General features: G+C 60.7%; 38 protein-coding genes and 1 pseudogene (1 of these 39 running past the window's edge). 20 read left to right on the plus strand and 19 right to left on the minus strand.

Annotated elements, in window-relative coordinates:
- Positions 1-41: 41 nt before the first annotated feature.
- The gene (locus tag B9Z48_RS18755) at positions 42-23,459 is read left to right on the plus strand and encodes an Ig-like domain-containing protein (protein WP_233261195.1); all 23,418 of its coding nucleotides are present in this window, start codon (positions 42-44) and stop codon (positions 23,457-23,459) included.
- Positions 23,460-24,119: 660 nt separating this feature from the next.
- Here the strand turns inward: B9Z48_RS18755 and B9Z48_RS18765 are convergent.
- From B9Z48_RS18765 to B9Z48_RS18785, 5 genes are all read right to left on the minus strand, one after another.
- On the minus strand, positions 24,120-25,346 hold the full coding sequence (locus B9Z48_RS18765) for an NAD(P)/FAD-dependent oxidoreductase (RefSeq protein ID WP_108380271.1): 1,227 nt from the start codon (positions 25,344-25,346) through the stop codon (positions 24,120-24,122).
- An 82-nt stretch (positions 25,347-25,428) separates the two neighbouring features.
- A complete protein-coding gene (locus B9Z48_RS18770; protein ID WP_108380272.1) occupies positions 25,429-25,857 on the minus strand; it encodes a YidB family protein in 429 nt (142 codons plus the stop codon).
- Positions 25,858-25,973: 116 nt separating this feature from the next.
- On the minus strand, positions 25,974-26,843 hold the full coding sequence (gene cobA / locus B9Z48_RS18775) for a uroporphyrinogen-III C-methyltransferase (protein ID WP_108380273.1): 870 nt from the start codon (positions 26,841-26,843) through the stop codon (positions 25,974-25,976).
- On the minus strand, positions 26,840-27,739 hold the full coding sequence (gene ybiB, locus B9Z48_RS18780; protein ID WP_108380274.1) for a DNA-binding protein YbiB: 900 nt from the start codon (positions 27,737-27,739) through the stop codon (positions 26,840-26,842). Before ybiB ends, cobA begins: the two co-directional genes overlap by 4 nt.
- A 230-nt stretch (positions 27,740-27,969) precedes the next feature.
- Positions 27,970-28,686 (minus strand): substrate-binding domain-containing protein, encoded by a 717-nt coding sequence (locus B9Z48_RS18785; RefSeq protein WP_108380275.1) that lies wholly within the window; start codon positions 28,684-28,686, stop codon positions 27,970-27,972.
- A gap of 165 nt (positions 28,687-28,851) precedes the next feature.
- On the opposite strand from B9Z48_RS18785, the gene tsaD reads away from it, so the two are divergent.
- The 3 genes from tsaD (at position 28,852) to B9Z48_RS18800 (ending at position 32,155) form a co-directional block, all read left to right on the plus strand.
- Positions 28,852-29,901, plus strand: coding sequence for a tRNA (adenosine(37)-N6)-threonylcarbamoyltransferase complex transferase subunit TsaD (gene tsaD, locus B9Z48_RS18790; RefSeq protein ID WP_108380276.1), 1,050 nt, complete (start codon positions 28,852-28,854; stop codon positions 29,899-29,901).
- A 128-nt stretch (positions 29,902-30,029) separates the two neighbouring features.
- On the plus strand, positions 30,030-31,310 hold the full coding sequence (locus B9Z48_RS18795; RefSeq protein ID WP_108380277.1) for a branched-chain amino acid ABC transporter substrate-binding protein: 1,281 nt from the start codon (positions 30,030-30,032) through the stop codon (positions 31,308-31,310).
- Between the two features lie 233 nt (positions 31,311-31,543).
- Positions 31,544-32,155, plus strand: a complete 612-nt coding sequence (locus B9Z48_RS18800; RefSeq protein ID WP_108380278.1) for a hypothetical protein — start codon at positions 31,544-31,546, stop codon at positions 32,153-32,155.
- A gap of 72 nt (positions 32,156-32,227) precedes the next feature.
- Here the strand turns inward: B9Z48_RS18800 and B9Z48_RS18805 are convergent, their stop codons facing one another.
- Positions 32,228-32,686: a MarR family winged helix-turn-helix transcriptional regulator gene (locus B9Z48_RS18805; RefSeq protein WP_108380279.1), complete on the minus strand. Its 459-nt coding sequence runs from the start codon at positions 32,684-32,686 to the stop codon at positions 32,228-32,230.
- 200 nt (positions 32,687-32,886) lie between these two features.
- Here B9Z48_RS18805 and B9Z48_RS18810 point away from each other — a divergent pair, with 200 nt between their 5' ends.
- The 5 genes from B9Z48_RS18810 to B9Z48_RS18830 are packed head-to-tail and all read left to right on the plus strand — an operon-like array spanning position 32,887 to position 39,980.
- Complete coding sequence (locus B9Z48_RS18810) at positions 32,887-34,332, plus strand: aldehyde dehydrogenase family protein (protein ID WP_108380298.1); 1,446 nt, start codon at positions 32,887-32,889, stop codon at positions 34,330-34,332.
- Between the two features lie 9 nt (positions 34,333-34,341).
- The gene (locus B9Z48_RS18815; RefSeq protein ID WP_089963183.1) at positions 34,342-36,084 is read left to right on the plus strand and encodes a thiamine pyrophosphate-requiring protein; all 1,743 of its coding nucleotides are present in this window, start codon (positions 34,342-34,344) and stop codon (positions 36,082-36,084) included.
- Between the two features lie 31 nt (positions 36,085-36,115).
- Positions 36,116-37,117, plus strand: coding sequence for a tripartite tricarboxylate transporter substrate binding protein (locus tag B9Z48_RS18820; RefSeq protein ID WP_089963181.1), 1,002 nt, complete (start codon positions 36,116-36,118; stop codon positions 37,115-37,117).
- A complete protein-coding gene (locus B9Z48_RS18825; RefSeq protein WP_089963178.1) occupies positions 37,114-38,310 on the plus strand; it encodes an FAD-dependent monooxygenase in 1,197 nt (398 codons plus the stop codon). Before B9Z48_RS18820 ends, B9Z48_RS18825 begins: the two co-directional genes overlap by 4 nt.
- Positions 38,307-39,980: an FAD-dependent oxidoreductase gene (locus tag B9Z48_RS18830; protein WP_108380280.1), complete on the plus strand. Its 1,674-nt coding sequence runs from the start codon at positions 38,307-38,309 to the stop codon at positions 39,978-39,980. Before B9Z48_RS18825 ends, B9Z48_RS18830 begins: the two co-directional genes overlap by 4 nt.
- Here the strand turns inward: B9Z48_RS18830 and B9Z48_RS18835 are convergent.
- The 3 genes from B9Z48_RS18835 to B9Z48_RS18845 form a co-directional block, all read right to left on the minus strand.
- A complete protein-coding gene (locus B9Z48_RS18835) occupies positions 39,967-40,926 on the minus strand; it encodes a tripartite tricarboxylate transporter substrate binding protein (protein ID WP_108380281.1) in 960 nt (319 codons plus the stop codon). The genes B9Z48_RS18830 and B9Z48_RS18835 overlap by 14 nt on opposite strands.
- On the minus strand, positions 40,923-41,891 hold the full coding sequence (locus B9Z48_RS18840; protein WP_108380282.1) for a 4-hydroxythreonine-4-phosphate dehydrogenase PdxA: 969 nt from the start codon (positions 41,889-41,891) through the stop codon (positions 40,923-40,925). Before B9Z48_RS18840 ends, B9Z48_RS18835 begins: the two co-directional genes overlap by 4 nt.
- Positions 41,892-42,119: 228 nt before the next feature.
- A complete protein-coding gene (locus B9Z48_RS18845; RefSeq protein WP_089963168.1) occupies positions 42,120-43,622 on the minus strand; it encodes a M81 family metallopeptidase in 1,503 nt (500 codons plus the stop codon).
- 179 nt (positions 43,623-43,801) lie between these two features.
- On the opposite strand from B9Z48_RS18845, the gene B9Z48_RS18850 reads away from it, so the two are divergent.
- The 3 genes from B9Z48_RS18850 to B9Z48_RS18860 are packed head-to-tail and all read left to right on the plus strand — an operon-like array spanning position 43,802 to position 45,849.
- Positions 43,802-44,242: a hypothetical protein gene (locus B9Z48_RS18850; protein WP_089963165.1), complete on the plus strand. Its 441-nt coding sequence runs from the start codon at positions 43,802-43,804 to the stop codon at positions 44,240-44,242.
- Positions 44,239-44,562, plus strand: coding sequence for a type II toxin-antitoxin system RelE/ParE family toxin (locus tag B9Z48_RS18855; protein ID WP_089963163.1), 324 nt, complete (start codon positions 44,239-44,241; stop codon positions 44,560-44,562). The genes B9Z48_RS18850 and B9Z48_RS18855 overlap by 4 nt, the downstream gene beginning before the upstream one ends.
- A 51-nt stretch (positions 44,563-44,613) precedes the next feature.
- Positions 44,614-45,849 (plus strand): C45 family peptidase, encoded by a 1,236-nt coding sequence (locus B9Z48_RS18860; RefSeq protein ID WP_158273317.1) that lies wholly within the window; start codon positions 44,614-44,616, stop codon positions 45,847-45,849.
- On the opposite strand, the gene B9Z48_RS18865 is transcribed toward B9Z48_RS18860, so the two are convergent.
- From B9Z48_RS18865 to B9Z48_RS18875, 3 genes are read right to left on the minus strand one after another with little or no spacing between them, the layout of a single operon-like run.
- Positions 45,815-46,693: a dienelactone hydrolase family protein gene (locus tag B9Z48_RS18865; protein ID WP_158273318.1), complete on the minus strand. Its 879-nt coding sequence runs from the start codon at positions 46,691-46,693 to the stop codon at positions 45,815-45,817. The genes B9Z48_RS18860 and B9Z48_RS18865 overlap by 35 nt on opposite strands.
- Positions 46,680-47,078: a hypothetical protein gene (locus tag B9Z48_RS18870; RefSeq protein WP_108380283.1), complete on the minus strand. Its 399-nt coding sequence runs from the start codon at positions 47,076-47,078 to the stop codon at positions 46,680-46,682. Before B9Z48_RS18870 ends, B9Z48_RS18865 begins: the two co-directional genes overlap by 14 nt.
- Positions 47,075-47,752, minus strand: coding sequence for a transglutaminase family protein (locus tag B9Z48_RS18875; RefSeq protein ID WP_089963152.1), 678 nt, complete (start codon positions 47,750-47,752; stop codon positions 47,075-47,077). Before B9Z48_RS18875 ends, B9Z48_RS18870 begins: the two co-directional genes overlap by 4 nt.
- Positions 47,753-47,848: 96 nt before the next feature.
- Between B9Z48_RS18875 and B9Z48_RS18880 the strand changes: the two genes are divergently transcribed.
- The 6 genes from B9Z48_RS18880 to B9Z48_RS18905 all read left to right on the plus strand — a co-directional run bounded on the left by B9Z48_RS18880 (position 47,849) and on the right by B9Z48_RS18905 (position 52,427).
- Complete coding sequence (locus B9Z48_RS18880) at positions 47,849-48,742, plus strand: MBL fold metallo-hydrolase (RefSeq protein WP_108380284.1); 894 nt, start codon at positions 47,849-47,851, stop codon at positions 48,740-48,742.
- 117 nt (positions 48,743-48,859) lie between these two features.
- Entirely contained in the window at positions 48,860-49,675 is an 816-nt protein-coding gene (locus tag B9Z48_RS18885) for a 2-keto-4-pentenoate hydratase (protein WP_108380285.1), read from the plus strand.
- A 280-nt stretch (positions 49,676-49,955) separates the two neighbouring features.
- Positions 49,956-50,246 (plus strand): addiction module antidote protein, encoded by a 291-nt coding sequence (locus tag B9Z48_RS18890; RefSeq protein ID WP_108380286.1) that lies wholly within the window; start codon positions 49,956-49,958, stop codon positions 50,244-50,246.
- Positions 50,247-50,455: 209 nt separating this feature from the next.
- Positions 50,456-50,887 carry a LexA family transcriptional regulator gene (locus B9Z48_RS18895; RefSeq protein ID WP_089963144.1) on the plus strand — a complete coding sequence of 144 codons (432 nt, stop codon included), beginning with the start codon at positions 50,456-50,458 and terminating at the stop codon, positions 50,885-50,887.
- Positions 50,888-50,907: 20 nt separating this feature from the next.
- Complete coding sequence (gene cho, locus B9Z48_RS18900; protein WP_108380287.1) at positions 50,908-51,783, plus strand: excinuclease Cho; 876 nt, start codon at positions 50,908-50,910, stop codon at positions 51,781-51,783.
- Positions 51,784-51,851: 68 nt separating this feature from the next.
- Entirely contained in the window at positions 51,852-52,427 is a 576-nt protein-coding gene (locus B9Z48_RS18905; protein WP_108380299.1) for a pyridoxamine 5'-phosphate oxidase family protein, read from the plus strand.
- 6 nt (positions 52,428-52,433) lie between these two features.
- Here the strand turns inward: B9Z48_RS18905 and B9Z48_RS18910 are convergent, their stop codons facing one another.
- The 6 genes from B9Z48_RS18910 to B9Z48_RS18930 all read right to left on the minus strand — a co-directional run bounded on the left by B9Z48_RS18910 (position 52,434) and on the right by B9Z48_RS18930 (position 55,656).
- Entirely contained in the window at positions 52,434-52,841 is a 408-nt protein-coding gene (locus B9Z48_RS18910) for a dihydroneopterin aldolase (protein WP_233261196.1), read from the minus strand.
- 40 nt (positions 52,842-52,881) lie between these two features.
- Entirely contained in the window at positions 52,882-53,238 is a 357-nt protein-coding gene (locus B9Z48_RS18915; protein WP_233261197.1) for an HNH endonuclease, read from the minus strand.
- Positions 53,239-53,325: 87 nt separating this feature from the next.
- Positions 53,326-53,853 (minus strand): heme-binding protein, encoded by a 528-nt coding sequence (locus B9Z48_RS18920; RefSeq protein WP_158273319.1) that lies wholly within the window; start codon positions 53,851-53,853, stop codon positions 53,326-53,328.
- 155 nt (positions 53,854-54,008) lie between these two features.
- Positions 54,009-54,137 carry a hypothetical protein gene (locus tag B9Z48_RS22045; RefSeq protein WP_255350451.1) on the minus strand — a complete coding sequence of 43 codons (129 nt, stop codon included), beginning with the start codon at positions 54,135-54,137 and terminating at the stop codon, positions 54,009-54,011.
- On the minus strand, positions 54,107-54,328 hold the full coding sequence (locus B9Z48_RS18925) for a hypothetical protein (protein ID WP_194944876.1): 222 nt from the start codon (positions 54,326-54,328) through the stop codon (positions 54,107-54,109). The genes B9Z48_RS22045 and B9Z48_RS18925 overlap by 31 nt, the downstream gene beginning before the upstream one ends.
- An 83-nt stretch (positions 54,329-54,411) precedes the next feature.
- The gene (locus tag B9Z48_RS18930) at positions 54,412-55,656 is read right to left on the minus strand and encodes an ATP-binding protein (RefSeq protein ID WP_108380289.1); all 1,245 of its coding nucleotides are present in this window, start codon (positions 55,654-55,656) and stop codon (positions 54,412-54,414) included.
- An 86-nt stretch (positions 55,657-55,742) separates the two neighbouring features.
- Between B9Z48_RS18930 and B9Z48_RS18935 the strand changes: the two are divergent.
- Together B9Z48_RS18935 and B9Z48_RS18940 are read left to right on the plus strand one after the other, a co-directional pair.
- Positions 55,743-55,916, plus strand: a pseudogene (locus B9Z48_RS18935) (addiction module antidote protein); the annotation flags it as partial.
- A gap of 139 nt (positions 55,917-56,055) precedes the next feature.
- On the plus strand, positions 56,056-56,712 hold the full coding sequence (locus B9Z48_RS18940) for a DUF4113 domain-containing protein (RefSeq protein WP_233261198.1): 657 nt from the start codon (positions 56,056-56,058) through the stop codon (positions 56,710-56,712).
- A 65-nt stretch (positions 56,713-56,777) separates the two neighbouring features.
- Here the strand turns inward: B9Z48_RS18940 and argA are convergent, their stop codons facing one another.
- Positions 56,778-57,671 carry the 3' portion of an amino-acid N-acetyltransferase gene (argA, locus tag B9Z48_RS18945; protein ID WP_089963133.1) on the minus strand. The gene runs 453 nt beyond the window's last position, so the window shows 894 of its 1,347 coding nt (coding positions 454-1,347); the start codon falls outside the window, past its right edge; it ends in the stop codon at positions 56,778-56,780.

Genomic DNA, 57,671 nt, shown 5'->3' on the forward strand with positions numbered 1-57,671 from the left:
CCCTCACGGGCAAAGCCACTGGCGCATTTGCAGCCGGTGACGTGGTCACCATCCGTTTGGGACTGGCAGACAGCGTCAAAACCTACTCGGGCACCGTCAACGCTGCAGGCGACTACAGCATCGACGTGAGCACCGCCGACCTCAAAGCCGACACCGACAGCCAAGCCGAAGCCAGCATCGCGGCCACCGTGCCTGGCAGCGCAAACAAGCAAACGGCCACCGCCGCGCAAGACTATGTGGTCGAAAACGGTGCCAACGTCGGCAAGATCACCGGCCTGAGCATTGACCCGGTCACGCCCGACAACATCATCAACGCCGCAGAAAACACCGGCTCCATCACCATCACCGGTCTGGTCACAGGCAAGTTTGCAGCGGGCGATACCGTCACCCTCACCGTCAAAGGCGCGCAGGTGCCCGGCACCGTGGGTGCAGACGGCAAATTCAGCATCAACGTGGCCGCAGCCGACTTGGTGGCCGACACCGACACGCAAATCGAAGGCAGCATCACCGGCACCGGGGGCAGCAAAGCCACCGCCTTGCAAAACTATGCGGTCGACACCACGCCGCCTGCTGGCACCATCATCGTCATCAACGCCATCACCGGCGACGACTTCTTGAGCGCCACCGAGCAAGGCGGCACCGTCACCGTCACCGGCTCTGTCACGGGTGAATTCCGCGCAGGCGACAAAGTCACCATCAACGTGGGCGGCACCGACTACACCGCCGCAGTGGACGCGTCTGGTCAGTACAGCATTGCGGGCGTGCCCGGGGCGCAGTTTGTGGCCGGCTTCAACAGCGGCGACACAGCCATCGACGCCAAAATCCTGGCCAGCGACAGCTCCAATAACAGCGCCACCTTCAACGCCACCCCACGTCCGTTCACCCTGGACACCAACACCGAAGCGCTCAAGACCGCTTTGACCTTGGACCCTGTGGCAGGCAACAACATCATTGACACCACCGAAGGGGCCATCACCAGCACCACGCTCACCGGCAAAGCCACAGGTGCGTTTGCAGCGGGCGACGTGGTCACCTTGACGGTGAACGACACCAAGTTCACAGGCACCGTCAACGCAGCCGGTGTGTACAGCATTGCGGTCACCACTGCCGACCTCAAGGCCGACACCGACACCCGAGTCGAAGCCCGCATCGCGGCCACCGTGCCCGGCAGCGCGACCAAACAAACCGCAGAAGCTGCGCAAGACTACGTGGTCGAAACCGGCACCACCGTGGGCAAGCTCACGGCCATCACCCTGGACCCTGTCACAACGGACAACATCATCAACAGCACCGAAGCGGCAGGCAACATCACCGTGACCGGCAAAGTGACGGGCAAGTTCGCCGCAGGCGACACCGTCACCTTGACAGTCAAAGGCGCAGCCTTGCCCGGCACAGTGCTGGCAGACGGCACCTTCAGCATCCTCGTTTCGGGTGCAGACCTGGTGGCTGACAGCAACACGCAAATCGAAGCCAGCGTCACCGGCACCGGTGGCACCTTGGCCAATGCGGTTCAGAACTACGCGGTCGACACCACACCTCCGTCTCCTGCAGGCACCACGCTCACGATTGACGCCATCACCGGCGACGACTTCCTGACGCAAGCCGAGCAGGGCGGCAACGTCACCATCACCGGCTCTGTGACCGGCGAATTCCGCGCTGGCGACATCGTCACCGTGGTGGTCGACAACACCAATTACAGCGCCGCTGTGGATGCTTCTGGCAAATACAGCGTGACGGGTGTTCCTGGCTCCAAGCTGGTCAACGACTTCAACGGTCTCAACGGTGGCGACAAAGCCGTCTCGGCCAGCATCGTGGCCAGCGACTCCTCCAGCAACACCGCCACCATCACGGCCACACCACGTCCGTTCACTTTGGACACGAACACCGAAGCACTCAAGACCGCTTTGACGCTGGACCCGATCACGGGCGACAACATCATCAACACCACCGAAGGCGCTGTCACCAGCACCACCTTGACGGGCAAAGCCACAGGTGCGTTTGCAGCGGGCGATGTGGTCACCTTGACGGTGAACGACGTCAAGTTCACAGGCACCGTCAACGCAGCTGGTGTGTACAGCATTGCTGTGACCACAACCGACCTCAAGGCCGACAGCGACACCCGAGTCGAAGCGCGCATCGCGGCCACCGTGCCCGGAAGCGCTGCCAAGCAAACCGCAGAAGCCGCGCAAGACTACGTGGTCGAAACCGGCACCACCGTGGGCAAGCTCACGGCCATCAGCATCGACACTGTCACTGCTGACAACATCATCAATGCTGCAGAAAACACGGGCTCCATTGCCATCACCGGCAAAGTCTCGGGTGCCTTTGCATCGGGTGATACCGTCACCCTCATGCTCAAAGTGGGTGGTGTGGACAAGCCGTACCCTGGCTCTGTCAACGCCCAAGGTCTCTTCAGCATCAACGTGCCTGCAGCTGACCTGGTCGCTGACAGCAACACGACCATCGAAGCGAGCGTGACCGGCACCGGTGGCACAGCGGCCAGCGCACTGCAAAACTATGCGGTGGACACCACACCTCCGTCACCCGCTGGCACCACGCTCACGATTGACGCCATCACCGGCGACGACTTCATCAGCGTGGCCGAGCAGGGCGGCAACGTCACCATCACCGGCAGCGTCACGGGCGAATTCAAAGCCGGTGACAAAGTCACCATCACCGTGGACGGCAGCAACTACACCGCCACAGTGGACGCATCGGGCAAATACAGCGTGACGGGTGTTCCCGGCTCCAAGCTCAAAGCCGACTTTGACAACGGCGATAAAGCCGTCTCGGCCACCATCCTGGCCAGCGACAGCGTCAACAACACCGCCACCATCTCGGCCACACCACGTCCCTTCACTTTGGGCACCAACACCGAGGCCACCAAAACAGCCCTCACGCTGGACCCCGTTGCAGGCGACAACGTCATCACCGTGGCCGAAGGCAACAACGCCACCACCACGCTGACGGGCAAAGCCACTGGCGCATTTGCAGCCGGTGACATCGTCACCATCAGCTTGGGCCTGACCGGCAGCGTCAAGACTTACACCACCACCGTCAATGCAGCAGGCGCATACACCGTCACCGTGGACACCGCCGACCTGAAAGCCGACACCGACACCCAAGTCGAAGCCCGCATCGACGCCACCGTGCCCGGCAGCGCCACGAAGCAAACGGCAGTGGCTTCGCAAGACTACGTGGTCGAAGACGGCAGCACTGCTGGCAAGCTCACGGCCATCAGCATTGACGCTGTGACGGCTGACAACATCATCAACGCCGCAGAAAACACCGGCAACATTGCCATCACCGGCACGGTCACGGGCAAGTTCTCTGCGGGTGACCTGGTCACCCTCAAGCTCAGCTCCACCCAGGCCTACAGCGGAACCGTGAACAGCGCGGGCAACTACAGCATCAACGTCCCGGCCGCCGACCTGGTGGCAGATGCCGACACGCAAATCGAAGCCAGCGTCACCGGCACTGGCGGCACGCTGGCCAATGCGGTCCAGAACTACGCGGTGGACACCACACCTCCGTCTCCTGCAGGCACCACGCTCACCATCGACGCCATCACCGGCGACGACTTCCTGACGCAAGCCGAGCAGGGCGGTAGTGTCACCATCACCGGCTCTGTGACCGGCGAATTCCGCGCTGGCGACATCGTCACGGTGGTGGTGGATAACACCAACTACAGCGCTGCTGTGGATGCCTCCGGCAAATACAGCGTGACAGGCGTGCCCGGCTCCAAGCTCAAAGCCGACTTTGACACCGGCGACCAAGCCGTCTCGGCCAGCATCCTGGCCAGCGACTCCTCCAGCAACACCGCCACCATCTCGGCCACCCCACGTCCGTTCACCCTGGACACCAACACCGAAGCGCTCAAGACCGCTTTGACGCTGGATCCGATCACGGGCGACAACATCATCAACACCACCGAAGGCGCTGTCACCAGCACCACGCTCACCGGCAAAGCCACAGGTGCGTTTGCAGCGGGCGACGTGGTCACCTTGACGGTGAACGACACCAAGTTCAGCGGCACCGTGGACGCTAACGGCGTGTACAGCATCGCCGTCACCACCGCCAGCTTGAAGGCTGACACAGACACCCGAGTCGAAGCCCGCATCGCGGCCACCGTGCCCGGCAGCGCGGCCAAGCAAACCGCAGAAGCTGCGCAAGACTACGTGGTCGAAGACACCAACACCGCTGGCAAGCTCACGGCCATCAGCCTCGATCCTGTCACGGCTGACAACATCATCAACAGCACCGAAGCGGCAGGCAACATCACCGTGACTGGCAAAGTGACGGGCAAGTTCGCCGCAGGCGACACCGTCACCTTGACAGTCAACGGCGCAGCCTTGCCTGGCACAGTGCTGGCAGACGGCAGCTTCAGCATCCTCGTTTCGGGTGCCGACCTGGTGGCCGACAGCAACACGCAAATCGAAGCCAGCGTCACCGGCACCGGTGGCACAACGGCCAACGCACTGCAAAACTACGCCGTGGTCCTCAACGTGGCACCGGTCAACACCGTGCCCACCGCCAACCAAACCGTGGCCGAAGACACCCAGCAAGCCATCACCGGCATCAGCGTGTCTGATGCCGACGGCAACCTGGCCAGCACAAAAATCAGCGTGCTCAACGGCAACCTGAACGTCACCCTGTCGGGTGGTGCCACCATCACCGCTGGGGCCAACAACAGCGCCACGATGACCCTGAGCGGCACCCAAGCGCAAATCAACGCCGCACTGGCCACCATCCAGTACAAGGGCGCTGCCAACTACAACGGCAACGACACCCTCACGGTGCTCTCCACCGACGGCCAAAACGTCACCGACAGCGACACCGTGGCCATCACCGTCACGCCTGTGGACGACAACGCCACCATCGGCGGCGACATCACCGGCGTGGCCACCGAAGACACGCTGGCCAACGCCAGCGGCACCGTCACCGTCACCGACGGCGACGCAGGCCAAGCCACACTGCAAGCGGCCACCCCTGCCAGCTTGGTGGGCACCTACGGCAACTTCACGCTCAACGCCAGCACCGGCGCGTGGACCTACACCTTGGACAACACCAAGGCCGCCACCCAGGCCCTGGCCGCAGGCCAGCAAGTCTCAGACAAACTCACCGTCACCAGCACCGACGGCAGCGCCAGCAAAGACATCACCGTCACCGTCAACGGCCTGAACGATGCCCCAGTTCTGACGAGTCAGCCCATGACATCGAAGGCAGGTCTTTTTGAGTCAACAGCAACCGTTCCGGGAACGCCGCTTAGCTTGACACCGATCAATGGGGTTGCGGTCGTAGGTGCCTCACCCACTGGCTGGACACCTGCAAGTCAAACGCCCGATACCCTGACAGGCGTAAATGGCCAAGGAACAGGTCAAGGTAAACTGGTCGCATCTTCTATTGCCGGAACATCCATTGATGGTGGCGGCATGGCCGGTATGTGGGCCTCCACCTCAACCGGCAACTTCGAATCGATGTCGACAAAATTGACAACTGTGGTGGGGCAAACCTACACCGTGGCTTTGCAATGGCAAGGTGCCACAACAGAATTTGCTGGTGGTGGCTCAATGTTCATCTCTGACGGCACAACGCGTCAGGAATACAACAAAACGGTCGGCGCAGCAACGGACGCCTGGGACGTCGCCACCTACACGTTTACAGCAACACAAACAACCACAACCTTAACAGTAGGTGCCGACACAACCAACAGCGAAGGGACCACAGCCAACGGCAACGGCTACATTGTTGTCGACTCACTCAGCGCAAGCCAACTCAACGCTTACCTTGCCTCGCAAACCACCCCCGCCGCAGGTGCCACCGTGGCCTCGCTCATGCCCGCCAGCACCGACGTGGACAGCGGCGCTACTGTGCAAGGCTACGCCTTTACAGCTGCAGCCGCATCCACCAACCCGGCAGGCCATTGGGAATACTCCACCAACGGCAGCACCTGGAACGCGCTGACCAGTGCCAGCACCAGCGCCGCCGTCTTCCTCAAAGGCACCGACCTCGTGCGATGGGTGGGCACACCCGCCAGCCACACCGAACTGCGTGCCGTCGTGGTCGACAACACAGGCCCAGGCGTTGCATCCGGTACCACACTCAACGTCACCACACGCGGTGGCAGCACCCCGTACAGCGGTGACGAAGCCGTGCTCGCCACCGTCGGCAACGTTGCCCCAAGCAACGTCTACCCCGGCGCACAAACCGTGGCCGAAGACACTGCCCTGGCCATCACCGGCATCAGCGCAAGCGACGCCGATGGCAACCTGGCCAGCACCACCTTGAGCGTGCTCAACGGCACGATCAACGTCACCTTGTCGGGTGCCACCATCACCTCGGGTGCCAACGACAACAGCACCCTGACCCTGAGCGGCACCCAAGCGCAAATCAACGCCGCGCTGGCCACAGTGAAGTACACAGGCAACGCCGACTACAACGGCGCAGACACCCTGAGCATCGTCTCCAAAGACAGCGCAGGCGCCACCAGCGCCATCAACACCGTCGTGATCACCGTTAGTGCCGTCAACGACGCGCCGATCAACACAGTGCCAGGTGCACAAAACACCAGTGCAGAGACGGCCCAGGTCATCACCGGCTTGGCCATTGCCGACCCGGATGCATCAGCCAGCACCAGCAGCACGCAGGTTTTCACCGTCACACTGGCGGTGGCCCACGGCACCATCAACGTGGCCAGCGGCACCGGCGTGACCTTGTCCACCAACGGCACAGGCAGCGTTACCTTGTCTGGCAATCTGGCCAACCTGAACGCCTTGCTGGCCAGCGCCAACGCCGTGACATACACACCCGCCAGCGGCTACAGCGGCACCGACAAGTTGACGATGACCACCACCGACAACGGCAATACCGGCACAGGCGGCACACTGACCGACCAAGACACCGTGGACATCGTGGTGGCCATCACCAACACCGCCCCCGTGCCCAACCCGGCCAACGGCTTGGTGAACAACCCGCTGCAAGGGCAAGACGCGGTGACTGTCAGCATCACCGACAACGCCAGCACCAACGCAGGCAACTTCGTGAGCGGTGGCACCACCGTGGCCCAAGGCCTGGTGCGCTACACGCTCAGCTTCAGTGGTGGCATCGACGCTGCCACCCTGACCGAGGCCGACATCAAAGTCAGCAACGGCACCCTCAAGGCCGGGTCACTGACCCGCGTGGGCACCACCAACGAGTGGACCGTGGACGTGCAAACCCCCGCATCGGGCAACGGCGCAACCAGCGTCAGCGTGATGGACGGTGCCTACACCGGAGCCAACGGCTTGGCCGGGCAGGGCAACTCGGCTACGCAGGCTTATGGGACGTTTGGACAGGGGGCTTCGGGTGGTGCTGCGGTTGCAGCGAATTCAAGGACTTTGGAGCACAACAAACCTATGGTTGCACTGCCAGATGGCGGTTGGGTGACCATTTATACAAGCCAGGACTCTTTCCCTTGGCCGACCATGGCTCAGCGATTTGATGCGAGTGGAGCGGCGGTTGGTCCTATTTCATCCAATTTGTTTGCTTCATCGGCAGGGACGGTCACGCAAGCGCTTTACCCAACGGTGACAAGTCTGACGAATGGTGATTTCGTTGTCATGGTTTCCAGTGGTTCTCTCCTTTATGTTCAGCGAGTGGATGCTAATTTCAGTCCAATAGGCAGTGCCTTCAGAGTGAACTCGTTTTTAGCGGGTAGTTCACCAGTAGAAAATGCTACAAGAACCATTACAGGTCTTCCAGACGGTGGATTTGTCATCACTTACGACGCCGCAGGCAGCGCTGTAGAACGTTTTGATGCAACGGGCACACGCGTAGGGGCCGCTTTCAAAGTGGGATCACCCACCGACGCAAAAGGTGCAGCTCTGAGTGTTTTCAGTGACGGCGGATATGTTGTTTCTTGGCTTGAAGGGGTTGTTAACAGCAGTATTTATACCCAAAGGTACAACGCCGACGGAACACCCAATGGTGGGGTGACAACGGTGTCCAGCTCTGCATTTGAGACAACGAGAACAAGAGTGGCGGTACTTGAGGACAACAGTTACGTTGTAGTCTGGAACTCTGCTCCGGCTCCCAAAAACTCCTACTACCAGCAATACAGTGCAAATGGCGTAGCCATGGGCCCAGTCAAGAATGTGTCGGCCAGCGCATCAGACAATTTTGCTGATATTGCAAGTTTGGCCGGTGGTGGCTTTGTCATGACTTGGACTGAAGATCCTGTGAATTCATATGAGAGAACACTTCGTGTTCAATCTTTTGACGCCAACGGCAATCCCATTGGTGCGCCAATGACACAGACAACCACGGCTGATTCGACTAGGTACTCGTCGCCGCACGTTGTTGGCTTGACCGGTGGTGGTTATGCATTGAGCTATGCACTCGGCAGCTCACCCGCTGCGTCAACCAATTACAACCAAATCTTCGCTGCCCCCGGCGGCTCCTTCCTCTCTGGCGCCACAGCCGGTGGCACCGACACCTTCACCGGTGGCGACGGCGCTGACGTCATCACCGCCAACGGTGGTGCCGATGTCATCTACGCTGGTGCAGGCAACGACACCGTCATCGTCAACGCCGACAACATCACCCAGCTGGCCACTGCGGCCAACATGGTGCTGGACGGAGGCACGGGCATCAACACGCTCAAGTTGGACGGCACGGGCTCCACGCTCGACCTGACCAACGCCACCATCGCGGCCAAGGTCAGCAACTTCAGCGTCATTGACCTGACCGGCACCGGCAACAACACCCTCAAGCTCAACGCCGCATCGGCCAAGTTCTTGTCGGGTGCCAGCGACAACGCACTCACCGCTGTCAACGAAGCCAAGCTCATCGTGGTCAACGGCAACAGCGGCGACGCGGTGCAGCTGGCCGACCCACAGGTGGGCGGCACCAGCCAATGGACCGCAGGCCCCACCGAAACCGGTGCCGACCTGATCGCCAAGTTCGGCGCAGCCCAAGGCTTTGTGTCCGGCCAAAGCTACAAGGCCTACACCCTGGCCGGTGCCACGGTGTACATCAACACCGCGCTCAGCGTCACCGACTTTGGCACGCCCACCACAGCGCCTGCCCCAGTGGCCACCGCAGGCCAGACCGTGCAAGAGCTGTTTGGCACCCGCTTTACCGACGTAGACGGCACCAGCGTGGCCAATGGCCAATTCAAAGGCGTGGCCATCACCGACGCGGGCACCAGCACAGAGCAAAGCAACCAAGGCGTGTACCAGTGGTCCACCGACGGCACCAATTGGACCCCCCTGGCCCCAGGCCTGGGTGACAGCAATGCCGTGTTCTTGGCCCCCACCACACTCATCCGCTTCCAGGCGGCATCTGGTGTGGCCACGCTCAACCTGCACGACCTGAGCGCCCGCTTGATCGACATGTCGGGCCAGACCAGCACCGCAGGCCTGACCAACGGTGCCACCACCAACGCCAGCAGCAACGGTGGCACCACCGCCTTCAGCGGCACGCCCATCACGCTCAAAGACCTGGGTGCGCCTGCAGCGCCGGCCATCGTCAGCTACTTTGACGACGTGGGCAGCGCCACCGGCAACAACGCCAGCGGCACCACTACCGACGACGCCAAGCCCACCCTCAGCGGCACGGCCGAAGCGGGCAGCGTGGTCAAGCTGTACAACAACAACGTCGAAATCGGCAGTACCACCACCAACGGTGCAGGCGTGTGGACGTACACACCCACGGCCGATCAGGCCAACGGTCTGTACACCATCACCGCCAAGGCCACGGACGCCAGCAACAATGTGAGTGGGGTGTCGAACACCTTCACTTACACGATTGCCCCAAGCGACGTCACCGCCCCCATCTTGGTGAGCACATCACCCACCGACAACGGCCAAGTGGCCGCCACCAACCTGACGACCGACTTGACGCTGACCTTCAACGAAGTGGTCAAAGCAGGCACGGGCGTGATTGAGCTGTACAACGCCAGCACCAACGTGCTGGTGGAAAGCTTTGATGTGACCAGCAGCGCCTTGGTGACCGGCTGGAACAGCAACACCCTCACCATCAACCCCACCGCCGATTTGACTGCTGGCACGGGTTACTACGTGAAGGTGGCTGCCACCGCTGTGAAGGACCTGGGCGGTAACGCTTATGCAGGCATCACAGACGCAACCACGTTCAACTTCTTGACGCTGAATACGGATGGCAGTATTCCTGTGTTCCCGCCTTATGGTGGGCAGACGAGTAGCAATTTGGGTTTTTCAGTGTCTAGTGCTGGCGACGTCAATGGTGATGGATATGACGATGTGATTGTTGGTGCGTACACCACGGCCACCGATGCGGGCGCTGCCTATGTGATTTATGGCAATGCTGCAGGTGCTGGGGTGGTCTTAACCAGTGGCACTATTGCCCCTAGTTTGGGATTCAGAATATCAGGTCAATCTGGCAGCTATTTGGGAACCACGGTATCAGGCATTGGCGATATCAACGGCGATGGATTCGCTGATGTGCTTGTTGGTGCAAATGGTTCTTTAACGAGTACGGCTGCTGCTTATGTGGTTTACGGTAGTGCGTCAAATTCAGGCGTTAATTTGAGCAGCGGCAGTATTGTTGCCAGTAGCGGTTTCAAAATCTCAGGCTTAAGTGGAAGTTTTTTCGGCAGGGCTGTTTCAGGCGGTGGTGACGTGAACGGTGATGGTTTGGCGGACCTGATTATTGGTGCACCCTACGAAACAATCAACGATAATAAAGGTGCAAGCTATATTGTTTACGGCAACACAACTGGCGCAGATATTAATTTGAGCAGTGGTTCCATCGGCGCCGCAAGTGGTTACAAAATCAGTGGTCAAAGTAACAGTTCAAATGGTTGGATGGTCTCAAACGCAGGCGACGTGAACGGCGACGGCTTGGCAGATCAAATCATTTCTGCGTACGGCTCAAGAGAAGCCTATGTTGTTTATGGCAACAGCACGGGCACCGGCGTAGACCTTAGCGGGGGCACGATTTCTGCTGGACGAGGCTATAAATTAACCGGACTAACAACTACTACACAGTTTGGTTTTGCCGTTTCAAGTGCTGGCGATGTGAACGGCGATGGATTTGCCGATGTGATTGTGGGTGACAATGGTCCCAATGCTACCAATGCTGGAAGCGCGGCATATATCATTTATGGTGCTGCAAACGGTACAGGCGTTGATTTGAATACAACAGGTGGGACCATTGCATCTAGTCGCGGTTTCAAAATCACCGGGCCTGCTGGAACGCAGCTTGGATCTTCCGTTGCAAGTGCAGGTGATGTGAACGGCGATGGTTTATCGGACTTGATTGTTGGTGCCACGTTTAACAGCAGTGGTGTGGGTGCTACTTATATTGTCTATGGCACAACGTCGAGCACAGGTTTAAACATTAGCTCTGGCGCGATTGCAGCAAGCGATGGTTTCAAACTCACCGCCACTTCCTACGGATATTTTGGTAATTCCGTTTCAAACGCTGGTGATGTGAATGGTGATGGGCTGAGCGACCTCGTGATTGGTGCGAACAAAACGAACAGTGACTCAGGTGCTTACTACATCGTCCTAGGCGGCACACAAACCGTCAGCAACGCCGTCAACCTCACCGGCACAAGCGCTGGCGAGGCAGTGCTCGGCACTGCAGGTGATGACACCCTCAATGGCAACGGTGGCGTGGACCGCTTCTTTGCAGGCAAGGGCAACGACACCATCGTGCTGCAAGCGTCTGACGCAACCAGCTTGGCCAGCAACACCGGTGCTACTCGAACCACGGTGCAGGGTGGTCAAGGCTTTGACACCCTCCGCCTGAGCGCGAGCATGTCGCTGGACATGACCGCCATCTCCAATGTGGGTGCGATGGGCCTGGAAGAAAACAGCCGCATCGAAAGCATCGAGCGCATCGACATGGCCACCGACACCAGCGCCAACACGCTGACCCTGACGGCCAAAGACGTGAACGACATGGCCGACTTCAACAGCATCCGCCTGGGTGCCAGCGACGACGGCAAGACCTGGAGCAACGTGACGGGCACTGCCCTGAGCGCCACCACCAAGTTCCACCAAGTGGTGGTGGACGGCACGGCTGCCGATGCACTGACGCTCGAAGTGGGCGCAGGTGCGTGGGCCAATGTGGGCGAAGTCAACTACGCAGGTGGCCCGGGCTACTTTGTGTACCAAAACACCGAAACCAACTCACAAGTGATTGTGGACAAAACGGTGGTCGTCAACAACAAGGACAAGGCACCGCCTGTGGTGGTGTTGACAGACTCGATCAATGGGGTGGCTGCAGGGGACTGGAGTGGCCTCAGTGTGTCCAATGCGGGTGACGTCAACGGTGACGGCTATGACGACGTGATCATTGGTGCAGGCAAAGCTGACCCCTTGGGTCGGAGTGATGCAGGCAGCAGCTATGTGGTGTTTGGTGGACCTGCCAATTTGATGCCCTTCAATTTGTCAACGTTGAATGCTGGCACCAGCACCAAAGGTTTTGTGATCAATGGGGGGGTGAGCACGCTGTACGGCGGCATAGGCTGGTCGGCGTCTGCAGCGGGCGACATCAACAGCGATGGCTTGGCCGATTTGGTGATTGATGGTGGATCCACCAACGACGGTCCAGGTAAGGCGTATGTTGTGTACGGCAAAACCAGTGGCACAGCCGTCGATCTGGGTTCTTTATCTGCAACGACCGGTTTTGTGGTCAACGGCTTACAGACGGCAGACTATTTCGGCACGAGTGTGTCCAACGGTGGCGACATCAACGGCGATGGCTTGGCTGATTTGATCGTGGGCTCCTTTGGCTTGGGCATCAGCGCGGCCACCACGGATGAGGGTTCTGTGTATGTGATGTTTGGACAAACCAATCCATCGACCATGAACGTGAACAGTTCGACGGCAGGTTTTGTCATTCAAGGCTGGAGCAAGTCGATCTTGGGCAGCCCAGCAGGCGCTATGGCGGGTTACAACGTGTCGACCGCTGGCGACGTGAACGGTGACGGTCTGGCGGATGTGATGTTCTCGGGATACAACTACGGCCGTACTGAAGACTATGTGGTGTTTGGCAAAACAGACAACACGACTGTGAGGATTGACAACCTAGGTACCAACGGCTTCAAAATCCAGAGTCAGAATCCGGCGGAGCAATCATGGTTCTCGCTTTCTTACGCAGGCGATGTGAACGGTGATGGTTTGTCTGATGTGGTTTTGGGTGCGAACAATGCCTACAGCATCAGCGATGGTGTGGGTGTTCCCTACGTGGGCAAGAGCTATGTGGTGTTTGGTAAAACGAACAATGCCACCGTGGACCTGACGGCCATCGCCGGTGGTACAGGTGGATATGTCATCAACGGTGAGCTCGATCGCGATTTGCTGGGCAGCAGTGTCTCTTATGCAGGTGACATCAACGGCGATGGTTTGGCCGACTTGATCGTTGGCGCCAAAGGTTCTTATGCAACACAACCGGGACGAACGTTTGTGGTCTATGGCAAAACAGATGCCACCGCAATCAACGTGTCTGATGTGGCCAAAGGTGTTGGCGGCTTTGTCATTCAGGGCCAATCAGCCGACGACAAATTGGGCGTGGATGTCTCTAACGCAGGCGACGTCAACGGTGACGGCTACGACGATTTGATTGTGGGTGCGCAGTATGCCGACCCCACCACTGGATCGATTGATGCTGGCAAAACCTACATCATCTATGGCGGTTCACAGTTCATCAGCGGCAACATTGCCACGGCCACGGGCACAGCTTCTGATGAAATGGTCATTGGCACCAGCAGCGACGACACCCTGACCGGCAACGGCGGTGTGGACCGCTTCAACGCGGGCAAGGGCAACGACACCGTCGTGCTGCAAGCCTCTGATGTGACCAACTTGGCCAACAACACCGTCGGTGGTGCCAAGGCCATGGTCGACGGCGGCACGGGTTTTGACACCCTGCAAGTGTCGGCCGCAGGCGTGAACCTGGACATGACCGCCATCAGCAATGTGAGCGCCATGGTCAACGAAGGTGCCAGCCGCATCAACAGCATCGAGCGCATCAACCTCGGTGCCGATGCCACAGCCAACACGCTGACCCTGACGGCCAAAGATGTGAACGACATGGCCGACTTCAACAGCATCCGCTTGGGTGCCAGCGACGACGGCAAGACCTGGAGCAACGTGACGGGCACTGCTCTGAGCGCCACCACCAAGTTCCACCAAGTGGTGGTGGAGGGCACGGCTGCCGATGCACTGACGCTCGAAGTGGGCGCAGGTGCCTGGGCCAACGTGGGCGAAGTCAACTACGCAGGTGGCCCGGGCTACTTTGTGTACCAAAACACCGAAACCAATTCACAAGTGATTGTGGACAAGACGGTGGTCGTCAACAACAAGGACAAGGCACCGCCTGTGGTGGTGTTGACGGACTCGATCAATGGCGGCGCCCACAGCGTTGCCAATGCAGGCGATGTGAACGGTGATGGTTATGACGATTTCATCATCAGTGCTTCATACGCTTCGAACAACTACCGCTCGTATGTGGTGTTTGGCAGTTCAGCCAATCTGATGCCTTTGGAGCTGACCAGTTTGACCGCTTCGGGCGGCAGTGCAGGTTTCTACATCAGTGATTCCACACCCATTGAAATGATGGGTTACAGCATTTCGGGTGGCGGTGACATCAACGGTGACGGTCTGGCCGATTTGATCGTGGGTGCTTATGCGGGGTCTGCCAACGGTGTGGGCAATTCCGGCAAAACGTATGTGGTCTATGGCAAAACAAACACGACTGCAATCGATGTTCAAACATTGAATGCCGGGACAAGCTCGGCTGGTTTTGTCATCAATGGTGCAGGTCTGAGTGCGGCTGAAGGCATCAGTGTGTCCAGCGCTGGCGATGTCAACGGCGACGGATTTGCAGATGTATTGGTGTCCGGATACACATCGACCAGCAACGGCGCAGCCAACCCAGGTACCAACTATGTGGTGTTTGGTTCTTCATCCACATCACCTGTCAACTTGACCGCTGTGGCCTCAGGCACTGGTGGCTTCAGGATCGACACCCCCAATCAAGGCTCAACACCGATGATTGCCAATGCAGGTGACGTCAACGGAGACGGTTTGGCTGACTTGGTCATTGCAGCGAAGGGTGACTTCACAAACTACACCAACAGCTCTTCAGGGTATTCGTTTGTGGTGTTTGGTAAAACCAATGGCTCCCCCGTCAATTGGAGCAGCTTGACCAATGGCGCATCGACAAATGGGTATGTCATCAACGGTGGTACCTCGGTAAGCTCTTCGTTTGGAGTTGCAAGTGCGGGCGATGTCAACGGTGATGGTTTGTCTGATCTCGTCATGGGTTCAACCATCGGCAACAGCTTTGTGGTGTTTGGTAAAACATCTGGTGCCGCCATCAGTCTGCCAAGCTGGTCCAGTGGCACATCCACGGAAGGTTTTGCCATCAATGCGGCGGGCACTGCTGATCTTGCGGGATTGAGCGTGTCTTATGCAGGCGACATCAACGGCGATGGTTTGTCTGATTTGGTCGTGGGCAGTGGCTTGGCGGACCCGGTCGGAAAAACGAACGCAGGCAAGGTGTATGTGGTGTACGGCAAAACCGACAACACAGCCATCAGCTTGAGTAAAGTGGCTTTGGGCAGTGGTGGCTTTGTCATCAATGGCCAATCTGCTGGCGATAATTTGGGTGGCAGCAACAGCGGCTCATTCCAAAATGAAAGCGTGACCTACGCAGGCGATGTGAACGGCGATGGTTATGACGACTTGCTCGTCTCGGCAGACACCGCAGGCAAAACCTATGTCATCTATGGCGGCAATCAGTTTGTCAGTGGCAGCGTGGCACTGGCCAATGGCACTTCGTCTGACGAATATGTGGTCGGCACAAGTGGCAACGACACCTTGACCGGCAACGGCGGCGTGGACCGCTTCAACGCAGGCAAAGGCAACGACACCGTTGTACTGCAAACCTCTGACGTGGCCAACCTGTCCAACAACACCATCGGTGGCGTCAAAGCCATGGTCGACGGCGGCACGGGCTTTGACACCCTGCAAGTGTCGGCCAGCGGCGTGAACCTGGACATGACCACCATCACCAATGTGAGTGGCATGAACAACGATGGCACAAGCCGCATCAACAGCATCGAGCGCATCAACCTCGGTGCCGACGCCACAGCCAATACGCTGACGCTGACGGCCAAAGATGTGAACGACATGGCCGACTTCAACAGCATCCGCATTAACTCGCTCAGCGACGACGGCAAGACCTGGAGCAACGTGACGGGCACTGCCCTGAGCGTGACCACCAAGTTCCACCAAGTGGTGGTGGAGGGCACGGCTGCCGACACCCTCAACCTGGGTGCGGGCTTCACGCAAGTGGGCACCGTGAGCAACGGCGCGGCCACTTACAACGTGTACCAAAACACGGCCACCAATTCGCAAGTGATTGTCGACAGCGCCATCTCCAACGTGGTGATGGACCTGCCGCCCACACTGGTGAGCACCTCACCGGCCGACAACGGCCAAGTGGCCGCCACCAACCTGACGACCGACTTGACGCTGACCTTCAACGAAGCGGTCAAAGCAGGCACGGGCGTGATTGAGCTGTACAACGCCAGCACCAACGTGCTGGTGGAAAGCTTCAACGCGGCCACCGGTGTGGGCAGCGCAGGCGGCACTTTGGCTGGCTGGAACAGCAACACCCTCACCATCAACCCCAGCGCCAATTTGACCGCTGGCACGGGTTACTACGTGAAGGTGGCTCCCACCGCTGTGAAGGACTTGGGCGGTAACGCTTATGCAGGCATCACAGACACAACGACGTTCAACTTCTTGACGCTGAATTCGGATGGCAGTATTCCGGTGGTGCCGCCTTACGGTGGCGCGACGGGCAGCAAGTTGGGCTGGTCTGTTTCCAGTGCAGGCGATGTGAACGGCGACGGATACGATGACGTGATTGTGGGTACCAATTGGGATTTCAATGTACACACATCGCCAACAACATACGTTGTTTATGGAAGTTCATCGGGTACAGGTGTGAGTTTGGTCAATGGCACCATTGCGCCATCTCTTGGGTTTGCCATCAGCAGTGGACAAAACATCGGTTACTCAGTCTCAAGTGCTGGCGACGTTAACGGCGATGGCTTTGCCGACTTGTTGGTGGGTGGTTGGCCTCCATCAACTGGTGGTGGGACAGCGTACGTCATTTATGGAAAAGCTCAGTCACCTGTAGGGGTAATGAATCTTGATGCGGGCATTGCAGCCAGTAATGGATTCAACATTCTTACACCATCAGGTCAAGCTTCTCTTGCGAACTCTGTCTCTGCCGCTGGTGACGTGAACGGAGATGGTTTAGCCGATTTCATTATTGGTCAAACTAGCCAAAGCAAAGCCTTTGTGCTTTATGGCACAACAAGCCTACCGACAAGCAATACCCTGAGCATTGACAACGCGATCGCTTCATCAAGTGGTTTTGTGATCAGTGGTCTCGATGGCATAGGTTATTCAGTTTCTAGTGCCGGTGATGTCAATGGTGACGGATTAGGCGACCTGATTCTTGGTGAGAACAACACTTCTAGTGGGGGCGGTGGTGCCTATGTTGTGTATGGAAACTCAACAGGTACAGCCGTTTCAATGACGTCAGGAACCATTGCTGCAACGCAAGGATTTAGATTGGCCGGGGTAATTGGTGACAGTACATATGGTTTCTCCGTTTCCAGTGCCGGTGACGTTAACGGAGACGGTCTGGCAGATTTGATCGTGGGTCGTGGGAAAAACAGAGCTGAAACATATGTTGTTTACGGGAATAGTTCCGGCACAGGCCTTCAGTTGGGTGCTGTGATTCCTGCCTCTCAAGGATTCAAAATCAATGGTCAAGTAAACAGTTTTGGATGGTCTGTTTCCAACGCGGGCGACATCAACGGCGACGGCATGGCAGACATCATCGTTGGTGATGGCGGTAACAACGCGACGTACATCGTCTATGGTGCTTCCACTAATTTGGGTGTTGACATCAGCACGGGCACCATTGCCGCCAATCAAGGTTTCAAACTTGTTGGCCCCGCAGGCACAGCATTTGGTGGCGCTGTCGCCAGTGCAGGCGATATCAACGGTGATGGTTTGGGTGACCTCATCATGGGAGCACCATCAACGAACAGCAACGCTGGCGCCTATTACCTCACTTTGGGCGGCACACAAAACGTCACCAGCGCCATCAACCTCACCGGCACGGCCTCTGACGAAGCTGTGCTTGGCACCGCAGGCAACGACGTGCTTGTTGGCAACGGTGGCGTGGACCGCTTCTTTGCAGGCAAGGGCAACGACACCATCGTGCTTCAAGCGTCTGACGCGAGCAACCTGGCCAGCAATACCGGCAGCACCCGTGAAATGGTGCAGGGCGGTGAAGGTTATGACACCCTCCGCCTGAGTGCAGGCATGACACTGGACTTGACCGCCATCACCAATGTGGGTGCGATGGGCTTCGAAGAAAACAGCCGCATCGAAAGCATCGAACGCATCGACATGGCCACTGACACGGCAGCCAACACGCTGACCATCACGGCCAAAGATGTGAACGACATGGCGGGCTTCAATGCCATCCGCACCGGCACTGTCAGCGACGATGGCAAGACCTGGAGCAACGTGACGGGCACCGCACTGAGCGCGACCACCAAGTTCCACCAAGTGGTGGTGGAGGGCACGGCTGCCGACACCCTCAACCTGGGTGCGGGCTTCACGCAAGTGGGCACCGTGAGCAACGGCGCGGCCACTTACAAGGTGTACCAAAACACGGCCACCAATTCGCAAGTGATTGTCGACAGCGCCATCTCCAACGTGGTGATGGACCTGCCGCCCACACTGGTGAGCACCTCACCGGCCGACAACGCCCAAGTGGCCGCCACCAACCTGACGACCGACTTGACGCTGACCTTCAACGAAGTGGTCAAAGCAGGCACGGGCGTGATCGAGCTGTACAACGCCAGCACCAACGCGCTGGTGGAAAGCTTCAACGCGGCCACCGGTGTGGGCAGCGCGGGCGGCACTTTGGCTGGCTGGAACAGCAACACACTCACCATCAACCCCAGCGCCAATTTGACCGCTGGCAGGGGTTATTACGTGAAGGTGGCTCCCACCGCTGTGAAGGACTTGGGCGGTAACGCTTATGCAGGCATCACAGACACAACGACGTTCAACTTCTTGACGCTGAATGCCGATGGCAGTATTCCTGCTTTGCCGGCTTATGGCAGCACCACGCAAATTTCTCTGGGGTATTCCCTCTCGAGCGCTGGCGATGTGAACGGCGACGGCTATGACGATGTCATTGTGGGTGCCATTTCGTCCAGCGGCCAAACTGGTTCGGCCTTTGTTGTCTATGGCAATTCGGCGGGCTTGGGGGCCAATGTGGTCAACGACAGCATTGACGCAACGGCAGGCTTCAAAATCACCGGCACGCGCGACTCAATCGGAGTGGGCAGCCAGCTTGGACGTAGTGTCTCGGGCATTGGCGATATCAACGGCGACGGCTTGGCCGATGTGATGGTCAGTGCACCGTCTGATTTCCTGAACACTGGCCCCAGTGTGGACTACATCATTTATGGCAGCAAAACCAGCACCAATGTGAGTGTGAGTTCTTTGACGCCAAGCCAGGGCTTCAGCATCACTGGGCCTACAACCAAAGGCTTTGGTTTCAGTGTCTCAGGTACGGGCGACATGAACGGGGACGGTATTGGTGACATGGTGTTGAACTCGCTCATGGACGACTTGGCCTATGTGGTGTATGGCAGTACGGCCAACACCAACTTGAACCTGAGCAGTGGCACCATTGCTGCAAGCCAGGGCTTCAAGATGCTGGCTCAGGTAGAGACAGCCGAGCAAATCTCAGGCGCAGGTGATGTCAACGGTGACGGTTTGGCCGACATCATCATCGGGACAACCAATGCCAATGCGGCTTATGTGGTGTATGGTCAAAAAGATGCCACAGCCACCACTGTGAACATGGTTGCGGGCAGCATTCCCGCATCACAAGGTTTCAAAATTTCGGGTGCTGCCAATTCGGGTTTGGGTATCCAGGTTTCCAGTGCAGGCGACGTCAATGGTGATGGATTGGCCGATGTGTTGATCGGGACCAAAACAAACACCGTGTATGTGGTCTACGGCAACAGCACAGGCAATGCACTTGACTTGAGCAGTGGCGTCATCAATGCCAGCCAAGGCTACAAGGTGACAGGTGCGGGTAACTTTGGCGCCATTGGTGCCAATCAGATGTCCAGCTTGGGTGACGTCAACGGGGACGGTCTGTCGGACCTCTTGCTTGGTGACGCATCGGCTCCTAGCGTCGGTAAAGCGGCTTTTGTGATCTATGGCAACGCCACCGGTACAGGGTTGGACTTCAACACTGGCATCTTGGCAGCCTCTCAGGGCTTCAAGATCACAGACGACGGTTTGGGTTACACCTTTGGCGCGACAGCATCGGGCGCTGGTGACTTCAACGGCGATGGCTTGAGCGACCTGATTGTTGGCGATTATTCACGTGACAGCAGCAATGGTGCCTATTACCTGGTCATGAGCAGCCCACAAACAGTGAGCAATGCCGTCAGCTTGACTGGTACGTCGGCAGGCGAGACGGTGCTGGGCACGATCAATGCCGACACCCTCATCGGCAACGGTGGTGTGGACCGCTTCTATGCGGGCCGTGGCAACGACACGATGGTGTTGCAAGCGTCTGACGCTAGCAACTTGTCGACCAACACTGGCGCTACGCGAACCTTGGTGGATGGCGGTGAAGGCTTCGACACGATCCGCTTGAGCGCAGGCATGACGCTCGACCTGACGGCCGTGACCAATTCAAGCGCGATGGGTCTGGAAGAAAACAGCCGCATCGAAAGCATCGAACGCATCGACATGGCCACCGACATCAGCGCCAACACGCTGACCCTCTCGGCCAAAGATGTCAACGACATGGCGGGCTTCAATGCCATCCGCACCAGCACCACCAGCGACGACGGCAAGACCTGGACCAACGTGGGTGCAGGCACTGCCCTGAGCGCCACCACCAAGTTCCACCAAGTGGTGGTGGACGGCACCAGCGCAGACAAGCTGACGCTGGAAGTGGGCAATGGTTACTGGGCCAACGTGGGTGAAGTCAGCAATGGCACCACCAACTACTTTGTGTTCCAGAACACAGCCACCAATTCACAAGTGATTGTGGACAAGAGCGTGGTGGTGGACAACAAGGATTCGTCACCAGCAGGTTCGTCGGTGATTGATCTGGGTGCCAGCGGCAAGCTGATTGCGCCAGTGCAGGTGGAAGGCAAGTGGTATTACTACTGGGATCGTTCGGGGGATGGCACGAGTGCTGATGTGGGTAGCCTGAACGGCGGTGCGGACAGCGCCACACATGATTCTTTGGATGCGATTTTTAATCAAGACATTAACGGTGTGGTAAATCCAAACGCTGGAACAGGTACCAATGACGTGTACCGTTACGCAACCATCAATGGCGTGCAGGTATCTGTGCCAACAATCAATGGCAACATAACCTCTTATGCCACTGGCGGATTGCAAAATGGCCAAACAGCCGCCACAGGCGGAGGGGCTACGAACAACTCTGTTTATGATGAATTGTTGGCGGTTTGGGATAACGCTCCAATAAATTCAGGAAACAATGCCGTACCTACTGGATGGCGTGGTGGTCTTTATATGGCTGCAACATCAACCAGTGCAACGACGCACGTAGGTATGGGTACTGATGGTTCGACTTCCAGTTTGGTTGACACAAATCCTTGGTTAACTGCTTTACAGGTTGTTGGGTCCAACGCAGCCCCAGTCCTGGACGCCGCCCAATCGCCCACATTGACCAGCGTGTCAGCAGGTGCAGCAGCACCGGTTAATGGCAACACCACCGCCGGTGACTTGGTCAGCTCTCTGGTCGGCGGCATCACCGATGCCGATGGCGCGGGTGTGGCCAAAGGCATTGCGATCACGGGTGTGCGTGCGGGTGCCACGCTGTACTACACAGTCGACGGCGGCACCACTTGGCTCACGGCCACAGGTGTGAGCGAGACCAACGCTTTGCTCTTGGCCGCTGACAGCAACACCCGCGTGTTCTACAAAACCACCACGGCCGGTACGGTGACAGACGCCTTCACTTTCCGCGCATGGGACGTGACGGCCAACATCACCGAAGGCGTGTACACCGACACCACGCCACGCGGTGGCAAGGCGCAGTTCAGCCTGACCTCTGACACCGTGGGCATTGCTGTGACAGCACCTGTGGTGTTGGACCTGAACCTTGACGGCATGTTGAGCTACGGCCAGGTGACGATGGATGTCAACGGCGACGGTCTGATGGACCTGACCCGTTGGGCCGGTGCCCAAGACGGCGTGTTGGTGTGGGACAAGTTTGCAGACGGTTTGGTGTACAACAACAGCCAGTATGCGTTTGGTCAATACGCCACAACGTACCGCATGGATGCCTTGGGCTTCGCCCGCACGGCAACCGATCTGGAAGGCTTGGCCGATGCGTTTGATACCAACCAAGACGGCAAGTTCAACGCCGCCGACGCAAAGTTTGCCCAGTTCTCGGTCTGGCAAGACGCCAACCAAGACGGCATCAGCGGAGTCGGCGAAGTGCGCAGCTTGGCGGATCTGGGTGTGACCGAGATCAACCTGGTCAGCGACGGCGTGGTGCGCACGCCTGAGGACGGCGTGTTCGAAGCCGGTCAGTCGACGGCGACTTTGGCCGACGGCACCAGCATGCTGATTGCCGACGTTGCCTTTGCTTATGCAACGGCCTCGTCCTTGTCGAGCGCCAAGTTGGCAGCAGACGCTTCGGTTGCGGGCGATGCCACGCTGGCAGAGTCCACCACAGCAGAACTTCTGCCCGCCGCCATCGTGACCGAGTTCAACAACAAGCCGTACTTGCTGAGCGACGAAGAGCTGGCTGCGCTGAACCCGCTGGGCCAGACCGTGCAAGCTGAAGACGCCAACGTGATCGAAGTAACTCTCAACGAAGCCCAACTCATCGATGAGGCGTTCTTTGTGGGTGCGCGTCCTCTGGTCGAGCCAGCGCTGGTTGAAACCACCAACGTGGACATCACCCCCGAAGACGTGGCCGCCGCCATTGCTGTGTGCACGGGTGCTGCCGAGTCGAGCACCTACTCGCTCAGCTTCGGTCAGAGCCTGGACTTGACCACCTTGCTCAAGGACATGAGCTTCAACGGCATCGTCAAGGGCTTGGAGCAAGTGGACATGGCCACCGATACCAGTGCCAACAAGGTGTCGTTGACCTTGGCCGATGTGTTGAGCCTGCCGCCCACCAACGGTGTGCACCAGCTGATGTTGACCGGCGCGGCCAACGACAAGCTGATGCTGACCGAGGGTGAGTGGACCGACACCGGCAACGTGGTCAACCAAAACGGCCAAAACTACGCTGTCTACACCGGCACCACCGACCCGTCAGCGCAACTGCTGATTGACCAGCACATGCTGCAGTCTCACCAGACCAGCTAAACCAAAAAGGGCCGCCACAAGCGGCCCTTTTTTGTTACATTCACGTCCTTCTTTGTAGGAGCGACGCCCCCGTCGCGAAAAGCCTCGAAGGCCACCAAGAATCGCCCCGGGGGCGGGGCTCCTACAAAATGCAGCTTGCCTCCTGTAGGAGCGACGCCCTCGTCGCGATCACCCTCGCAGACCACCAAGAATCGCCCCGAGGGCGGGGCTCCTACAAAATGCAGCTTGCCTCCTGTAGGAGCGACGCCCCCGTCGCGAAAAGCCTCGCAGGCCACCAAGAATCGCCCCGGGGGCGGGGCTCCTACAAAATGCAGCTTGCCTCCTGTAGGAGCGACGCCCCCGTCGCGATCACCCTCGCAGACCACCAAGAATCGCCCCGGGGGCGGGGCTCCTACAAAATGCAGCTTGCCTCCTGTAGGAGCGACGCCCTCGTCGCGAAAAGCCTCGCAGACCACCAAGAATCGCCCCGAGGGCGGGGCTCCTACAAAATGCAGGAAGCCTCCTGTAGGAGCGACGCCCCCGTCGCGATCACCCCCGCAGACCACCAAGAATCGCCCCGGGGGGCGGGGCTCACACACGGATCAAGCCTGTCACTTCAAACTGCACAGGCTGGATGCTGAGGGGTGAGTCCGAATCAATCAGGCAGCAGGGGGTGTTTGTTTAAGCACCGTGTTTCTCTGCCAAAGCCTGCGCACAAGCGTGGGCGCTGGCCCAGGCCCACTGAAAGTTGTAGCCGCCCAGCCAGCCGGTGACGTCGATCACCTCGCCAATGAAGTACAGCCCGGGCTGTTTGGACTCCATGGTTTGCGATGACACGTCGCGCGTGTCCACTCCGCCCAAGGTGACCTCGGCTTTTTTGTAGCCCTCGCTGCCCGTGGGCGTGATGCGCCAGCTGGACAATGCCTCGGCCAGTTTGTTCAGGGCCTTGTCGGGCACTTCGGCGGCAGTGCGCTGCAAGGCGGGGTCTTGGCTGATCCAGGCTTCGGCCAATCGGTTGGGCACCAACGTGGCCAGTTCGTTGCCCAGCAGTTTTTTTGAGCGCAATTTGGCCTCTTGCAGGCGCTCGGGCAGGTTCACCTCGGGGGCCAGGTTCAGGCGAATGGGGGTGCCTTCTTGCCAGTAGCTTGAAATTTGCAGCACGCCCGGTCCCGACAAGCCCCGGTGTGTGAACAAAAGGTCTTCGTCAAAGTGCATGCGGTTTTTTTTCTCGCCCGTCTCGATGCCCACGGGTAAAGCCAGACCGGCCAGCTGCGCATAGGGTGCCCAAGCCGCGCCGTCAAAAGTCAGGGGCACCAGGCCGGGTCGGCGCTCCACCAGACGCAGACCAAACTGGCTGGCGATGCGGTAGCCCCAGTCGCTCGCCCCTATTTTGGGAATGGACAGGCCGCCTGTGGCCACCACCAGTGCGGTGGTTTGAATTGGGCCATCGGAGGTATCGAGGGTGTAGTAGGTCTTGTCTTCGGTGGGGGCATGCACCGACTTGACGCTGCAGCCCGTGCGGATGTCCACGCCGCCCGCCGTGCATTCGGCCAGCAGCATGCGGATGATGTCTTCAGCCGAATGGTCGCAAAACAGTTGGCCTTTGTGCTTTTCGTGAAAAGCGATGCCGTGCTTTTGCACCAGATCGATGAAGTCTTGTGGGGTGTAGCGCGACAGGGCCGAGCGGCAAAAGTGCGGGTTTTGGCTGATGAAGTGCTTTTGCGGTGCCGAAGCGTCGAGCAGCCGGTTGGTGAAGTTGCAGCGCCCACCGCCGGAGATGCGGATTTTTTCGGCGATTTTGTCGCAGTGGTCGATGACCAGCACCTTCAAGCCGCGCTGGCCCGCCACGCCTGCGCAAAACAAACCGGCAGCCCCGGCACCCACGATCACCACATCCAATGTCTTCATGGCGGGGAGTGTAAGGGGCTTGTGCTTGAAGGCCTGTTCAACGCCGTGCAAAACGCCCCTGGGGGCGTTCACCGCTTCAAATTCAGGACTTCATGAAGCCTTTGAGCATGCCCATGCCTTGCGCCATCAGGTCGCCACTGGGCAATTGGCCGTTTGGTGTGAGTTGGTCAACCAGTCCGGGCAAATGCTCGGACAGGTTGGAGGCCACTTCGTTCGTGGACAAGCCGGTTTTGGCGGCCAGATCCTGCAATGGGCCTTGGCCCAAAACCGATTGAATTTGCGCAGCCGAAATGGGCAAGTTGGTGTTGTTGGAGATCCACGAAGCCACGACCTCACCCAAGCCGTTTTTTTGAAAAGCACTGACCAAGCCGCTGATGCCGCCGAGCTCGGGGTTGTTGAGCAAGCCCATCACCATTTGCATCATTTTGTCCCCACCCGCACCGCCTTGGCCCGACAGGGCGGCTGTGGCTTGTTGGGCGACTTGGCCTGCGATTGAATCAAAAAGTCCCATGAATTACTCCCTTGCTCGCGGCGAAAAGTGCCGCGCGGCAAAGTCTAGTGTGTTCATGGGCTCGATTCGGTTTGCCCCGCGACAAGATGTTTGAATTTGTAATCAGGCGCAGCGGTTTAGGCGCTCAATGGCACGGGCAAAAGGTCTGCTTGTGGCTTGCCCCAGTCCCGCGCCCCTTGCACCACGTCGCCCACCACGATGATGCTGGGGCTTTGCAGGCCTTGCTGGGCCATCGTCTCGACGAGATCACCCAAGGTGGTCAAGGCTTGGCGTTGCTCAGCCAGGCTGGCGTGCTGCACGATGGCCACCGGTGTTGTGGCGGGCAGGCCTTGCAGCAAGCCTTGGCGGATGGTGCCCAAGCTGCTCACGCCCATGTAGATCACCAGCGTCAACTTGGCTTGTCGGGCGGTGTGGGCCAGTTGCGGCCAGTCGGTGCCGCTGTCACCGGGTTTGGCGTGGCCTGTGACAAACACCACGCCGTGGGCGTGCTCGCGGTGGGTCAGGGGGGCACCCAAGCTGCTCATGCCCGCCAGGCCCGAGGTGATGCCGTTGACCACCTCCACGTCAATGCCCGCTTGGCGCAGATGTTCGACTTCTTCACCGCCCCGCCCAAAGATGAAGGGGTCGCCACCTTTGAGGCGCACCACATGCTCGCCTTCTTGCACGGCGGTGATCATCAGCTTGTCGATGAAGGCCTGTGGCGTGCTTTTGCAGCCGCCGCGTTTGCCCACATGCACGATGCGGGCCGTGGGCGATGCGTGTTCGAGCACGGCTTCGTTGACCAGATCGTCGACCAGCAGCACGGTGGCGCGGGCAATGGCTCGGGCGGCTTTGAGTGTCAGCAGCTCCGGGTCACCCGGGCCTGCACCGACCAGCGTGCATGTTCCTTGGACCACAGAGGGGTCATGGCCGATTCCGTGTGGCGATGGTGCGATCGGGTGGCGGCGGGTTGGGTGCAAGTCGGAAAACGGTGTGGGAGTGCTCATGCTTGAACTTCACGCAGGATGTGTTGAACTTGCTGTGCCATGGGTTCGGGCACCGGCAGCAGGTTTTGCAAAACCAGTTCGATGTAGAGCGCCGTGGCTGCCGCATCGGTGCCAGGCAATTCGGGCATTTTGGCGAGCGAGCCTTCTTGTTGTTCCTGCACGCGCCAAGTTTGGTGGTTTTTGAACACATCCATGGCCGGTGTGCGCCGGGCATCGGCCACGCTCTCGCCTTCGGTGCCGCGCAGCAGCAGGGCGTGCTGGCCGGTCAGGGCAAAGGTGGCGGACATGGACTGCAAATATTCGGGGTGCGTGTAGCTGCCCACCACCAAGGCGGGGCCGTCGCAGGGGTTCATGAGCTTGACCAGGCTGTGCCCAGGGTTGCGCAGGCCCACCACGCGGCGCACGGCCAGCAGCTTGTGCAGCCCAGCATTCAGCACCTCAGTGGGCACAAACACCACTTCACCGGCTTTCACGTGGGGCGAGGTGTTGGATGACGAAATGCCCAATTCGACCAACACCGCTTGACTGCCCACGCGTTTGTCTTCGGTGGCTGTGCCGTGCATCACCACCGCCACACCTTGGCGGGCCAGCAGCAGGGCCAGCAGCGGCGTGAGCACGGGCAGTTTGCGGGCACCGTTGTAGCTGGGCAGCACCACGGTGTGGGCATGGCCCGAGCGAACTTGGTTCAGCCGAGCGTGTGTGGCGTCCAGAAAACCGGCCATCTCTTCGGGCGTTTCGCCCTTGATGCGCATGGCGATGCAAAAAGCGCCCAACTCCAGGTCACTCACCTGTTGGTCAAGGATTTGACCCATCAGGTCAGCGGCTTGCTCGCGACCGAGTGCGCGTGCGCCGTCTTTGCCGCGTCCGATGTCCTTGATGTAGTGGCTGATACCCATGTGGTTAATTGTGAAGCAAGCTTGATAACTGTTCGTTATATAGGTATGTCTATTGCCTTTTGTAGGAGCCCCGCCCTCGGGGCGATGGGGGGTGGTCTGCGAGGGTGATCGCGACGAGGGCGTCGCTCCTACGGGGGAAGGCCCCGCATTTTGTAGGAGCCCCGCCCCCGGGGCGATGGTGTTTTTGTAGGAGCCCCGCCCCCGGGGCGATTCTTGGTGGTCTGCGAGGGTTATCGCGACGGGGGCGTCGCTCCTACGGGGGGCGCCACCATCCCGTGCCGAACCTTGGTGTCGGCACAAGCGGGCGAGGCCCAAAACGCCTGCATGGCCTGCACCGCTTGTGCTTGCACACTGGTCGCCGCCACACTGCCTGAAAACGTGGTGATGATCTCCACCCCCGGTGGCAGGCCGCCCACGATGGTGATGCCGGGCACGCCCAGCATTTCGCTCAGTTGCTGAAAGCCCAGCGCCACTTCGCCTTGTGCGATCAGCTGCCCCACGGGCACGCCAGGTTGGGCTTGCACCATGCGGTCTTTGATCTGGTCGGCAATGCCCCAAACCTCGAACTGCTTGGCCAGTTGCACACCGCTGGGCCCGGTGGAATAGCCCAGCGTGCGGGCCGAGAGGATGGCCGCCTTGAGCGCGGCTTCACTGGAGATGTCGGGCGCTGGAGCCCCTGCTGGCACCGCCACGGCCACGCTCGATTGCACCAGGTCCACCCGGCTGCCCGCCTGCACATGGCCGCTGGCGACCAATTTGTCGATGGCATCGCTGGCCAGCATGACGCAGTCAAAGGCTTCGCCCGCTTGCACGCGTTGGGCCGCAGCGACACCGCCCACCGACTCGACCAGCACCTGAACGTCAGGCGCTTGCGCGTCGTACAGCGCTACCAGGTCGGCCAGCAAGGCCTTGGTGGCCATGGAAGAAATCAGTCGGATTGTGGTCATGGTGAGATGTTGGAATGGGGTGAATTTGTGGGAGCGACGCCCCCGTCGCGATGGATTCGCGTCGAATGGCGTATGCCAAGGCACCCTCGCGACGAGGGCGTCGCTCCCACAAGGATTATCGCCAAGCCCCCTGCGGTGAGCCATGCCCCGCTTAAACTCGCTGCTATGCAAATTTTGGGTATCGAATCTTCTTGCGACGAAACCGGTGTGGCCTTGGTGGAAACCAAGGGCAGCGCCATGCCGCGTCTGTTGTCCCACGCGCTCTACAGCCAAATCGAGATGCACCAGGCCTATGGCGGCGTGGTGCCCGAACTGGCCAGCCGCGACCACATCCGCCGGGTGCTGCCGCTGACCCGCCAGGTGCTGGCCGAGGCGGGGGCCACTTTGGCCGACATCGACGTGGTGGCCTACACCCGGGGGCCGGGCTTGGCCGGGGCGCTCTTGGTGGGCTCGGGCGTGGCCTGTGCGCTGGCGGCATCTTTGGGCAAGCCGGTGCTGGGCGTGCACCATTTGGAGGGGCATTTGCTCTCGCCTTTTTTGAGTGCCGACCCGCCCGAGTTTCCCTTCATCGCTTTGCTGGTGTCGGGCGGCCACACGCAGCTGATGCGGGTGGACGCCGTAGGCCGCTACGAGTTGCTGGGCGAGACGATTGACGACGCCGCAGGCGAAGCCTTTGACAAGTCGGCCAAGCTCATGGGCCTGCCTTACCCCGGTGGCCCGGGCCTGTCGCGCCTGGCCGAGCAGGGCAATCCTGCGGCCTACAAGCTGCCGCGCCCGCTGCTGCACAGTGGCGATCTGGACTTTTCTTTTGCAGGCCTCAAAACCGCGGTGCTGACTCAAAGTCAAAAAATCGGCCCTGCCGCCCACACAGAATGCGCTCCCGAGCGGGCCGACCTGGCCGCATCGACCCAAGCCGCGATTGTGGAGGTGCTGGTGAAAAAGTCGATGACGGCCCTCAAAACCAGCGGCTTGAAGCGCCTGGTGGTGGCGGGTGGCGTGGGGGCCAACCGCGAGCTGCGGGCTCAGTTGAATGCCGCCTGCGCCAAAGCCCATGTGCGCGTGCACTACCCCGAGTTGCACCTGTGCACCGACAACGGGGCCATGATCGCCATGGCCGCCGCCATGCGCTTGCAAGCCGGGGCGCAAACGGCCGAGGCGCGTTACAGCTTCGATGTGAAACCGCGTTGGCCTTTGCACGAGCTGGCCGGTTCTTGAATCGCCCCAAAACCTGCCGAAACAAGCCCTGCTGGAATGCGGGTTAACCCCATGGCCTGTGCGCTGACTGGTTAAACTTCCGCCCTTTGCTTGCCAGGGCCGGGTCACGGTCCTGCGCCCCATTTGCCATGTATTCATTGCCTTTTTTCTCGCGCCGCGCATTGCTGGCCTGTGTGGTCACGCTGTGTGGGGTCGGTGCCCATGCCCAGTCGCCCGCACCCATTCGTTTGGCCTTGATCGAGGGGCTCAGTGGCCCTTTTGCCAATACCGGCGAGTCGGTGGTGCGCAACATTGCTTGGGCGGTGGAGCGTGTCAATGCCCGGGGTGGCGTCAAGACATCGCAGGGCCTGCGGCCCATGGTGCTGGAGCGCTACGACAGCAAGGGCCAAAGCGAAGAAGCTTTGTCGGCCCTCAAGTCGGCCATCGACGATGGCGCACAAGTGGTGTTGCAGGGCAACTCGTCGGCCAATGCAGCGGCCCTGATCGATGCCATCAACAAACACAATGAGCGTGAACCGGCCAAACGTGTGTTGTTTTTGAATTACTCGGCCGTTGACCCCGCTTTGACCAACGAAAAATGCAGCTTTTGGCACTTTCGCTTTGATGCGCATGCCGACATGCGCATGGCTGCGTTGATGCAAGTGCTGCGCGAAGACCAACAAGTCCAGTCGGCCTACCTGATCGGTCAAGACTACAGCTTTGGCCAAGCTGTGCTGCGTGAGGCCAAGCGCCAGTTGGCCGAACAGCGACCCGATGTGAAGATCGTGGGGGACGAGTTGCACCCCATGGGCCGGGTCAAAGACTTTTTGCCTTATGCGGCCAAGATCAAGGCCAGCGGGGCGCAAGCGGTCATCACCGGCAATTGGGGCAATGACTTGACGCTCTTGGTCAAGGCGGCCCGTGAGGCGGGCTACGAAGGCAAGTTCTACACCTTTTATGGCAACGCCCTGGGTGCGCCTGCGGCCATTGGCGAGGCCGGTGTGGGCCGGGTGATTGCGGTGGCCGATTGGCTGCCCAATGTGCCAGGCAAGGCCAGTGAGGCTTTTTACCAAGCCTTTCGCCAGCGCTTTCCCAAACCGGCCGAAGACTATGTCCATGTGCGCATGCAATTGATGGTGGAGGCTTTGGCCCAATCCATTGAAAAGGCCGGCCACACCGATCCTTTGGCCGTGGCCTTGCAGCTTGAAAAATCCCGTGTCAGCACCGCCGGGCAAACGGGCCAAATGCGTGCGCAAGACCACCAATTTCAGCAAGGCCTGGTGGTCGGCCTCATGCAACGCCAGGGCACACCGGGCGTGCCTTTTGATGTGGAGGGCTCGGGTTATGGTTTCAAAGTGGTGCGCCAAATTCCAGCGGAGCAGGCCCGTTTGCCCACCACTTGCAAGATGCAGCGCCCAGCGGGTGCTTGATGGGGCGAACCCCTTCAGGCCCACCCGAAGGGCGTTTTTGGCCAATTGAAACAGGATGTAATAAGTCGTCCAACAGTCTTTTTGAATTCAAAATTGATTATTAAGATGTAAAAAACTTTGAAATCAGTGTTTAAGTGACTTTCCAAAAAAGTCGATATATCTGGTTTTCATCCGCCCCCCATGCGCTGGGCACATCTTTTTGAACCTGTTTGAACCCCTCAAAGGCCCAAGTCATGACGCTCGAAAATTACTTCAACAGCAGTTTTCAATCCGACGTTGCCAAGTTGCAATTTCGCTGGGTCCCTCAAGTGCTCAAAGACATTCTTCAAGACCAGGAGCTGGTGCTGTTTGGGGGCAAAAATTGGTCAACGGTTGAAGAAGACCTGGCCCTCATCGATCCCGAAAACCGGCCTCAGTTCATACTTTGCCTTTTTGCGCTGGTGGCCACCGACCAGTGCATGCAGTCTTATTTCAAAGCCCACTACGCACACTGGCGCAGCCAGACGGGTTACCCCAAATTTGGCTGGACGCGATTTGGCCTTTACAACGAAAACCCATTGAAGCTTCTTTCGGTGCCCGATGTGGCCGGGCTGGTGGATGTCGGACTCAGCACCGCCTTGCTGCCGGAATTCACGGCCTTTTACCGCCAGCAAATCCAGGATTACGTCCGTCAACACTGCCCCGAACTGACGGCCGAGCATTTCTTTGGCCAGTTGTGCCGAGACGCCATTTTTGAGCTGCACGATGGCACGCTGGTGCCCGCATTCAAACAGGCCATGTACACCCTGATGCAAGCCGATGCCTGTCCAAGCGATGCCGGTGATGCTTACCTGATGGCGGCCTGAGACTGGCCCCTTGCGGTTGACAGGCTGGACAAGGACATGTCGAGTCCTTGCCTGAAGATGCCCCCCATCGGCTCAGGCCTGTCCCGGCTCAAAAGGTGTGCGGGCCTCGGACTCCAGACCCTGGCAGAGTTTTTCCAGCAAGTGGGTCAGCGCTTCTTGTTCGTCTTGCGACAGCGGAGACAAAAGCCGATCTGAAGCTTGCTGCGCCAAATGTTGCGCTTGGGCAAACGCCTCCTGCCCTGAGGCCGAGACCTTGATCGTCCATTTGCGCCGGTCGGTGGTGCTGGCCTGACGGGTCAACCAGCCGCGTGTTTCCAGCCCGCGCACCACATGCAAGACCGTTACTTTGTCCAGACCCAAGGCCCGTGCCAAGCGGGCTTGGTCCATGGTTTGGCTGTGCATGAGCATGTGCAAGACGCCGAACTGCGGAGGGGTCAGTTTCAGGCTTTGGCATTCGTTTTCAAACAAGCCCACCGACAGTTGGTGGGCCCGTCTGAGCAAAAAGCCAGGGCGACGGTACAAGGGGGTCACGGCAGGGCCTCTTCAAGCGTTCAGGGTTTGACCCAATAGGCGGCATCGGATCGAGGGGTAGCATCTACACGGCTGATATCGTTAGCATGCTAACCAATAACAGCACGATTGGCCTCCCCGAAAACCCTTGCCTGGGTGTCTGAAGCTGTCCTGCCACAGGGCGCTTGTTGAACCCCTTGTTCATCGAAATGCCTTGCACCATGCCCATCGCAGAAAACTACATCTTTGGCCAATGGGTCAAGGACCATGCCCCCGCCCAGCGCGGCGATTCGATCAACCCCGCCACGGGCGAAAAAGCCGCCCAATTTGTGGCCGCCAGCGTGCAAGAGGTGGACGCAGCCATCGCCTGCGCCCGCACCGCCTTTGAAACCACCACCTGGTCGCAGCAGCCCAAACTGCGCTCGGACGTGCTGCGCTTGTTTGCTGATCGCTTGGAACACAACAAGGCCCAGGTCGTGCAGACGCTGGTGCAGCTCAATGGCAAGTTACAACGCGAGGCCGAGGGCGAAGTCATGGCCGGCATTTCGGAGCTGCGTTATTACGCCGGGCTGGCCCGCAACCTGTTTGGCCGCGTCATCGAGATGGAGCCCGAGGTGTACTCGCACATCGAGCGCGAAGCCATTGGCGTGGCGGCGATCATCGTGCCCTGGAACGCGCCCGTGACTTTGCTGGTGCGCTCTTTGGCCTCCGCGCTGGCGGCAGGCTGCACCGTGGTGATCAAGGCCGCGCACCAGACCGCGCTGGTGCACACCCAGGTCATGGCCTGTTTGGTGGCCGACGAGCGCATTCCGGCCGGCGTCATCAACTCCTTCATCGAGCAAGACATTGTGGCCACGCAGCACCTGTGTTCGCACCCCGAGGTCGATGTCATCAGCTTCACCGGTTCGACCCATGTGGGCAAGCAAATCGCCTTGTCCACCGCCAAGAACCTGACCCGCTTGTCGTTGGAGCTGGGCGGCAAAGCCCCGGCCATCGTGCGATCGGACGCCGACTTGACTGCCGCTGTGCGCGGCATTGTGGGTGGCGCTTGTGTCATGGCCGGTCAAATGTGCACCGCCATCAGCCGGGTGCTGGTGCACGAATCGGTGGCTGCCGACTTTTCGGCGCAACTGGCCCAAGCTTTGGCGCAGGTCAAAGTGGGGCCGGGTGACCAGCCCAGCTCGGGCATGGGGCCGCTGATCGATCAGCGCAACCAAGCCCGCTTGCTGGACGAAGTGCGCGCGGCCGCGCAAGACTGCCGCGTGCTGCTGGCCGGTCGTGTGCCCGATGACACGCCCCGGGGCGGCGCGTTCATCACACCATCGCTCGTGGCCACTCAAGACCTGAACAGCCATTTTGTGCAGGACGAAATTTTTGGCCCCTTGGTCACGCTGGAAACCTTTGCCACCGACACCGAAGCGGTGGATCGGGCCAACGCCACGCGTTATGGCTTGGCCGCTTCGGTGTGGACCCAGGACCACCGCGCTGCCCGCAAGATCGCCCGGCACATCAAGTTTGGCAATGTGTGGGTCAACGCGCACAACCGCTTGTTTGCCGAGATCGAAACCGGCGGCTACCGCCAAAGCGGTTTTGGGCGTTTGCACGGCGTCGAAGGCCTGAACGACTTCATGGAAACCAAGCATGTGTTCATGCCCTGCAACGATTGAGCCCCATCGATGACCGATTCGACCACCCCTGAGACACAGCACACCACCGCCCGTTACTTTTTGGAAGGCCTGCAAGAGACAGGCATCCGTTACCTGTTTTCCAACCTGGGCACCGACCATGTGACCCTGATCGACGAGATGGCCCGCCTGCAAGCCGAGGGCCAGGCCATGCCCGAGGTGGTGCTGTGCCCGCATGAAAACGTGGCCATCCACATGGCCGGGGGTTACGCCGCCGTCACGGGGCAAGGGCAGGGCGTCATGGTGCATGTGGACGCTGGCACCGCCAACGCGGCCATGGGCATGCACAACCTGATGCGGGCGCGTTTGCCGGTGCTGCTGATGGCGGGCAAAGCCCCCTATGCCCTGCACGGCGAAGTGCCCGGTGCCCGCGACAACTATGTGCACTATGTGCAGGACCCGTTCGACATCGCCTCTTTGGTGCGCCCCTACGTCAAGTGGGACTACAACCTGCCCTCGGGCGTGGTGGCCAAAGAGGTGGTGCGCCGCGCCCACAGCGTCATGCACACCGAGCCTGCGGGCCCGGTTTACATGACGCTGCCACGCGAGACACTGGCCGAGTCGTGGTCCTCTGAGCAGGTCAAGTCGTATCCCGCGGCCCGCTACGGCGCGGTGCGCATGGGGGCCTTGCCCTTTGAGGCCACGCTGCAGATTGCCCGCGAGTTGATGGCGGCCGAGAATCCTCTGGTCATCACTTCCTATTTGGGCCGCAAGCCCGAGGCGGTGCAGGCGCTGGAAGCGTTGGCCGAGTTGTGTGGCATTCGGGTGGTGGAGTTCAGCCCCACTTGGCTGTGCATCTCGCGCGAATCGCCGTGCTTTTTTGGCTTTGACCCGACCCCGCTCTTGCATGAGACCGATTGGGGTTTGCTGCTGGACATCGACGTGCCCTGGCTGCCGCACCAGACCCGCCCCCGCGAAGACACCCGCTGGGTGCACATCGACGTGGACCCGATCAAGAAAGATTTTCCAGCCTGGGGTTTTGCCAGTGATGTGCGCTGGCCGGCCGACTGTGCGCAGGCCTTGCGCGACCTGCACCAAGCCGTCATGGACTTGGCCGACGAGGCCTTTCACCAACGCGTGGCCGAGCGCATGGCCCACTGGCCCGCACAGCGCCAGCAGCGGCTGGCGCGTGTGGCCGCCGCTGCACAAAACCCGGGCACAGAAGACGCGCTCAATCCGGCTTGGGTGTGCGCCCAGATTGGCCTGCAGCTGCGCCCTGACGACGTGGTCATCAACGAAGCCATCCGCAATTCGCCCGCCGTGTTGCAGCAAATACCGCGCACCCGCCCCATGAGTTTTTTGGGGGGCGCAGGTGGCGGCCTGGGCTACAGCGGCGGCATGGCGCTGGGTGTCAAGCTGGCACGGCCCAATGACCGGGTAGTCCACATCGAAGGCGATGGCGGTTTTCACTTCTCCACGCCCACGTCGGTGTATGCCGTGGCGCAAGCCCAAGGCCTGCCCATCCTCACCGTGGTGCTGGACAACGGCGGCTGGCAGGCTGTCAAAGAAGCCGTATTGCGCGTGCACCCCGACGGGCCTGCGGCCCAAGCGGGCGAGTTTCAGGCCCGCCTGAGGGGCAAGCAGCGCCGCTTTGAACAAGTGGCCCAAGCCTTTGGTGCGCACGGTGAACGCGTCACCCGCGCCGAAGACTTGCCTGCGGCCATCACCCGCTGTTTGGAGGCCCTGGACGAAGGCCGTGCCGCTTTGCTGGTGGCTTCGGTAGCCAAGATTTGATTTTCACACCCCATAAAACAGGAGACAAACCATGACAACCCGCTTCACATCCCCCGCACGCCGCAAGCTGGTGGCCGCTGCCGCCTTGTCTTTGGCCGCATCTTTGGCCACTTTGGTCCCAGCCCAGTCCTGGGCGCAAGCGGCTTGGCCCAACAAGGCTGTGCGCATTGTGGTGCCGTATGCACCGGGTGGTGCCAACGACATCCTGGCCCGCGTGGTCGCTGAAAAACTCGCGCCCGCCTTGGGCCAGCCGGTGTTGGTTGAAAACAAACCCGGCGCAGGTGCTGCAGTCGGCACCGAATTCGTGGTCAAAGCCGCCCCCGATGGCTACACCTTGCTCATGGCGGCCAGTGGCCCCATCGTGTTCAACCCGGCGTTGGTGGCCAAGCTGTCCTACAACCCGATCACCGACCTGGTGCCTATTTCTTTGGCGGGCTCATTCCCCATGATCCTGGCGGTGAATGAGGCTTCGCCTGCCAAGACCTTCAACGACTTGGTTGCCCTGTCCAAGGCCAACGCCGACAAAAGCAATTACTCCTACCCCTCGGCTTCTTTTCAGCTGGTGATGGAGCTTGTCAAGGCCAAGTCCGGCCTGAAGGCTTTGAACGTGCCCTATCAGGGCAGCGCCCCATCGATCAACGCGGTGCTCACGCAAGAAGTGCAAATGACCCTGATTGACTCCGGCCCCATCGCTGCGCTGGTCAAGTCGGGCAAGCTGCGTGCCTTGGCCGTCACCTCTGAGCAGCGCCTGGCCAGCTACCCGCAGGTGCCCACGCTCAAGGAGCAGGGTATTGATTTGGCAGTGAACTTCTGGAGCGGTTTGTTGGCCCCGGCCGGCACGCCAGCGCCCATCGTCAAGCGCTTGCAAGAAGAGATGGCCCGCATCATGGCCTTGCCTGATGTGGCCGAGCGCATGGCCAAGTTGGACATCCGTCCCGTGGGCGGCAGCAGTGCCGACTTTGCCAAAACCATTGCCACCGAAATCCCTCTGTGGACCCAGGTGGCCAAAGACAACAACATCAAAGCGCAATGACGGCACCGAAACGCATCGCCATTGCCGGGGCGGGAATTGCCGGTCTGACCACGGCGCTGGCTTTGCTGCAACAGGGCTTCCAGGTCGATGTGTTCGAGCAAGCATCGCAGCTGGGCGAGTTGGGTGCGGGCTTGCAGATTTCACCCAACGGTTCGCGCGTCTTGCTGGCGCTGGGTCTGGGTGAGGCTTTGCAAGCCTGTGTCTGCCAAGCCCGGGGCAAAGAAATCCGCATGTGGAACACGGGCCAGCGCTGGAAGCTGTTTGACCTGGGCGACGATTGCCTGGCGCGTTTTGGTGCGCCTTACTGGATGGTGCACCGGGGCGATTTGCACCGGGTGCTGTTGGACGCCTTTGAGGCGCGATCAGACCGGCCTGTGCGCTTGAACGCCCGGGTGGTCCAGGCCCAAAACACCGACGTGGGCGTGTCGTTTGAGTTGAACGACGGCTCGCAACACAGTGCCGCAGCATTGCTGGCCGCCGATGGGGTGCACTCGGTGTTGCGTGAAAAGTTGTTGGGCGAAGACAAGGCGCAATTCACAGGCTTGCTGGCCTGGCGCGGTCTGGTGCCGGTGGAGCGCGTGTCTGAACACTTGCAGGCGCAGGTTGGCACCAATTGGGTCGGGCCGGGGGCGCACGTCATCACCTACCCGGTGCGCGGTGGGGCTTTGATGAACGTGGTGGGCATCATCGAGCGCGAAGGCTGGCGCAGCGAGTCCTGGACCGAGCCGGGCACCCACGCCGAGCTGCTGCAAGACTTTGGCCACTGGCATGCCGATGTGTGTGAGTTGATGTCGGCCATCGAGCAGCCCTTCAAATGGGCCTTGCTCGGCCGTGCCCCACAAACCGGCTGGGCGAAGGGCAATATCTGCCTGTTGGGCGACGCCGCGCACCCCACCTTGCCGTTTTTGGCGCAGGGGGCCAACATGGCCATCGAAGACGCTGCCGTCATGGCGCGTTGCCTGGCCTTGGATGAGCCGACCGAACACGCCTTGGCCCGCTTTGAAAAACTGCGCTGGCAGCGCACGGCCGACATCGTCAACCGGTCGCGCGACAACGCTCAGCGCTTTCACAACCCCCAGCTGTCGGACCCCGCCAAAGCGGTGGACTACGTCAGCAGCGAGTGGGAGCCCGAAAAAGTCCGCCGCCGCTACGACTGGCTGTTTGAATACGACCCCTTGAAAGTACCGCTATGAGCCTGAATGCCCCTGTGTTGGTGGTGGGTGCAGGCCCCGTGGGCATGACCCTGGCCCTGTGTCTGGCGCGTCGCGGCATCGCCTGCACCTTGGTGGAAATGCGGCCAGCCGATGCGCTGCCCGACGTCAAATGCAACCACATCTCGGCGCGCAGCATGGAGCTGTTTCGCGCTTTGGGCGTGTCCCAAGACCTGCGCGCCGCAGGCCTGCCCGACGATTACCCGCACGATGTGTCGTACCGAACCAGCACCGTCGGTCAAGAAATCGCACGCATCCACATTCCCGGGCGCAGCACCCGCCTGACCGACCACAGCGGCCCCGACGGCGATTGGCCCACGGCCGAGCCACCGCACCGCATCAACCAGCGCTACATCGAGCCGATTTTGGCGGGGCATGTGGCCCAGCAACCCTTGGTCACCACGCTGTACCGGCACCAAGTGCTGGACTTCGATCAAACCGACGGCCAGGTGAACGTGCGCATTCAAAACCTGGACACGCCCGACGCGCCGCCGCTGCTCATCCAAGCGGCCTATCTGGTGGGCTGCGACGGTGGCCGCTCGGCGGTGCGCAAAGCCATTGGGGCCAAGCTGGTGGGTGACGAGGTGGTGCAACGCGTGCAAAGCACCTGCATCCGTGCGCCGGGTCTGCTGGCACGGCTGAAGGCCCCGGCGGCCTGGGCCATGTTCACCGTCAACCCCCGGCGCAGCGGCAACATCTACGCCATCGACGGCCAAGAAGTCTGGCTCATCCACAACTACCTGCGCGACCACGAAGCCGACTTTGATGCGGTGGACCGCGATTGGGCCATCCGCACCATCCTCGGCGTGGGCGAAGATTTTGAGTACGAACAGATGAGCCGCGAAGACTGGATCGGCCGACGTCTGGTGAGTGACAAGTTGCGCGAAGGCCGCGTCTTTCTGGCCGGTGACGCCGCGCACCTGTGGGTGCCCTATGCCGGTTATGGCATGAATGCAGGCTTGGCCGATGCGGCCAATCTGGCCTGGCACCTGTCGGCGCAAATCGAAGGCTGGGCCGCGCCCGAAGCCCTGGCCGCCTACGAAAAAGAACGCCACCCGATCACCGAGCAGGTCTCGCGCTTTGCCATGAACCACGCACACGCCATGAGCCAGCGTCGCCGCGAGATTCCGCTGAATCTGGAAGAAGACAGTCCGGCAGGGCAGGCCGCCCGCGAGGCCTTTGGCCAAAACTTGTACGACCTGAACGTGCAGCAGTACTGCTGCGCTGGCTTGAACTTTGGCTATTACTACGACCAATCACCCGTCATGGTGTACGACGGCGACAAAGCGCCCGAGTACAGCATGGGCAGCTTCACGGCGTCCACGGTGCCGGGTTGCCGTGCGCCGCATTTCTGGCTGGGTGAGGGCCAGTCGCTGTACGACGCTCTGGGTCCTGCTTACACCTTGCTGTGCCTGAAGCCGGGGTTGGACGATGCGCTGCAGGCCCTGCAAGCCGCGGCCGAACACCAAGGCATGCCGCTGCGGGTGCTCGATGTGTCGGGCGTGAAAGACTTGCCGACCGAATACCAACACCCCTTGCTCATGGTGCGTGCCGATGCCCACACCGTGTGGCGTGGGCACAGCCTGGACGACAGCTCGGCTCAGGCCTTGGTGGCCACCTTGTGTGGCCGAGGCAGCCTCACTCCAGCTTGATGTTGGCCTTCTTGATCAGATCGCCAAACCGCGCAAATTCCTGACGGTTCATTTGCGCAAATTGCTCGGGCGTGATGCTGCCCGGCTCGCCACCCAGACCTTTGAGTTTGGCCTGGATGTCGGGCATTTTCAGGATTTTGGCCAGCTCGGTTTGCAGGCGCTGCGTCACTTCGGGTGGGGTGCCGGTGGTCACGAACATGCCGTACCAGGTGCTCATCTCGAAGCCGCTCACACCGGCCTCGGCCAATGTCGGCACTTGGGGTAACTCGCTGCTGCGGGTGGCGGTGGTCAGGGCCAGGGGCTTGAATTTGCCCGCCTTGATCTGGCCCATGGCCGAGGAGGTGGTGTCGAACATGATCTGCACGTTGCCGCCGATGATGTCCAGGTGCGCTTGGCTACTGCCCCGGTAGGGAACATGGATGCTTTTCACGCCCGCAGCCAGGTTGAAACCCTCGCCCGCGATGTGCTGGGTGCTGCCCACGCCGGATGAGGCGTACTTGAACTCGTTGGGCTTGGCCTTCATCAAGCTCACCAACTCGGCCACGTTGTTGGCGGGCACATTGGCACCTACGACCAGCACATTGGGCACGGTCACGATCAGGCCCACAGGCGTCAGGTCCTTGATCGGGTCAAAGCTCAGTTTGATCAGGTGCGGCGCGATGGCTTGCCCGGTGTTGGTGGCGACCAGCAGGGTGTGGCCATCGGCCGGGGCTTTGGCCGTCAGGTCGGCGGCAATGGTGTTGGAGGCACCGGGTTTGTTCTCGACCACAAACGAGCCTTTGAAGGCTTCGCCCATTTTTTCGGCCAGCATGCGGGCAATGATGTCGGTGCCGCCGCCTGCGTTGGCCCCCACCATGATGCGCACGGGCTTGTTGGGGTAGCTTTGCGCCAGGCCCAGCAAGGGCGTGGCCAGCAGGGCCGTGATCAGGATTTTCTTCAACTTCATGACAAGGTCTCCTCAGCTTGTGCTTGTGATGAACGCCTGGAAGTGGCCATGCGGGCGGCCAATTCGAAAGCGTTGGTCATGGCTTGTGGGTTGGCCACGCCTTGGCCTGCAATGTCGTACGCCGTGCCGTGGGCCGGGGTGGTGATGGGGCAGGGCAGGCCGCCATGCACCGTCACGCCTTGCTCAAAACCCATCAGCTTCATGGCAATCTGGCCTTGGTCGTGGTACATGGTCACCACGCCGTCGTAGCCGCCTGGCGAGCGGATGGCGCGAACAAAGGCGGTGTCGGCCGGAAAAGGGCCATCGGCGGCAAAGCCCAGGTCGGCAGCTTGCTGCACACCCGGGGTGATGATGCGGCCTTCCTCGTCGCCGTAGTTGCCGTTGTCCCCGTTGTGCGGATTGAGTCCACACACCGCGATGCGAGGACTGGCGACGCCCGAGGCCTGCAGGGCCTGCGAAATCATGCGGATGGCGTTCGCCACTTTGTCCGGGCTCAGCAAGCTGGAGACTTCTTTCAGGGGGACATGCGAGGTCACCCGCGCGGTCCAGAGGTTTTTGAGCACATTGAGCTCGCCACACACCCCTTGAAAGTGCATGTGCTCGGCAAACCAGCGCAGTTCGTCCTCTTGTGTCATGCCGCCTTGGCGCAGGGCAGACTTGTTCAGCGGGGCAAAACAAAATGCATCGGCCTGGCCTGAGGTCACCAGGTCCACCCCGGCGGCCAGGGCCTCGATCATGTAGCGGCCGTTGTGCGCATTGGCCACGCCGCGCTCAAAAACAGGGGCGTTCATGCCAGACCAGTCGTGCCAGACCACGTTGTCAGGAACCTGGATCGACCCTTTCTGGCCGATCAGGACGACCCGGGCGTGCGTCGTCCACGAGGGCTTTTGCAGCATTTTTTCGACCAGTTCTGGGCCGATGCCTGCAGGGTCACCGGTAAAGAGGGCGAGGGTGGGCAGAGTCATGTGAAGGCTTTCGGGCAAGTGCGCGGGTAGACAGGTGTCATCCCATATGACGGGTCATGCTAGGCAGGCGATTCAAGCCGGTCAAGCTCTGGTTTTCCCCCGTATCTTCAACCCTTGCCTTCACAAAACCCCTTCAGCCAGTGTGGCGCTCGCCCATGCCAGCCACGCAAAACCGATTGCGCCTTTGTGGCGCAAAAAAAGCTTCTGCCCGTGGCTGAAGTTTGGTGTTTACTGCGCGGCCTTTGACCAATCCACCCCCGCATCCAGCGGGTAAATCGGCCGACGCAGTTTTTTGAACTGCAGCTCGCTGTAGTCCGATGTGCAGGCTCCGGCCCCGGCGCATTCCACCGTGGCACCGGCAAGATGCCCCAGGCCAGCACGCCAGTGCACCCGGCTTTTGAGCACCACAAAATGCTTTTGTGTCGGGTCGATGCCCAGGCACAGCAGGGCGTTCACGTCAAAAGGCTCCACATGGCGCGAGATCAGCGCGACCTCCACATCGCCCGTGTCGATCACCACCGCCTGGCCCATGTTCTGGCGGGCACCTTGGCTCATGGGGCCTTTGTTGCGGTACTTGCCGTTCGAGATCAGCTTGACCACGCCCGACAACTCGATGGGTGAGCTGTGGTGCGGCATGAGCGGCATGGCCATCTTGCCGCCCACTTGCAAGCGCACTTGCGCGCCGATGCCCGCCGCGATGGCTTCTTGCACCGCTTGCGGGTCAAAAATCGCAAACACGGCCACGTTGCGCAAGCCCTGGCGCAGCACCTCGGCCAGCACAGCGGTGGTGTCCATGGTGCCGCCCGAAGCGGCGTTGTCGTAATGGTCGAGCAGCATCACCGGATAGTCGGTCAGCGTTTTGGCGCGGGCCACCGAAGCGGCCAGTGGCTCCAGTTCGTACACCCATTGGGCGCGGCTGTCCCAGGCCATTTGCATCAGCTCGTCGCGCAGTCGCTGGGCCAGTGCGGGATCGTTGTCGGTCACCACCACCACCGACATGCCGGCGTTTTCGATGTCTGCATGCGGAAAACCGGTGAACACGCTGGCGCACAAAGCGCCTTCGGCCTCCATTTGCTGGGCGCGGGCCTGGATGGAGCGGTTGGGCTCGTCCAGCGAGCTTTGCCGCATGATGTGCGGGATCATGGGCAAGCGCCCCCAAGCTGTGGTGGGCTTGGCCTGCCCCTGGAGCAGCTTGATCAAGGCCGAGCCCGCCCGCACCCCGGTGCCATACATGTCCACATGCGGGTAGGTCTGGTAGCCCGCCACGGTTTGTGCCAGTTCGACCATGTCGGCATACACGTTGGCGTGCATGTCGTAGGCCACGCCAATCGGCGTTTTGGGGTTGATGGCGCGGATGCGGCGCAGCAACTCGCCTTCGCCGTCTTCGTGGCTTTCGCTCACCATCGCGCCGTGCAGGTCCAGCAAAATGCCGTCAAAACCGCCCCGCGCCACGGCCTGCAAAATGGCCTGGCTCATGGACTCGTAGGCATCGTCAAACACCAGCCCGCTGGGCGCGGCGTGCGCACCCAGGGCCAGCTCGAACTCTGCGCCCGCTTGCTCGGCCAAGTCAATGAAGGCCCCGGTGGCCGTTCCCGTGCCACGAAACGCCGCAATGGCCGCCTCGCCTCGTGGCGGCGCTTCGCCCGGGCCCAGCGCAAAGCGCTGCAGGTCGGTGGGCACCGGCGAGAAAGTGTTGGTTTCGTGCATCATCATCGCGATCAGCAAGCGCATAGGGTCTCCAATTCAACAGACTTTCATGATGAACCCATTGGCTTGCCGCCCACAGTCACCGAGGTGCCAAAGGGTGCGCTGGGCAACTTGGTTCGATCGTGTGTTGGGGTTTTGCAGGGTGCTGTGGGGGCGTATTTTTAATGTATAAAATGCGCTTGATTAACGTTAATTGTCCCATCATGCTCACCCTAACCCAAACCCAATTTCAAGCCGCATTGGCGCACGGTGCCATCGAGTCGGTGGCGCTGGTGCCCCAAGGCCCCCGTTTTTGTGTGAAGTTGGTGACCCGCACAGGCGAGGCCTTGTTGGTGCAGGCGCGCAGCGCGGTGCCGCGCCTGTTTGGCACCACCGACAGTGCTTTGAAATTGCTGCACAAGCTGGGTGTGCAACGCATCGTGCTGGACCATTTGGAGGAGTGGCAGCCCGAACAAGCGGCTTTGCAAAAGCGCTCCCGGCCTGACAGGGCGCAGGCCTTGACCCGCGCTGCCGAATACGACCGCTGGGTCGCTGCCAAAGTCAAGGCCAGCCGTGATGACCCGCGCCCTGACGTGTCGCACGAAGAATGGCAAGCCGTTCGTGCCGCCAAGCTCGCCCAACGGCAAGCCCTGCACCAGCCATGAGCTGTGAACATTGGCAAATCATCCGTCGTCCGGAATACCAAGCAGATCTGGACGCGATACAAGCCTGGGTTGCCAAAGACAACCCTCTTGCAGCGCTCGATTTGTGGCTCTGGATCGACACCCAAGTCGATGGTCTCAGCGATCCCAATTTCCCGCGCAGGGCCAGCCAGCGTGTCGCCGATGCGCATGAATTGGTGGCCCATGAAAACTACATTGTCTACTTCGATCAGGACCCGGTCCGTTGCACCGCCACTGTGCGCGCGGTGGTGCATGTGGCCCGGCAGTTTCCGGCCATTGCTTCGGGTCTTGATGCCGAGTAATTTCTGAAGATGCCCATCTGGCACTGCAACCCAATTTCTGGAGACCTTCCCATGTTCCCTTGCATCGACACCCTGGGCGCCGCTTCGGCCCATGAACGCGGCCAGATTTATGGCCGCGAGGCCCAAGACCGCATCCAGCACAGCGTGGTCACCTACGCCCGTTTGTTTGCCGCCTGTGGCATCGACTGGGCCAGCGCCTGCGAGCGCGCCATGCGCTTTGAGCCGGTGATTGAACAGGTCGACGCCGATCTGATGGAAGAGTTGCGCGGCATGGCCCAAGGCAGTGGCCAAAGCTTGGGCAGCCTGATGGCGCTGAACTGCCGCACCGAAATTTTGCCGCCCACGTTTTTGGCCGATGCGCCGCACCTGAAAGACGCTGCATCAGCGGCCCTGGCCGCCAACCGCGCCGCAGGCCTGCCCGACTGGCTGGAGCAAGCCGCTTGGGACAGTGCCTTGCGCGACGGCGAATGCACGGCCATGGGCGTCACCGCCGCCGCCAGCCGCACAGGCCAAGCCTGGCTCGCGCAAAACTGGGACTGGATGGGCCGCCAACGCGAAGCCCTGGTCGTGCTGCACACCCAAGGTCCCAGCGGCCAGAGCATCACCACCCTGACCGAGGCGGGCATGCTGGCCAAGATCGGCATCAACCAATCGGGCTTTGCGCTGGGCCTGAACATCTTGCGCTCCAACCGCGACGGCACTCGCGTGGGCGTTCCGGTGCATGTGTTGCTGCGGCATTTGCTGGACTGCCGCTCTGTGGCGCACGCCCGCGAGCGTTTGCAGGCTTTGCAGACTGATCTGGGCTTGGGCTTTGGCGCGGCCTCTAACGTGCCCTGCGCCGACGCCCAGGGCCAGGCCGCCTGCTTTGAAGTCTCGCCCGCAGGCTGGGCCGAGGTCACGCCCACCGACGGCGTGGTGGTGCACACCAACCATTTCGTGTGTGAATCTTTGTTGGCCGAACAAGCCCCCATGGGCCCGGGTTTGTCGAGCCACAACCGCTTGAGCACCGCCGGGCAACACGCGCTGCAAACGCCCATTGGGCAAGCCGAGTTGGAGCACTTTTTGCGCGACGAATCCGACGGCTTTTTGTCCATCTGCCGCAGCCCTGACCCGAGCGTGCCACCCGAAAGCCGCGTCGAAAGCGTGGCCGGCATCGTCATGCACACCCAGCCGCCCGCCATGTGGGTGGCCTGCGACGTGCCCAGTCGCGTGGCTTTCGAGGCTGTGCCTTTGGCCGCTGCGTCTCGTCAGCTCAGTGAGCGACTGGATCCGGCCACTGTTTCTTGAGCAACTCCAGTACATCCTGCCAGGCCTGCGGGCCGGTCACGGGGTTGCGCCCAGCGTGAACACCCATGCTCGGGTGTTGGCCATTGGGCACACGGGGCAAGTGTTGGACTTGTCCCACCGGGTTGTCAAAGCCGTGGTGGCTGTCCGGGTACAGCTTGAAGCTCATGCTTGCTTTCTCGGCCAAAGCCACACAGGGCTCGGCAGGGGTCCAATCGTCCAAGGCTCCAAGCAGCATGTGCACGGGCCAAGTCGGCTGATAGGCACGCCGCAGTGCATCGGCGCAGCCCGGATAAAAGGCCAAAGCGATGTCTGGCGTCACGCTGGACGGAGGGAGTTTTTGTGTGCTGTCTGAACTGGCCAGCACGGCACTCCCACCATGGGACCAACCCAGCAAGGCAACCCGTTGGTGATTTGTCCAGGTTTGTTGGGCAAGCCAAGCCAAGGTGGTGTGCACGTCATTGCGCCGATGGCTCTGCCGCACCTGGCGTGATGCCATGCGCTGTTCGCACAAACTGATTTCTTGTCGGGGTGTGAGGCTGTCGGGCCAAACCACGCTGTAGCCTTGCGCCAGCAGCAAATCGGTCATGCCTTGATGGCGAGCACTGAGCTGGCCTTTGCGCGAACCGATCGTGGCGTAAATGCCGCCGCACCCATGCAGTGCGATCACCACTGGGCGCTGTGTGTCATGTGTTTTTTGAGGAGGGTGAAACACCCAAACTTTCAGAGCCAAACCGTCGGCACCCGGCAGAAGTTCCGGCACAGGCTGGCCGTAGGCCGAAACCCCGAGTCCCAAACTCAAGCACAGCCAAAGACGCCAGCGGCGCAGGTACTCAAGAGCGGGCACGGCCGTTTGCGCTTTCAGTCAGGTGCCGCACGGCGTCAGACACCCGCATGCCCAGCTGCAGGCCCTGCGCCAGCGCCAGAGCGTTCAGGCCGTTGACCACGCCGTTGTCCAGCCCGTCTTGTGCCTCGCCAATGCGGGCCGAAGTGTGCGCATACAAAATGGCCAGCACACCCACGGCCTGTAACTCGCGCAGCGCCACGCGGCCCGCATCGTCTTTGCCACCACCTGCATCGTTGAAAGCCACCGCAAAAGGTTTGTGGGTTTGTGCTGTGACGAAATGCGAGGCCGACAAGCCCCCGTGCGAGCCGGACACGATCACCGTTCCCGCATGCGTGGCGTTGACCAGCGCAATCGAGTCCAGCAAAACCAGTGCGCGTTGGGTCATCGCGTTTCTCTGGCCACATCCTGCTCGAAGCTGGCTTCCTTCAAGGGGGCTTTTTCGGCCATCCAGCCTCGGTAAACGGTTTGGAAGTCGACCACGATCTGCGCCAGCGGCATGTCGTCAAAGGTGCCGCGTTGGTTCACGTACTCCATGTGCCGGTTGCCTGATTTGTCGAACGGGTGGTAAATCGAGTCGTTTCGCCCATCAAACTCCAGCGGCAGCAGGCCGAATTTGTCGCACAGCTCGATGTTGAAGGCCGGTGTGGCCTTGACCCATTGGCCGTCCAGCCAGATGTCGGCATAGCCGTGCCAGATGAACACATCGGTCTGCATGGTCTGGCGCAAGCGCTCGGTGCTCATGTGGTTGCGCACATCGGCATAACCCAGGCGGGCGTGCAGGCCCGCTGCCCGGCAGGCTGCGGCCATCAGCGCCGCTTTGGGCACACACCAGCCCGAGCTTTGGGCGATGACCGAGCTGGCCCGCATGCCTTGGGGCGACAGGTCGATGCGGTACGGGTCGTAGCGAAAGCGGTCGCGCACCGCCAGGTACAGCGCCACCGCGCGTTCGCGGTCGGTAGCGCCTTGCGCGTGCTGGCGCGCCAAGGCGATCACATCGGGGTGGTCGCTGTCGATCAAGGCCGTGGCGGCCAGGGTGGCGGGGGAGGGCAGGTCGGTCATGCGGTTCACTGTAGCGCGCGCGGCAGCATTGGGGTGTCACGCTGGCTATAGTGGCCTGTCGCGCCCTGGATGGGGCGCAGTTCAGGAAAGGCAACCATGACCTCGGTGTTGAATTTTGGTGCGGTCCGTGTGCACCTGGGTGAAAAGTCGGGCAAGTACCCCGACGGCAACCAGCTCATTGTGCAGGGGGCCGACATGCGCGTGGCCTTTGACACGCCCGAGGTGGCCAACCGCATCGGCCCCGAGCTGGACACGGTGGACCTGGTCATCCTGGGCCATGTGCACGAAGACCACATGGCCGGGCTGCACCGCCTGCCGCATGCCCGTGTGCAGGTGCACGAGGCCGACCTGGCCGCCGCCCAGTCGTGGGATGGCTTGTGCCAACACTACGGTTACCCCGCCGAGGTGCTGGACGCCATGCACGCCATCGTGCAAAAGGACTTCCATTACCAGCCCCGGCCCGACGCCACGGCTTACAGCGACGGCGCGGTCTGGGACCTGGGCGGCGGCGTGCGCGTGCGGGCGCACCACTTGCCAGGCCACACCGCAGGCCACTGCGCCTTGGTGGTCGAAAGCGAAGGCCTGGCCTTCATTGGCGACATCGACCTGAGCGGTTTTGGCCCTTATTACGGCGACGCCACCTCCAGCCTGAGCGACTTTCGGCAGACCCTTAAAAAAGTCGCCGAGCTGGACGCCCGCATCTGGGCCACCTCGCACCACAAAGCGGTGGTGACCGACCGGGCGCAATTTGCAGCCGACCTGGCCCGCTTTGCCAGCAAGATCGACGAGCGCAGCGAGCAGCTGCTGGGCTATTTGCAGACTCCGCACAGCCTGGACGAGCTGGTGGACCGCCGCCTGCTGTATCCCCAAGGCTACGACGTGCCCTTTGTGCCCTGTGCCGAGCGCAACACCATTGGCATGCATCTGGATGAACTGCTGGCGCAGGGGCAAATTGCCCGTCAAGGCGACGGTCGTTATGTGGCCCTGTGAGTCCACCCGCAGTCACGGCGATGTGGCCTGGGTCTGCGAGGCTTTTTGCAGCGCTGATGCAGCACGCGCTTGACCCGTCAGCATCGGTCTATTTCACTTTTCATCAGGAGACACCCCATGACCCCCGAACAACTCTTGCAGCACCACGACCAAGCCCGTTTGTGGGGCCAGGCCCCCGGCGTGGTGGGCGGCCCTGACACGGCAGCGGCCTACCAACAAGCCTTGGCTGTGCGCCAGTTGCGCCAGCAGCGCGGCGAAGTGGCCAAGGGCTACAAAATTGGCTTCACCAACCGCACCCTGTGGCAGCGCTACGAGGTGTTTGGCCCCATGTGGGGCACGGTCTGGGACACAGGTCTGGGCTTTGCCGAGCCCACGGCAACAGGGACGGCCGAAGGCAGCATCGACCTGACCCCCACCTGCCAGCCCCGGCTGGAGCCTGAAATTGTCTTCTGCATGAAGGCCACGCCCCCAGCCAACGCCAGCCTGCAGCAATTGTTTGAAGCCATCGACTGGCTGGCCCCCGGTTTTGAAGTCGTGCAGTCGCACTGCCTGGACTGGAAGTTCACCGCCACCGACACCATGGCCGACAGCGGCTTGCACGCCCGCCTGCTGGTGGGTCAGCGCCTGCCTGTTGAGCACTTGGCCGCCGATGCACAGGCTTTGCACACCCTGCTGGCGCAGGCCCGCGTCACGCTGTTCAAAAATGGCCAGGCGGTGGAGCAGGGCAGCGGCACCAACGTGCTCGACAGCCCGCTCAACGCCTTGCACCACTTCTTGAAAGAACTGCGCCAATGCCCCGGCGCGGTCGATCTGCAAGCGGGCGATGTGATCACCACCGGCACCTGGACCGACGCCTGGCCGCTGCAAGTGGGCGAAAACTGGCGCGCCGAGTTTTCTGCGCCGCTGGGCAGCCTGAGCGCCCGCATGCGCTGATGGCTGGCATGGTTCGACTCAGCAAGTGCCGACCTGCAGTGCAATGCCTTTGATATGCCGTAGGTCGGCGGCTTCAGCCCCGACATGGGGCCTGCGCCAAACCTATTGCTTTGGAGTCCCCCTGCGAGGGGGTGATTTTTGTATTCGATCGAATGCTTTTCAACCATGTACCAAGTAAAGACCACACAAGACTTTGATGCTTGGCGGTGGCGACAAGTCCACTCAAGCGGTTGACATTGCCGCGTCTATTCAGTTGGCCCGTTTGTTCAAGGAATGAACCATGAAACCCGATACCCGACCCTTCGACATCACCGAGATGCTGCAAGACGATGAAAGCATTGTTGAGTACCTGACTTTGGTGATGGAAGATGGTGATCCTGCATTGTTGGCCGCCACTTTGGGTGATATTGCCCGTGCCCGTGGCATGACACAGATCGCGAAAGACGCAGGCATCGGCCGCGAGGCTTTGTACAAAGCGCTGTGTCCGGACGCCAGCCCTCGGTTTGATACCGTCGCCCGCGTGTGCAAGGCCCTGGGCGTGAAGTTGGTGGCGCAGCCGGTAGCGGGGTAAATCCATCCTGTCGGCTGGCCCCACAGCCGCAGAGCCCCCGCAGGGCCTTGCGTGCCCGACATCACAGGGCATAAAAAAACGCCCCGGGCTGCAAAGCCCGGGGCGTGAATCAACAAAAATGTCAGACAACGGCAAGAAGCATGACGAGGTCAGTATACTGTAAATATAAACAGTATTTGAGTGAATCACGCCATTGCCAGACCCTGACCATGCACGCCCCCGACACCCCCCAAGCCTTACCCCCCGGACACTGGTGGGTTCAGGCCTTGCCCGCCAGCATTGCGGCGGGATTTCCTTCGCCCGCCGAAGACCATCAGGTCGAGTGCATCGACCTGATGCAGCAGTTGGTCAGACACCCTCAGGCCACCTTCTACATCCGCGTGCGCGGCGAGAGCATGCGCGATGCGGGCATTTTGGATGGCTCGGTGGTGCTGGTGGACCGCGCCATTGAGCCTGCCGATGGGCACATCGTGCTGGCCGTGATTGACGGTGATTTCACCTGCAAAACCCTGCGCTTGCTCGGTACGGGTTTGCGTTTGCAAGCATCCCACCCCGATTACCCCGACATCGTGCCCAAAGAAGGCCAAAGCGTGGACATCTGGGGCGTGGTGATCGCTACCATTCACCAACACCCCACTTGACATGATTTCCTCTGTTTGACATGGCCACCATTTCCCCCCGCCACCGCCGCGACGACTTTGAAGAAAGCCGGGTCTACGAATACCCGCAGCACCTGCGCGAAGCCATCGAAGACGCACCCACTGGGGCGGGCGTCTACACCTTCCATGGCCAAGAGGGCGACTTGCCGCTGTACATCGGCAAAAGCATCAACATCCGCTCGCGACTGCTGTCGCACCTGCGCACGCCCGACGAGGCCCGCATGCTGCGCCAAACCCAACGCATCAGCCACATCCGCACGGCCGGCGAGATCGGCGCGTTGCTGCTGGAGGCGCAAATGATCAAGGCCCAGCACCCCCTGTTCAACCAAAAACTGCGTCGCAACCAACAGCTGTGCAGCTTGCAACTGACGGGCGAGGTGCCGCAAGTGGTCTACGCCCGTGACATCGACTTTGCCCGCCAGCCCGAGCTGTATGGCCTTTACGCCAGCCGCCATGCGGCGCTGGATGCGCTGCGCGCCATCGCCGACCAAAACAAGCTGTGCTACGGCCCGCTGGGCCTGGAAAAACTGCCGCCCGGCAAAGCCTGCTTCAGGGCTGCCATTCGCCAATGCGCCGGTGTGTGCCGGGGCGACGAAACCCCAGAGGCCCACCGCGAACGCCTGTTCAGCAGCTTGCTGGCGCTGCGCGTGGAATGCTGGCCTTACCCGGGCGCGGTGGGTTTGGTGGAACGCGATGCCGAACTCACGCAAATCCACGTCGTCAAGCACTGGTGCTATTTGGGCAGCGCCCCCACCCCCGAAGCGGCCCGCCAACTGGGCCAAACGGCCAGCCAAGTAGCCGCTAACTTTGACGCCGATGGCTACAAGATTTTGTGCCGCCCGGTGCTCACGGGGAGTGTGGAGATTGTGTTGTTGTGAGCCCGCACGACACGTCAGCCCATTCGGTTGAAGCCCCACCCTACTCAACGCAACCCGACCCCATCATCATGAAAATCCACTTGCAAACGCCCGAAGAAATTCGCCCGCAAATTTGGAAAGAGCTGGGCCGGGCCAGTCTGGACCGGCACCACGAATGGCGCACGCCGGTGCTGGCCTCTGCCGACGCAGACGGCTTGCCCGATGCACGCACCGTGGTGCTGCGACAGGTGGACGCTGGGGCTGGGCTGCTGACTTTTTACACCGACAGCCGCAGTCCCAAAGTGGCTCAACTGCAAGCGAAAGCGCCAGCGGTGCTGGTGTTTTGGAGTGCGCGTTTGAGCTGGCAATTGCGGGTGCGGGTGACTTGCTCGGTCATCACCTCTGGCCCAGAGGTCGAGGCGCTTTGGCAAGGGGTCAAACAGTCGGCGGCTGCGGGTGATTATTTGTCGCCACGGCCGCCGGGTGCGCTGTTGCCACCAGCCAGTGGCATGGCCGATGCACCCAAGGCCAACGCCTCCGCGCCAACGCACAGCTTTGCCTTGCTGCGTGCGCAGGTGCTGCAGATGGACTGGCTGGAGTTGTCGCGCGACGGGCATCGCCGGGCGCAGCTGAGCGCCAACACCTGGGAGTGGCTCACGCCCTGAATGCTTTCAGCTCAGGCCGTCTCGCATGCGCTGCAGTCGCGCCCCGTCCACCACCAAACGCACGCCCAAAGAGCCGCTGCCCGCACGCACCGGAAATTTGCGCAAGGCGATGTCGAGCGCCTCAATAACCGGGTAAGCCGCACAGGCCTGCACGATGCGCGTTATCAGCCGCTCTTGGGTCTCGTACAGCCCGTCGGCCGCCAGCCGTTCGATCTCGACCACCAGTGGGTCGTAGTCGAACACATGCGCCATGCCGTCTTGGGCAATCAGCACCAGATCAGAGTCGACCCAGAGGGTCAAGTCCAGCGCGTGGTACTCGGGCACGGTGTCGCTGGGCGCATAGGTGCCGATGCGGGTGGCCAGGTGAAAATCTTTCAGTTCGATCCGGCTGGCGGTCGAGGTTGGCATGGTCATGGGTGTTCAGGGGCAAGTTCGTGGGTTGGAATTCTGGGGCTCAGCGCTTGCTTTTGAGCCGTTGGCTCTTGCGGCTTTTTTCAAAAAATGCGTCGGGTTTGGTTTGCACCCAACGGATGAAGCGGGCCATCTCTTCGGGCTGCTTCAGGGCCTCGACCGTGGCGTAGGTGCGGGCCAATTCGGTCTCGGTGAACAGCGCATGGATTTGGCGGTGGCAAATGCGGTGCAGCACCACCGTGTGCGCGCCGCCGTGCGACTTGGGCACCAGATGGTGTGCGTCTTGTTGGCTGGGTGGAATGGGGCGATCGCACAGCGGACACAGCACGGCGTCGCTGCGCGGTGCGGGCAGGGCTTCAAGCTGGGCTTGAATGAGTTTTTTGCGGATGCGCCCCGTCACGGCAGCAAGACTGTTTGGACCATCGCCCAAGGCTACAACAGACCGACAACGGCACAGGCCGCACAGGGCGATTGATCCCGCTTGCTTTCAGGGCATCAGGTCAATCAAGATCTCGTTGCGCCGATTCCAAGGCAGGGTGAAAGGGTCGTCGTATCGGGCGATTTGGGCGGTGGGGCTGAGCTTGAGTTGGCGAGCCTGCGCCCAAACCCGCAGGCGCTCGGTCTGCTCCTGAATGCTCGCTTGTGTGGTGAAGCCGCTGAAGCGCAGCGCCACCGTTTCGTGCTCGGGCACGGGGCGCAGCTGGATTTGCGGGTTGAGCGGCTGGGGCAGGGTCTGCACGCTCTCGGCCGACGGCATCACAAAATGCACGCGCCAACCCTGGTCGTCTGGCACCACGGTCACGGGCGCGGTCATGGAAATTTTGCGCTGCGCACCCAGCCCGGCTTGCAGGTTGTCGCCAAAGATGTAAGAAGCAATGCGCCGAAAGCCGCTGCGGCTGGCCGCATCGAAGTCCCCCTGGATTTGCGTTTGCGCCACCGTGAAGGCGGCGTAGCGGCGCACCTCAAAAGGCGGGTCAGAGACGAGCACGGTGTAACGCGGTTCTTCAACGGCCATGGCGGCTCCAGAAAAAAGGAACAAGACGGGCAACAAGAGGGAGGGCAAGAGGGAAAAAAGCCAGCGCATCAGGGTCTTTCATGTGGCGTGTGACGCCATTACAGCAAATTCAGGCCTGCACCTCGGTCCGCTGGCGCACGCCTGCGGACGCTTGATCAGCCCCTGACCATGCGCATCACCTCGCCCGCATCCAGGGTGGACGCCCGGGCCTGGATGTCGCCCAAGTGCTGCTGTTGCAGGGTTTTGCCGCTGCTCAACAGGCCTTGGTAGGTTTGGCGCAGCAAGTCGCAGCGGCAATGAACTCCTTGATGTGGCCTTGGTCGAGCGACACGCCATGGGCCAGGCCCACGCGGTAGACCATTTTGATTGGCAGCGCAATGATGGCCATCGACGCCCAGGACTGGGGCAGCAACGCCAGTGCGCCGTTCAAGATGGCGTAGTTGAGGATGGAGCGGTCGATGGCGGCGCTGTCCACGGCGTGCTTGCGCGGGCGCTGCGCATTTGGCCAAGTTGGGATTGAGGTGATTCGGCGGATTCGTGTCGGGTGTGTGCGAAATATCACTTGCCCCAAAGTGTCGACAACGGGGCCGCCCAGATGTTGTCGCCCAGCGGCAGGGTTTCGTCGCCGTCATAAAGCAGCACGCCCATTTTGAAATCAGCCCCCGCCAGTCCGGCGAGTTTTCGCAGGCCACGCAGGTCGCTTTCTTTGACGGTGGCCGATGACTTGATTTCAACCCCGACCACCTGGCCTGCGGCGTTTTCAATCACCACATCGACTTCCACCTGGTCGGCATCCCGGTAGTACAGCAGTTGGTAGTCGCCCTCGGCGGTGCTGGCGTGCTTGAGCAATTCTGCATAGACAAAGGTTTCCAGCACATGGCCAAAGCGTGTTTTGTCTTTTTGGGTTTCTTCAGCGGTCAAGTCCAAAAGGGTGGCCAGCAGACCTGCATCGATGAATTGAAGTTTGGGCATTTTGACCATGCGCTTGAGGCGATTGCGCGCCCATACATCCACGCGTTTGAGCAAATACATTTGCTCAAAGATGCCGAGATATTTGGCGGCGGTTTTGTTGTCGATGCCCACTTGGCCGCCGAGTTGAGAGTAGTTGCACATTTGCCCGGCCATCTGAGCCAGGGCGCGCAAAAACCGCGGCAGTTGATCCAACTTGTCAATGTTGGCGATGTCGCGAACATCGCGCTCCACGATGGCCGCGAGGTATTGACGCGCCCAAGTTGTGCGACGCCTGTCGGTGGATCGCGTCAACGCCTCTGGGTAGCCGCCCCGCAGCACACGGCCAATCAGGTTATCGTCTCGGGCAGATGAGCCCGCTTGAGGCAGGTGGTCAACAAACACACGGTCTAACCAGTTGGCAGACTGCCCTGCGATTTCGCTTTGTGACAAAGGCAGGAGTGACAAAGTCTCCATGCGCCCCGCCAAAGAATCGGCCACCGTGGGCAGGGCCATCAAGTTGGCTGAGCCTGTGAGTAGAAAACGCCCTGGACGACGGTCTTCGTCCACGCTTTTTTTGATCGCCAGCAACAAACCTGGGGCGCGTTGAATCTCGTCGATCACCGCACGGTCCAAGCTGCGTATCATGCCCACCGGGTCTTCTTGGGCCGACAAAAGGGTGAGCGCGTCATCCAGGGGCAGATAACGAAATTCGCCGCTGTTGCCAGCGATCTCCTTGACCAGTGTCGTCTTGCCTGCCTGTCGTGGACCAGCCAAAAGAACCACTGGCGTGTCGCGCATGGCTTCAAGGAGGTGCGGCGCGATGAGTCGCGGGAAAATTTCAAGGTCAGCCATGGCCTGATGCTTTCGTAATTTTGGGATTATTTGTACAAATATTTGGGAATATCATTTCGTAAATTTGGGAAATTCATGCCGTCAATTTGGGCGAAATTGCCCAAGCGCGTGGTATGCCGCAGATCGCAAAAGACTCTGGTATTGGCCGCGAAGCCTTGTACAAGGCGCTTCGCCCGGACGCCAGCCCTCGTTTTGACACCGTGGCCCGAGTTAGCAAGACCTTGGGCGTGAAGCTGGTGGAACAACGGTTGGTGGTTTAAACCGCTAACCAAGTACCCGATTGCAGGCCCATATTTTGGTCAACATGGCCACAAGCGCGGTCATGCATGTGGGCCTGAGCATTCGGCTTCAAACATTCGTCAAGGTTCGGACTACTGCACCGCGCTCGACCTGCAACGCATGAGCCCGGCCGCAGCCAAAGCGGGCTGGTCGGTGGTGCTGGAAAAAACCGTGCGCGAACTCAACGGCACCCCCTGCATCGAGTTCGAAGACGAACCCCCGGCCAAACAACAAATCGCCTGCACCCGCAGCTTTGGCCACCCGGTGACCGAGCTGATCGAACTGCAAGAAGCCATCACCGAATTTGCCTGCCGCGCCGCAGAAAAACTGCGCAAACAAGGCAGCCACACGGGCCAAATCATGGCCTTCATCCGCACCAGCCCCTTCCGGCAACAAGACCCGCAATACAGCCGCAGTGCCAGCATCCCCCTGCCCAGCCCCACCAGCGACAGCGCCCACATCACCCAGCCGGCCAACGCCATCGCCAAACGCCTGTACAAACCCGGCTACAAATACGCGAAAGCAGGCGTGATGCTGATGGACCTGCAACCGGCCACCCGCGAACAACTGCCACTGGACTTTGACGAGACCATGCCCGAAAACCGCGTGCGCCTGATGCTGGCCATGGACCAGCTGAACCAGCGCTATGGGCGTGGGACGCTGAAGCTGGCCAGTGCGGGTGGCATTGGTGTACTGCCGGTTTGGGGGATGAAGCAGGAGCGCAAGACGTCGGCTTACACCACGGATTGGCTGGGCCTGCCCAATGCTTGGTCATGAAGCCTGGTCATGAGGGAGGCCATGCCACAGTGACCCCCTTGGGCCGTGACGGAGGCCTGCTTAGCTCAGAGCTTTTTCACCAACACCTGGCTCTTGCGGTCCCAGTTGTATTTGCGTTTGCGCGCTTCGGGCAGCCAGTCGGGGTCCACCTGGGCAAAGCCGCGTTTGATGAACCAGTGCATGGTGCGCGTGGTCAGCACAAAGATGCTTTTGAGGCCCATGGCGCGGGCGCGTTGCTCGATGCGTTTGAGCACTTTTTCACCATCGCCCTGGCCTTGCGACTGGGGCGACACCGTCAGCGCCGCCATCTCGGCGGTTTTGGCTTCGGGGTAGGGGTAGAGCGCCGCGCAGGCAAAGATCACGCCGTCGTGGTCGATGATGGTGTAGTGGTCAATGTCGCGTTCGATCTCGGTGCGGTCGCGCTTGACCAGCGTGCCATCTTTTTCAAACGGCTCAATCAGCTGCAAGATGCCGCCCACGTCGTCTGAGGTGGCTTCGCGCAGCTCTTCGAGTTTTTCGTCGATGACCATGGTGCCGATGCCGTCGTGCACATAAATTTCCAGCAGCAGAGCGCCGTCCACCGCAAAGGGCAGGATGTGGCTGCGCTCCACCCCCTCTTCGCAGGCCTTGACGCAGTGTTGCAGGTAAAAGCCAATGTCGGTCGGTTCGGTCGGGTTGGGCAGCGAGGCCAGCAACTGCTTGGCGGCGGCGAGTGGCAGTTCGGTGTCAATCGGGTTGTCGTCGCTGGCCGGCGCGTGCGGCTCGATGCGAATGCCCGGCACCTCGGTCAAAAAGATCAGCTTGTCGGCCTGCAACTCGGTGGCCACGCTGGTGGCGACTTCTTCCATGGTCAGGTTAAAAGCCTCGCCTGTGGGCGAGAAACCAAAGGGCGAGAGCAGGACCATCGCGCCCATGTCCAGTGTGTTGGTGATGCCCTGCACGTCCACCTTGCGCACCAG

Source organism: Limnohabitans sp. WS1 (genome assembly GCF_003063265.1).
In the GTDB taxonomy this organism is placed as follows: domain Bacteria; phylum Pseudomonadota; class Gammaproteobacteria; order Burkholderiales; family Burkholderiaceae_C; genus Limnohabitans_A.

Coding starts and splice junctions, on each gene's coding strand:
- B9Z48_RS18850 (WP_089963165.1), top strand. CDS start 43,802: ATGCTCACCCTAACCCAAACCCAATTTCAAGCCGCATTGGCGCACGGT.
- B9Z48_RS18860 (WP_158273317.1), top strand. CDS start 44,614: ATGTTCCCTTGCATCGACACCCTGGGCGCCGCTTCGGCCCATGAACGC.
- B9Z48_RS18855 (WP_089963163.1), top strand. CDS start 44,239: ATGAGCTGTGAACATTGGCAAATCATCCGTCGTCCGGAATACCAAGCA.
- B9Z48_RS18885 (WP_108380285.1), top strand. CDS start 48,860: ATGACCCCCGAACAACTCTTGCAGCACCACGACCAAGCCCGTTTGTGG.
- cho (WP_108380287.1), top strand. CDS start 50,908: ATGGCCACCATTTCCCCCCGCCACCGCCGCGACGACTTTGAAGAAAGC.
- B9Z48_RS18840 (WP_108380282.1), bottom strand. CDS start 41,891: ATGACTCTGCCCACCCTCGCCCTCTTTACCGGTGACCCTGCAGGCATC.
- B9Z48_RS18870 (WP_108380283.1), bottom strand. CDS start 47,078: ATGACCCAACGCGCACTGGTTTTGCTGGACTCGATTGCGCTGGTCAAC.
- B9Z48_RS18800 (WP_108380278.1), top strand. CDS start 31,544: ATGACGCTCGAAAATTACTTCAACAGCAGTTTTCAATCCGACGTTGCC.
- B9Z48_RS18930 (WP_108380289.1), bottom strand. CDS start 55,656: ATGGCTGACCTTGAAATTTTCCCGCGACTCATCGCGCCGCACCTCCTT.
- B9Z48_RS18770 (WP_108380272.1), bottom strand. CDS start 25,857: ATGGGACTTTTTGATTCAATCGCAGGCCAAGTCGCCCAACAAGCCACA.
- B9Z48_RS18940 (WP_233261198.1), top strand. CDS start 56,056: ATGAGCCCGGCCGCAGCCAAAGCGGGCTGGTCGGTGGTGCTGGAAAAA.
- B9Z48_RS18910 (WP_233261196.1), bottom strand. CDS start 52,841: ATGACCATGCCAACCTCGACCGCCAGCCGGATCGAACTGAAAGATTTT.
- B9Z48_RS18765 (WP_108380271.1), bottom strand. CDS start 25,346: ATGAAGACATTGGATGTGGTGATCGTGGGTGCCGGGGCTGCCGGTTTG.
- tsaD (WP_108380276.1), top strand. CDS start 28,852: ATGCAAATTTTGGGTATCGAATCTTCTTGCGACGAAACCGGTGTGGCC.
- B9Z48_RS18795 (WP_108380277.1), top strand. CDS start 30,030: ATGTATTCATTGCCTTTTTTCTCGCGCCGCGCATTGCTGGCCTGTGTG.
- B9Z48_RS18810 (WP_108380298.1), top strand. CDS start 32,887: ATGCCCATCGCAGAAAACTACATCTTTGGCCAATGGGTCAAGGACCAT.
- B9Z48_RS18890 (WP_108380286.1), top strand. CDS start 49,956: ATGAAACCCGATACCCGACCCTTCGACATCACCGAGATGCTGCAAGAC.
- B9Z48_RS18845 (WP_089963168.1), bottom strand. CDS start 43,622: ATGCGCTTGCTGATCGCGATGATGATGCACGAAACCAACACTTTCTCG.
- B9Z48_RS18835 (WP_108380281.1), bottom strand. CDS start 40,926: ATGAAGTTGAAGAAAATCCTGATCACGGCCCTGCTGGCCACGCCCTTG.
- B9Z48_RS18880 (WP_108380284.1), top strand. CDS start 47,849: ATGACCTCGGTGTTGAATTTTGGTGCGGTCCGTGTGCACCTGGGTGAA.
- cobA (WP_108380273.1), bottom strand. CDS start 26,843: ATGAGCACTCCCACACCGTTTTCCGACTTGCACCCAACCCGCCGCCAC.
- B9Z48_RS18920 (WP_158273319.1), bottom strand. CDS start 53,853: ATGGCCGTTGAAGAACCGCGTTACACCGTGCTCGTCTCTGACCCGCCT.
- B9Z48_RS18815 (WP_089963183.1), top strand. CDS start 34,342: ATGACCGATTCGACCACCCCTGAGACACAGCACACCACCGCCCGTTAC.
- B9Z48_RS18895 (WP_089963144.1), top strand. CDS start 50,456: ATGCACGCCCCCGACACCCCCCAAGCCTTACCCCCCGGACACTGGTGG.
- ybiB (WP_108380274.1), bottom strand. CDS start 27,739: ATGGGTATCAGCCACTACATCAAGGACATCGGACGCGGCAAAGACGGC.
- B9Z48_RS18830 (WP_108380280.1), top strand. CDS start 38,307: ATGAGCCTGAATGCCCCTGTGTTGGTGGTGGGTGCAGGCCCCGTGGGC.
- B9Z48_RS18820 (WP_089963181.1), top strand. CDS start 36,116: ATGACAACCCGCTTCACATCCCCCGCACGCCGCAAGCTGGTGGCCGCT.
- B9Z48_RS18785 (WP_108380275.1), bottom strand. CDS start 28,686: ATGACCACAATCCGACTGATTTCTTCCATGGCCACCAAGGCCTTGCTG.
- B9Z48_RS18875 (WP_089963152.1), bottom strand. CDS start 47,752: ATGACCGACCTGCCCTCCCCCGCCACCCTGGCCGCCACGGCCTTGATC.
- B9Z48_RS18825 (WP_089963178.1), top strand. CDS start 37,114: ATGACGGCACCGAAACGCATCGCCATTGCCGGGGCGGGAATTGCCGGT.
- B9Z48_RS18905 (WP_108380299.1), top strand. CDS start 51,852: ATGAAAATCCACTTGCAAACGCCCGAAGAAATTCGCCCGCAAATTTGG.